Genomic DNA, 57,671 nt, shown 5'->3' with positions numbered 1-57,671 from the left:
TATGCAACCAATTTGCGGGTGGTTTTTTCGTTATGCGCAGGAATGGGTAAAAGGGGAATTGCTAAGCACCTGAATAACAAGTGCTTACTTGTCAGGAGGAATGGCGTGCCCGAGTGACGATTTCGCCCGGCTGCAGCTCGCGGCCGTCTTCGGCCTGCAGGGTCAGCTTGCGGATGGGGCGATGCTGCTGGCTGTCTACCAGTACGCTGCGCGTCTCATCTTTGGCATACAGATTTTCGCAGCCCCACTGGGAAAGGGCGGCCAGCACGGTTTGCAACGCCCGGCCTTTCTCCGTCAGCACGTACTCGCTCCAGGCGCTGCCGTCCGAGGCCGGGCGAAGCTCAAAAATGCCGTTGTCGACGAGCTGTTTGAGGCGAATGGTCAGCATATTTTTGGCGATGCCGAGGTTCTTTTGGAATTCACCGAAGCGAGACATGCCGTTCAGCGCATCGCGCACGATAAGCAGTGACCACCAGTCGCCGATCACGTCCAGCGTGCGGGCAACCGAACAGACGCTGTCTTCAAGGCTTTTACGTTTCATCATTCCTCCTGGTGGGATCTACAGGTTCTATTATAAAACTTTTTTGTCGGGAAACTGAGCGCCAATTTCAGCGGTACCAGGCGGTGAGCGTGCGGCGCAGGCTGGCTATCAGCCGGAGCTTCCATTCCACGGTTGACGTCCGGTACTGCAAAAACAGGCTACCCACAGCCTGGTCACCGGAAAGCGGCAGCGTAAAAAGCTGGGCTTTGTCATTGAGCGTGGCAAACCACGGGGCAGGCACAATAGCCATCAGCGGGGCGTAACGCAATGCGGGCGCAAGCTGGCCATAGTCGCTACAGGTAAACGCCAGCCGACGCCCGAGCCCGGCTCGCGCCTGCTGGCGATCGAGTTCGTTAACGTCCTGCGGCCAGGGGTGGCAGTAGAAGTGCTCAAACTGCGCCAGCTCGTCGAAGGCCAGAGCTTCACGCCCGCTAAGCCTGGCGTACAGCGGCTGGCCGAAAACGGCGATCAGCCGCGTGCGGCCTATGCGGTCATAATGCAGCGCGCTGACGCGCTTTTGGTGATCGCCGACGGCAAGCAGCAAATCTATTTTGCCTTCCAGCAGCTCATCCCGCCAGGCTCGCCGTTCAAAGGTCAGGCACTCGATGATGGCACCGGCCTGATGGCCTTTGCTGGCAAGTTCAGGGGTTAGCAGCACGTTTAGCGCCGGAGGCAGCACAAGGCGAAAGCGGCGCTCTTCTGCGTGCTCTTCACCAAACAGTTCTTCATTGAGCGAAACGAACAGCGGGATTAAGCGCTCTTTAATGCCCAGCGCAAAGGGCGTTGGCACCTGGGCGTTTCCTTCCCGGCGAAAGAGCGGATCGCCCAATGCCTCACGCAGGCGGGCGAGGGCATGGCTAACTGCAGACGGGCTAAGCGCAAGCTTCTGAGCCGTTCGGCTGGTTGAGCCGGTGGTGAGCATCACGTACAGCACTTTCAGCAGATTCATGTCTAATTGCAGGATGTTCACGATATCGGCTCTCAATTGCATCACACTAAATTGCCCGGCATTATACTGCGCCTCCTGACAAAAAGGAGCTCTCCATGAATCGCTATAGCCTGTTGTTTACCTGCCTGATTTCGACCCTGTCCGCCAGCAGCTTTGCTGCGTTAAATCCGACTCAGCCACTCTCAGCCGCACCGCCATACTCGCTGTTTGAAGGGTGGGCAAAACCGGTTAAGCCGTTTCGCATGGCGGAAAACGTGTGGTATGTCGGAACCGAAAATCTCTCGTCCATTCTAATTACCACGCCTGAGGGACACATCCTGGTGGACGGCGCGTTAGAGGCCAGCGCGGAGGGCATCAAGAGTAATATTGCCGCGCTTGGTTTTGATATTCGTGATGTGCGCTTCATTCTCAATAGCCATGCTCGTCTGGATCAGGCGGGTGGCATCGCCCGGCTCAAACAGTGGAGCGGGGCAAAGCTTATTGCCAGCAAGGCAAATGCAGAGCAAATGGCGCGAGGGGGAAGGGACGATTTCGCACTGGGTGACGCGTTGCCTTTCCCACCGGTTACCGCGGACAAGATTATTCATGACCGCGACACGCTGACGTTGGGCGGCATTACCGTGACCGCGTTGCTGACGCCGGGGCACTTGCCGGGAAGCACTTCGTGGCTGTTTACGCTACCGGGCGGTAGCAAGCTTATCTACGCCGACAGCCTTGCCACACCGGACTATCATTTGATCGGGAATAAAAATTACCCGACGCTGGTGAACGATATTCGCCATAGCTTTGTCACCCTCGCCGCGCAAAAGGTCGACATTTTTGTGGCGAATAAAGGGGAGCGTTTCAGCCTGGCAGCTAAACAGGCCCGCCTTGCCGCCGGAGATAGCAAGGCGTTTATCGACAGGGACGGGTTACAACGCTACGTGGATCTCTCCCGGCAGCGCTTTGAAGCGCAGCTGAAACAACAAACGGAATAATAGGGCTTTTTGCGATCTGCCGGGCAGGCCGGCTGTCATTTTTCTGTCACAATATATTCTTCACATTTTATTAATCACTCCTGAGGAATAAGTCATGAAGAAAAAAATGGTTGCCTCATTGCTTGCCGCCGCCTGTATTGCCCCAGGCCTGGCGCAAGCGGACACCGTGCCTGACGGCTATCAGCTGCAACAGGTATTGCTGATGAGCCGTCATAACCTGCGTGCACCGCTGGCCAACAACGGCAGCGTGCTTGAGCAGTCTACGGCTCAGGCGTGGCCGGAATGGGACGTGCCCGGCGGGCAGCTCACCACTAAAGGCGGCGTGCTGGAAGTGTATATGGGGCACTACATGCGTGAATGGCTGGCGAGCCAGAACCTGGTGACCAGCGGTGAATGCCCGGCGCCGGAAAGCGTTTATGCTTATGCCAACAGCCTCCAGCGTACCGTGGCCACCGCACAATTCTTCATTACCGGCGCCTTCCCAGGCTGCGACGTGCCGGTACATCATCAGGAAAAAATGGGCACCATGGACCCGGTGTTCAACCCGGTTATCACCAACACCTCGCCTGAGTTTAAAGAGAAAGCCGTGCAGGCGATGGAAAAGCAGCGCACTGAATATAAGCTTGCCGACAGCTACAAACTGCTGGAGCAAATCGTCGGCTATAAAAACTCGCCAACCTGTAAAGAAAAACAGCAGTGTGACCTGGCTGACCCGAAAGATGCTTTTAGCGCGAATGCGACTCAGGAACCCGGCGTCAGCGGGCCATTGAAAGTGGGCAATGCTCTGGTTGATGCTTTCACGCTGCAATACTACGAAGGCTTCCCGATGGACCAGGTGGCGTGGGGCAAAATCAAAACGGCGGAGCAGTGGCGTGTGCTTTCGCAGCTCAAAAACGGCTACCAGGATACGCTGTTCACCTCGGCGGACGTCGCGCGTAACGTAGCGGCACCGCTGGTGAAATACATTCAGAACGCGTTAACGTCGAAAGAGGCCGTCTCCGGCCCGAAAGTAACATTGATGGTGGGCCACGACTCTAACATCGCTTCGCTGCTGACCGCGCTGCAGTTCAAGCCTTATCAATTGCCGGGGCAGTATGAGCGTACGCCTATTGGCGGTAACATTCTGTTCCAGCGCTGGCACGATAAGAGCAATAACCGCGATCTGCTGAAGGTGGAATACGTTTACCAGAGCGCCGAACAGCTGCGTAATGGCGATGTATTAACCCTGAAGAACCCGCCACAACGCGTCACGCTGCAGCTGGAAGGCTGCCCGACGGACGCCAACGGCTACTGCTCGTGGGATAAGTTTAGCGAAGTGCTGACTCAGGCCGTGAAGTAAGAAGATGCTGCCCCCGGAAGGGGGCAGCGGAGAGGTTAAACGTTTTTGCGCTCTATGGTTTGTTCGCCCCAGAAAAGCGAGTCCTTATCCGTTTTGGCAAAGGCAAGCGGCAGGACTTCATCGCTCCCTTCTTCCCAAATCTTTTCAGCCAGCTTTTCATCGTACTTTGCCAGTTCAAAAATGGCTTCAGCAATTTCTGGTGAGGTGTTGCGTAGGCGAGCCCATTCCCCAACGTGATGGGCTTTTGCTTGCGTCGTTGTCATTAATCCTCCCGTTAACCTTTGAGTTTTACCGCCAGACCTGCGACGTGTTTTCCCTGGTAGCGGGCTATCGCCAGCTCTTCCTGGCTTGGCTGGCGTGAACCGTCGCCGCCGGCAATGGTTGTGGCCCCGTAAGGCGTACCGCCGCGCACCTGCGAGACATCAAACAGTTCCTGCGCCGCGTAGCCGATAGGCACAATCACCATCCCATGGTGGGCGAGCGTTGTCCAGGTGGAGGTGATGGTCTGCTCCTGGCCGCCGCCGGTGCCGGTTGAGCTGAACACGCTGCCCAGTTTTCCGTAGAGCGCGCCGGAAGCCCACAGCCCGCCCGTCTGATCGAGGAAGGTGCGCATCTGGCCCGCCATATTGCCAAAGCGGGTAGGGGTCCCGAAGATAATGGCGTCGTAATCGGCCAGCTCCTGCGGCGTGGCGACCGGCGCGGTGTGGGTTTTGCCGCCGGCTTTAGCAAAGGCTTCCGGGGCCATGGTTTCGGGCACGCGCTTTATTGTCACTTCCGCACCATCGACCTTTTGTGCACCTTCTGCCACGGCCTTAGCCATGGTTTCGATGTGTCCATACATTGAATAATAAAGCACCAGTACTTTAGCCATCTTGCTTCACTCCTCAATTGAACTGCAGTTTTGCTGCACTCCTTTAAAGATATGACCTGTGGCGCAGAGTGCAAACCTGAGTGTTCTTTCCTTGATACATCACAAGCGCAGGCGGAATTTTCACCCTGTAGCATTAGCTAACATTTTTCTGGGTGTTTTTTTGACCAGTCATAAGAGGGTGTTATGACCTCAGGTTTGAAGGATAAAACCATAAGCTCCCCGGCATGTTTCTGGATGTTTCTGAATAGAGGTTTAATCACGTCGGTACACTAAGCTTATTCCCACGCGGTAACGTTGACGGCAAGCTCGTCTGGCCGCGCAATAAAAGACTTCTCTTTTATTGAATGCAAGATGATGTCCTAAATCCGGAGGTTAGAAATGGCAAACCATCGTGGTGGTGCAGGTAATTTCGCTGAAGACCGTGAAAGAGCATCAGAAGCAGGCCGTAAAGGTGGCCAGCACAGCGGCGGTAACTTTAAAAACGATCCGCAGCGCGCCTCAGAAGCTGGTCAAAAAGGGGGTAAAAACAGCCACGGCAGCAAGAATAAATAGCCGTGACTTCGTGAAGCGTACAGCGAATTAACGCTTGCGCCGAAATACCCCCAGCCGCCGGTTAGCCGGCGGTTTTTTATTGGGTAAAAAAAGCTGAGCTAATATTTATAATTTTTTATTATTTTATAATTAATTCAATTTATTAGTTGATTAGATAATTTACTTGCCACCTGAGTATGTTTACACTTGCCGCTAATTAACAATGGAAACTATAAGGGATTGTATAAGTGGCGATACCAGGCAATATGTGGCTAAAAGATGATGGTGGTGCTCTCATTAAAGGTTCAGTTGATGTTGAAAATCGAGATTACTCCATAGAGATTACGTCTTTCAGCCATAACCTATACATTCCAACCGATGGCGCTACAGGCAAACTGACGGGAACGCGTGTTCACGGCGCATTAGTTTTTGAAAAGGAATTTGATAGTTCATCACCGTACTTGTTCAAGGCCGTTGCCACAGGCCAGACGCTGCGATCCGCTGAATTCAAATGGTACAGAGTTAATCATGCAGGGCAGGAGGTGGAGTATTACAACATGCTGCTTGAAGGTGTGAAGATCGTCTCTGTTACCCCGATGATGCATGATACCAAAACGGTAATAAATGTAGGTCATCTTGAGCAGGTTCAACTACGCTACGACAAAATTACATGGCATTACCTTGACGGAAACATAAAATACTCTGACGCATGGAATGAGCGTGTAACCGGATAGGTGATAAACTAATGGATACAGTTGAAGAACTCAACGGAACGTATTTTTATAGGGGCTATTCTAACCTATCTGCTGGTGAATTATTGTTCTGGATCTTTCTTGATGAAGCAAGTGAACAGTTTGGCGTGCAAGATTTTCTGACTGTTGGTCTGGTTTTATTAGGCCAGCCAGAGATAACAACGAGAGGTAAGCCTATTGGCGCGACTCTTGGAACATCTATTCTTAGTTCACAGCTACGCCATTATCTGAATATTGAAACCAGACGCTTACCCACTTTAACCACTGGCAGTATTAAAAGATTAAAGTTTGCCTATGTGACAAATTTGGGCGCATTCGTAGGGCGGTGGATCCCTATTCTTGGGATCTTTATTATCGCCTCTGATGTTTCAACCATTGCCTATAAAGCAACCACGAAATATAACACCATAGCAAGGGGAAAGGACAAGTTATGGTGACCGATAGTGATGTGATCGCCTGGTACAATGAGCGTTTTAATAAACCGGGATTATTTTCCGGTAAACGCTGGCCTGTCACGATCGAGACGAGCTTAAGCACTGGCGATCGTGTTTGGGCGAGTGAAACGGGAGAGGATATTATGAAAGCGTATTTTGAGCGATTTAATGTTGACCCTGCCGGTTTCGACTTTTATAAGTACTGGCCCGCTGAAACCTTCTTTTTATTCGCGCTGTGTACCTGTGGAGGTGATGATGAGGAACCCAAACCCTTAACACTTCGTATGCTGGCAGAATCAGCAAGAGCGGGTGTTTGGTTGTATAACTGACAATGGATATATTTCTGATGACGGAAAACAGAGATTTTGAAGCGGAAGTTATTGGGTACATAATGAAACATTACCCGATAAGAGTACGCTGGTTCAGACCGGAAGTTAAACAAGTCACTAAAGAATGGACGCTGTTGGATGACTTTGAATTTGTGCCGGAAGATGCGTGTGATTTTTTATCCGATCTGTTTGAACATTTCAGCATTGAACATTCAAATTTTGATGTCAGTAATTACCTGGAGCGGGAATATCCATTCTGGCAAAAAATACCCTCGCCGGAACCAGAGGTAAAACCATTGACGGTGCAAATGATTATTGAATCAGCCCGGGCAGGAAAATGGCTATTCGACTAAGCAAAGCCGCCTTTAAAGGCGGTTTTCTATTTTCCCATTGCAACAAAATGTGACTGGAAGCACTATAGACCCTCGACTTTCACCCTGATGTTTCCGGTCTCCCTCATGTCTGCGCCATTAAGCCGTTATAAATTCTCCGTTAAGCCGCAGGAAGCGCTGCTTATCCTCATCACCATGTTCTGGGGCGGTACCTTCCTGGCCGTGCAGTACGCCATGACGATGAGCGACCCGTTTTTCTTTGTTGGCCTGCGCTTTGCTACCGCTGCCGTGGCCGTGGGGCTGCTGTCGCTGAAATCGCTGCGCGGATTAACCTGGCTTGAAATCAAGGCGGGGGTAATGATTGGCGTGGCTATCGCCATCGGCTACAGCATGCAGACCTGGGGGCTGCAAACCATCCCCAGCAGTAAATCCGCCTTTATTACCGCGATGTACGTTCCCGTTGTGCCGCTTTTACAGTGGATCTGCCTTGGCCGTATGCCGGGCTTGATGTCCTGGATTGGAGTGATTCTGGCGTTTGTTGGTCTTATTTTTCTTGCCGGGCCGGAAGGGACCAGCCTGTCACTGGGCGCAGGGGAAATCATCACGCTCATCGGCGCGGTGGCGATTGCCGCTGAGATAATCCTGATCAGCGCCTGGGCGGGAAAAGTGGACATCAAGCGCGTCACCGTGGTGCAGCTGGCGACGGCTTCGCTGGTGTCGTTCACGGCGATGGTCCCCGCCGGGGAAAGCGTGCCGCATTTCAGCCCTGGTCTGGTGGCGATCGCCCTGGGGCTTGGGATTTTCAGCGCCATTATTCAGGTGACGATGAACTGGGCGCAGCGCAGCGTGTCGCCGACTCGCGCGACGGTGATTTATACCGGTGAGCCGGTTTGGGCGGGGATCTTTGGCCGCATGGCTGGCGAGCGGCTGCCCGTACTTGCGCTGCTGGGTGGGGCATTGATTGTGCTCGGGGTGCTGGTTAGTGAGCTGAAGCTCAAGCGCAAGAAAGCGGCGAACGCGGCGCGCGACTGGCAGGAAGATACCGAAGGCGAGGGCGTCTGAGCTATAATTCATGCCAGCGATCAACAAGGAGAGCGCGCATGGCTGAAGCCGCAACTGACAATAAAACCCCTGGACGCCGCTCGAAAGCCGTCGCGGCCAAAAAACAGGCCATTCTTGACGCTGCGCTGGCGTTCTTTTCTCAATACGGCATCCACGGCACCAGCCTTGAGCAGGTTGCCGAGCGGGCCGAAGTTTCAAAGACTAACCTGCTTTATTACTACCCTTCCAAAGAAGCGCTCTATATTGCGGTGCTCAAGCAGATCCTCGACGTCTGGCTTGCGCCGCTGCGTGCCTTTCGTGAGGATCTGCAGCCGCTGGTGGCGATTGGGGAATACATTCGGCTCAAGCTGGAGGTTTCGCGCGATTATCCGCAGGCTTCTAAGCTCTTTTGCCTGGAGATGCTGCAGGGCGCACCGCTGCTAAAAGGCGAGCTGACGGGGGACCTGAAAGCCCTGGTAGATGACAAGTCGGCGATCATTGCCGGCTGGGTTGCTAGCGGTAAGCTTGCTGCCGTTGACCCGCATCATCTTATTTTCATGCTCTGGGCCACGACCCAGCACTATGCGGATTTTGCCAGCCAGGTTGAGGCTGTGACCGGTAATACGCTGCAGGACGAAGATTTCTTCCGCCGCACGGTGGAAAACGTGCAGCGGATGATTATTGAGGGGATTCGGGTGAGGTAATCGCGCTTACTTAGGGGGCAGGACGCAGCTCACGTCTCCCTCTTCGCACTCCAGCGTACCTTTTAGCAGCTCGGTACGTTCCAGCGTTTTATCCGCCAGGCAGTTGGCGCGCACCATCGGGTAGACGGAACCTTGTTCCGCGCCTGAACTCATAAAATCACAGTCCGCATCGCGGAAGGCTATCCACGCATTCTGCGCTTTTTTAAGCTGCGCTTTTTGCTTGTCGGTTGCCCGGGACATCACTTCTTTGTAGGTTTTGTTCAGCTGCTCGTCCTGCTTTTTATACTCTGCGGCATAGCACTGATTCATATCGGCCTGGGTGGTGGCTGCATCACAGCCATCGGCCATCGCGGCCCCGCTCAGCAGCAGCCCGCCAACAAGTAAACACACGCGTTTCATTTCGCTGTCCTCAAATAAAAAAAGGCTCTCAGATGAGAGCCCTCGAGACGGTGGACAAAGTATATTGTCCTTAAAATTCTGGGCTCTGGTCTAATGTAAACAAAGAATAATGTTCTCTGGTTTGCACCAAACAGTCGAAAACCACGTTTTTCGGCTGTTTGTCATCAGTAAAAAAGGGCTCTCAGATGAGAGCCCTCGTAGCGTAACTAACTGTTAGCCGATTGTCATCAGGCTGGCGTTGCCGCCTGCTGCCGCGGTGTTCACGCTCAGGGAGCGCTCCACATAAAGACGCTCAAGCAGGATATTGCTTTCGCCACGGGCAAAGCCCTGGACGGAAACAATCGCGCCCGTGCGGGCGGCTACGGCTTCGCAGAGTTTGCGCAGCTGGTCGGAGTCGCCGTGGTAAATCACCGCCTCAAACGGCTGTTTCAGCAGCTCTTCCTGCTTCGCAAAATCAATCTGCTGCTGCACGGTTTTAGGCAACTGCTTCGCCAGGTTGCGGTGCAGGCTGTCATCCGCCCACAGCGCGCGGCTGCCGACGCTGGTGACCGCCGCAAGCTGCACTAACGCATCGCGTTCGTCGTCGGCAACGCACAGAATGCGTTCACGCGGCAGCAGGGCGTAGGTATTGCGCTCCCCGGTTGGGCCAGGCAGCACGCGCAGCGTCCCGCTTTGCGCCAGTTCGCCAAACTGCTGGCAAACGGCTTGCAGCTCTTCGCGGTTGGTCGCCCACTCGCTCAGCGCCTGATGGGCAACCTGCAGATCGCTCTTCAGGGACGCATCTACCGGGGTTTCCGCATCATGGCGGTTAAAGGTGGTTTGCAGCGCATTTTCTGGACGGCTGGCCAGAAGGCGGTACAGATACAGCGGGCCGCCGGCTTTAGGTCCGGTGCCGGACAGGCCTTCACCACCGAACGGCTGAACCCCGACGACGGCGCCGACCATGTTGCGGTTAACGTACATGTTGCCGACGTGGGCGGAGCCGGTGACCTGGGCAATCGTCTCGTCGATGCGGGTATGCACGCCGAGCGTCAGGCCATAACCTGCGGCATTGATCTGCTTAATCAGCGATTCAAGATTGTTGCGGCTGTAGCGCACCACGTGCAGCACCGGGCCGAACACCTCTTTCTTCATCTCGTCGAAGCTTTCCAGTTCGATAAGGGTCGGAGCCACAAAGGTGCCGGACTGCCATTCGCGCGCGTCCACGCTGTTTTCACGCACGGCCTGGAATACGGTGCGACCTTTGGCGCGCATCGCCTGGATGTGCTTCTCAATATTCTGCTGTGCTTCGGCGTCAATCACCGGCCCGATGTCGGTAGTCAGGCGGCCTGGGTTCCCCATACGGCATTCCGCCATCGCGCCACGGAGCATTTGCAGCGTGTGGTCAGCCACGTCTTCCTGCAGGCAGAGTACGCGCAGGGCGGAGCAGCGTTGGCCTGCGCTGTCGAACGCAGAGGAGACCACGTCCACCACAACCTGCTCGGTCAGCGCGGAGGAGTCAACGATCATCGCGTTGAGACCGCCGGTTTCCGCAATCAGCGGCGTTGGGCGCCCTTGAGGATCCAGGCGGTCGGCGATGTTGCGCTGCAGCAGGGAAGCTACTTCGGTTGAGCCGGTGAACATAACACCGCGCACGCGCGGGTCGCCCGTCAGCTGCGCGCCTACGGTTTCACCGCGGCCCGGTAACAGCTGCAGCACGCCCGCAGGCACGCCAGCTTCCAGCAGGATCGCCACGCCCTGAGCGGCAATCAGCGGCGTTTGTTCCGCAGGTTTTGCCAGCACGCTGTTACCGGCGGCAAGCGCGGCGGCAATCTGGCCGGTAAAGATAGCCAGCGGGAAGTTCCACGGGCTGATACACACGACGGGGCCGAGAGGACGATGCGTTTCATTGTCGAAGTCGTCACGTACCTGGCCTGCGTAATAGTGCAGGAAGTCCACCGCCTCGCGAACTTCGGCGATGGCGTTGCTGAAGGTTTTACCCGCTTCGCGCACCAGGATGCCGATCAGCTGCTGCATACGGCTTTCCATCATCACGGCGGCACGTTCAAGAATAGCGGCACGTTCCTGCGGCGGGGTGGCAAACCAGATCGGCGCGTGGTTGACGGCGTTCTCAAGGGCGAGGGAAACTTCTTCGCTCGTTGCTTCGCGGGTGTAGCCCACAACGTCCGTTGGTTCAGCCGGGTTTTTCACCGGCGTTAATTCGCCTTCAACAACCGGCTGTTCCAGTACAGGCGTGGCCTGCCACTTCTGCGCGGCGCTGTTCAGCAGGGCGGAAGAAAGCGATGCCAGGCGGTGTTCGTTCGCCAAATCCAGGCCGCTGGAGTTGCTGCGTTCTGTACCGTACAGCGCTTTCGGCAGGGCGATTTTAGGATGAGGTAACCCAGGCTGGCCTTCTTTAACGGCCATAGCTTCAACCGCGCTGACCGGGTCGGCAACCAGCTCGTCCAGCGGCAGGGTTGCGTCGGCGATGCGGTTGACGAAGGAGGTGTTGGCGCCGTTTTCCAGCAGGCGACGCACCAGGTAAGCCAGCAGCGTTTCGTGGGTGCCGACCGGGGCGTAGATGCGGCAAGGGCGGTTTAGTTTGCCGTCTGCGACTTTCCCTACCACCTGCTCATAAAGCGGTTCGCCCATACCGTGCAGGCACTGGAATTCGTACTGGCCAGGATAATAGTTCTGCCCGGCAAGGTTATAAATCGCTGCCAGCGTGTGGGCGTTGTGGGTCGCAAACTGCGGGTAGATAAGGTTTGGCACGGCCAGCAGCTTTTTGGCGCACGCGAGGTAAGAGATGTCGGTGTACACCTTGCGGGTATAAACCGGGTAACCCTCAAGGCCATCAACCTGAGCACGTTTAATTTCGCTGTCCCAATAGGCGCCTTTTACCAGGCGAATCATCAGGCGGCGACGGCTGCGGGTGGCCAGGTCGACCAGGTAATCAATCACAAACGGGCAGCGCTTCTGGTAGGCCTGAATAACAAAGCCGATGCCGTTCCAGCCCGCCAGCTCGGGTTCAAAGCACAGTTTTTCCAGCAGATCGAGGGAGATCTCCAGGCGATCGGCTTCTTCGGCGTCAATGTTAATGCCGACGTCGTACTGGCGCGCCAGCAGCGTCAGGGATTTCAGGCGCGGGTACAGCTCTTCCATTACGCGGTCGTACTGCGCGCGGCTGTAGCGCGGGTGCAGGGCGGAAAGCTTGATGGAGATGCCCGGGCCTTCATAAATGCCGCGGCCGTTGGAAGCTTTACCGATGGCGTGGATCGCCTGCTGATAAGAGACCATATAGGCCTGAGCGTCGGCGGCGGTCAGCGCGGCTTCACCCAGCATGTCGTAAGAGTAACGGAAGCCTTTTTCTTCCAGCTTGCGGGCATTAGCCAGCGCTTCGGCGATGGTTTCGCCGGTCACGAACTGCTCGCCCATCAGGCGCATGGCCATGTCCACGCCTTTACGCACCAGCGGCTCGCCGCTTTTGCTGATGATGCGGTTCAGGGAGCGGGAAAGGCTGGCTTCGTTATGGGTTGAAACCAGGCGGCCGGTAAACAGCAGGCCCCACGTCGCGGCGTTCACAAACAGCGAAGGGCTGCGGCCAATGTGCGAGTGCCAGTTCCCGTTGCTGATTTTGTCGCGGATCAGCGCGTCGCGGGTGGCTTTATCCGGGATACGCAGCAGCGCTTCCGCGAGACACATCAGCGCCACGCCTTCCTGAGAAGAAAGAGAAAACTCCTGCAGCAGGCTCTGAACCATGCCCGCGCGGCCGGAAGCCGTTTTCTGATTACGCAGCTTGTCGGCCAGCTGATAAGCCAGCTTTTGCGTCTGTTCGGCGATGGCCGGGGCCAGGCGAGCCTGCTCAAGGATCATCGGGACTGCGTCGGTTTCAGGGCGACGCCACGCGGCGGTGATCGCGGCCCGGCTGACGGACTGCGGCAGAATTTGCTCGGCAAAGTCGAGGAACGGCTGCGCCACTTCTTCAGGCTGCGCCGGAGACTCTTCGCTCTCATTGGCCGCACCGGCCAGCAGGGCAGGAAGCTCAGGCAGATCGTCGCTGCTTTCCAGGCGTTCCAGGTAATTAAAGATGGCCTGCTTAATCAGCCAGTGTGGCGTGCGGTCAATACGCGAGGCGGCCTCTTTAATGCGGTCGCGCGTCGCTTCATCCAGTTTTACGCCCATCGTGGTGGTGCCCATACGACAGTCTCCAGGTTAAGGATTATTCGGGGTTGTGCTTTGTTAGCCAGCAATATCCATGAAGTTGCAACTTTGTGCAACCTTGTTAAATCGAAGCCGATAATGGGCTCGCAAAAAAGGCGATTTGTTACCAGTAAGATAAGAAAATCGTCTGGCAGGGAGGCAGGTGGAACGCTAGATTTATCGACGAAGTTAACACTTTTTAACGGTGCAACCGCGAAAAGTGTGAGCAAGTGCAACCTGGTGAAAAATGCTTACCTAAGGCAGATGCAAACGATGTAAATGCCGTGTTAAATCGTTTGTGAAAAATAAAGGGTTCCGGCAGGATGCATTCCCCATTACATCACGATAACAACACAGCGCCTCGTTCCGGCGCGAAGCAGCCTGGTCAGAGAGAGCAGGCGTAATAGCTATGGAGAAGTCTGAATGACAATAAGCACACCGATGCTGGTGACCTTTCTGGTTTATATCTTTGGCATGATTCTCATCGGTTTTATCGCCTGGCGATCCACCCGCAGCTTTGACGATTATATTCTTGGTGGCCGCAGCCTTGGGAGCGTGGTCACCGCGCTGTCGGCGGGCGCCTCCGATATGAGCGGCTGGCTGTTAATGGGCTTACCGGGCGCGATATTCATTTCCGGTATCTCTGAAAGCTGGATAGCCATCGGCCTGACCTTAGGGGCCTGGGTTAACTGGAAGCTGGTTGCCGGGCGCCTGCGCGTTCACACCGAAGTGAACAACAATGCGCTGACGCTGCCCGATTACTTCACCGGGCGTTTTGAAGACTCCAGCCGCCTGCTGCGCATCATCTCCGCGCTGGTGATCCTGCTGTTTTTCACCATCTACTGTGCTTCCGGCATCGTGGCCGGGGCGCGGCTGTTTGAAAGCACTTTCGGGATGAGCTACGAAACGGCGCTGTGGGCAGGGGCGGCAGCGACCATCATCTACACCTTTGTGGGCGGATTCCTTGCGGTTAGCTGGACGGATACCGTGCAGGCCAGCCTGATGATCTTCGCGCTGATTCTGACGCCGGTGATGGTGATTGCGGCGGTTGGCGGCCTCGATGATTCTCTGATGGTCATTAAGCAGAAGAGCATCGAAAACGTCGACATGCTGAAAGGGCTGAACTTTGTCGCCATCGTTTCCCTGATGGGCTGGGGCCTGGGCTACTTCGGCCAGCCGCATATCCTGGCGCGCTTTATGGCGGCAGATTCACACCACACCATCGTGAACGCACGTCGCATCAGCATGACCTGGATGATCCTCTGCCTGGCGGGTGCCTGCGCGGTGGGCTTCTTCGGCATTGCCTACTTTAATAACAACCCTGAGCAGGCCGGAGCGGTGACGCAGAACGGCGAGCGGGTGTTTATCGAGCTGGCGCAAATCCTGTTTAACCCGTGGATTGCCGGGGTGCTGCTCTCCGCGATTCTGGCAGCGGTAATGTCCACGCTGAGCTGCCAGCTGCTGGTATGTTCCAGCGCGATTACCGAAGATCTGTACAAAGCTTTCCTGCGTAAAGGCGCGAGCCAGAAGGAGCTGGTGTGGGTGGGGCGCATGATGGTGCTGGTGGTCGCGCTGGTGGCGATTGCGCTTGCCGCTAACCCGGAAAACCGCGTGCTGGGCCTGGTCAGCTACGCCTGGGCTGGATTTGGTGCCGCATTTGGCCCGGTGGTTCTGTTCTCTGTGATGTGGTCACGTATGACCCGTAACGGGGCGCTGGTGGGGATGATTGTTGGGGCTGCCACCGTGCTTATCTGGAAGCAGTTTGGCTGGCTGGGGCTGTACGAAATCATACCTGGCTTCGTGTTCGGGAGCCTGGCAATTGTGGTGGTGAGCCTGATGGGCAAAGCGCCGTCGGCCTCCATGCAGAAGCGTTTTGCCGAAGCGGATGCGGTTTATCACACTCCGCCTCCGGGTAAATTGCAGACCGACTAACAGACGATGTTTTACAGGGGCCGGATAATCCGGCCCTTTATAGGTTGCTGACAAAGAGGAAAAAAGCGTGGTTTTTCCCTCTTTGTGGTTATCAGCCGAAAATCAATGAATTGATTTTCCTGATTTTTTAACGAGCCGTCTGATATTTCCTCTCTCGCCAGAGGTTTGTCATCAGTCTGAAGGGCCGGTTAATCCGGCCCTTTTTACATCTGGTCATAAATATGTCATCCCCGTCTCTTGTTTTTCTTTTCAGTGCTAATGATAATCACAATCGTTATGGTTTACTTTTCTTTACGTCAATTGACTTGTATTCACATCTGAGGTGTCAGGCATGTTTGTTCCGTTTCTCATCATGTTGCGTGAAGGGCTGGAGGCGGCGCTCATCGTCAGCCTGATTGCCAGCTACCTGAAACGTACCCAGCGCGGCCAGTGGATCGCCGTGATGTGGATTGGCGTCTTCGCCGCCGCCGCGCTCTGCCTGGGCCTTGGGATCTTTATCAATGAAACCACCGGCGAGTTCCCGCAGAAAGAGCAGGAGCTGTTTGAGGGGATTGTGGCGGTGATTGCCGTGTTTATCCTCACCTGGATGGTGTTCTGGATGCGTAAAGTGTCCCGCAACGTCAAAGTGCAGCTGGAGCAGGCGGTTGATAACGCGCTGCACAGCAAAGGCAACCACGGCTGGGCGCTGATCATGATGGTCTTTTTCGCCGTGGCGCGCGAAGGCCTGGAGTCGGTGTTCTTCCTGCTGGCGGCTTTCCAGCAGGACGTCGGCATTTGGCCACCGCTGGGCGCGATGCTTGGCCTGGCTACCGCGGTTGTGCTTGGCTTCCTGATTTATTGGGGCGGTATTCGTCTCAACCTTGGCGCATTCTTTAAATGGACCAGCCTGTTTATTCTGCTGGTGGCCGCCGGACTTGCCGCAGGGGCGGTTCGTGCATTCCACGAAGCGGGGCTGTGGAACCACTTCCAGGATATCGCATTCGATATGAGCAACACGCTCTCCACCCACTCGCTGACCGGCACGCTGCTGGAGGGGATTTTTGGCTACCAGGAAACCCCAACCGTGAGCGAAGTGGCGATGTATTTCATCTATCTGATTCCGGCGCTGGTGCTGTTCTTTATGCCGCCGCGCGTGAACCACCAGGCGACCAATACGGCTCGTTAATTGATTTCCGGCGGCCCGCCCGCCGTTTAGTGATAACTACTCATTGCTTAATAGGGATAGGTCATGACCAAACATTTTCGTCTGAAGGCACTGCACGTTGCGCTGCTCGCGCTTGTCTCTTCCTCGTTTGCCGCACAGGCGGCGGATATTCCCCAGGTAAAAGTCACCGTCACCGATAAACAGTGTGAGCCGATGAGCGTCACCGTGAATGCCGGGAAGACCCAGTTCATCATCCAAAACAACAGCCAGAAAGCGCTGGAATGGGAGATCCTGAAAGGGGTGATGGTGGTGGAAGAGCGTGAAAACATCGCGCCGGGATTCTCCCAGAAGCTGACCGCCAACCTGCAGCCGGGTGAATACGACATGACCTGCGGCCTGCTGACCAACCCGAAAGGCAAGCTGGTGGTGAAAGCTTCCGGTAAGCAGGAAGCGCCTAAAACCGATCTGCTGGCGCTGACCGGCCCAATCACCGAATACAAAGCCTACGTGACCGCCGAAGTCGCCGAGCTGGTGAAAGGCACCAAAGCCTTTACCGACGCGGTGAAAGCCGGTGATTTAGAGAAAGCCAAAGCCCTGTATGCGTCAACCCGCCAGCATTACGAGCGTATTGAACCGATTGCCGAGCTGTTCTCTGACCTCGACAGCAGCATCGATGCGCGTGAAGACGACTTCGAGAAAAAAGCGGACGACCCGAAATTCACCGGCTTCCACCGTCTGGAGAAAATCCTCTTTGGCGATAACACCACCAAAGACGCCGCGCAGTTTGCCGACAAGCTGAACGCCGACGTGCTGGATCTGCAGACCCGAGTTTCCGAACTGGCCTTCCCGCCGAGCAAAGTGGTTGGCGGCGCTGCCGGTCTGATAGAAGAAGTGGCGGCCACCAAAATCAGCGGGGAAGAAGATCGCTACAGCCACACTGACCTGTGGGACTTCCAGGCGAACGTTGACGGCGCGCAGAAAATCGTTGACCTGCTGCGTCCTCAGCTGACCAAAGAGAACCCGGCACTGCTGGCGAAAATAGACGCCAACTTCAAGAAAGTTGACGCCATTCTGGCGAAATACCGTACCAAAGACGGGTTTGAAACCTACGACAAGCTGACGGATAACGATCGCAAAGCGCTGAAAGGGCCAATCACCACGCTTGCGGAAGACCTGTCCCAGCTGCGTGGCGTGATGGGTCTGGACTGAGCATCATGAGTGATAAGGACAACACCGGCGCGCACCAACCGGCGCGCCGCCAGCTTCTGAAAACACTGGGCGCCCTTGGGGGCGCTTTTGCCGTGGGCGGCGGTTGCCCGATGGCGGCTCACGCGGCAAACCCAGCCTCTTCTCCCGGCACGCTGCCGCCGGACGGTCGCCTGGAAAACCAGCCGCTGTACGGCGAACACCAGGCCGGGATTCTGACGCCTCAGCAGGCCGCCATGATGCTGGTGGCGTTTGACGTGCTGGCCAGCGACAAAGCAGAGCTTGAGCGCCTGTTTCGCTTGCTGACCGCCCGTTTTGACTTCCTGACCAGCGGTGGCCCAGCGCCGGATACGCCCAATCCACGGCTGCCGCCGATGGACTCCGGCATTCTTGGGGCGGAAATCTACCCGGATAACCTGACGATCACGGTCTCCGTCGGCAGTTCGCTGTTTGATGAGCGTTTTGGCCTGCAAAAACAGATGCCGAAAAAGCTACAGCAAATGACCCGCTTCCCGAACGATTCGCTGGATGCCAGCCTGTGCCACGGCGATCTGCTGCTGCAGATTTGTGCTAACACCAACGACACGGTGATCCACGCGCTGCGCGACATCATCAAGCATACGCCCGATCTCCTCAGCGTGCGCTGGCGGCGGGAAGGGTTTATCTCCAACCATGCGGCGCGCAGCCGTGGCAAAGAAACGCCGATTAATCTGTTGGGTTTCAAAGACGGTACGGCCAACCCGGACAGCCATCATAAGCCACTGATGGATGACGTGGTGTGGGTGACGAAGCAGCAGCAGGAGCCTGCCTGGGCTACCGGCGGCAGCTATCAGGCGGTGCGCATTATTCAATTCCACGTTGAGTCCTGGGACCGCACGCCGCTGAAAGAGCAGCAGACTATTTTCGGGCGTGACAAACACAGCGGCGCGCCGCTGGGCATGAAAAATGAGCACGATGTGCCGGACTATGCCGCCGATCCTGACGGCAATGTGATTGCGCTGGATGCCCATATCCGTCTGGCAAACCCAAGGACCAAAGAGACGCAGTCGGGCCTGATGATGCGCCGGGGCTACAGCTATTCACTCGGCGCGACCAAATCCGGCCAGCTGGATATGGGGCTGTTGTTCGTTTGCTACCAGCATGACCTCGAGAAAGGGTTCCTGACGGTGCAGGGCAGGCTGAACGGTGAGGCGCTGGAGGAGTACGTGAAGCCGATTGGCGGCGGGTATTTCTTCGCGCTGCCCGGCGTGCCGGATAAGCAGCATTATCTGGGGCAGGGGATGATGGAGGCGTAATGATTGCTTTGGATCTCCTTAAGGGGATATCTGTTGCTTACCATTGTTCCGTTCACCCGTGAAACTTTTCCACCTGCACGTTCAGATAACGGTGAACGTGCCAGGGAGAAAGCGCCATCTCCCTGGCAACCCTGGCGCCCGGCGAGCTCATCGCCGCTAAAGCGGTAAACCCACCGGCTATCACCCAAACAGTCGGGGTCGTTCGCGATTCGTTCCCGACGATCGCACTCTTTCGCTGTTCCCGACAGCTCAACCCCGTCTGAGTTGGGTCATAACCGGGGGCGATGAGAGCCGGGAACAAGGGCGTGGCTGTAAGTCTTGAAGCGGCTGTAACGTTCAGCTTGGTTGCGGGTTAAAAGCGAGGCACGGTGGCAGCATATAAAACAGGACTGGAAGTGAACGGAACCTTAGCCATTCTTTCAGAGTAGGTTATGCAAATTTTCATTTGCTAACAATTCACCCTCCTTATTATTCATTGCCATTTCCTATGACTATCCCGCTGATATATTTCTGTAATATTGGTGTGCGAAAACGGTATGCCGCAGCGGATCAAAATTAAACGTTACTTAAAAGTGAAGTTTATGTTGCATCTTGGGTGATGTTTGTTGTACTTAAAACAAGAGCGGTAGTTCCCTGCTGTGACGTTTAATCACTACGGAGATCGCGAATGGTTGGGTCCTGTACTGGACGGTTACTTAAACACTTTACCCGCACTACCCAGCGCGGAGGCCTCTCCTCCGGCTTCGCTATCTTCACCGCTAAATTTCCCCATTCAGGTTCAAATCAGCGTCCTAACGGTGCGTCAGGCGACGTTTCGCGTTCGCTTAATGCACCCTCTCAACCGGCAGTTAATGGCTTACAAGGAAGCCAAACCTCATCCGTTAGTGAGCATAATCGCGCCTGTCCTGACGGCGCGGGCAATGAAACCAACTGTAAGGTGCCATCCATGGGAAGACAGAAAGCTGTGATCAAAGCTCGTCGCGAAGCAAAACGTGTGCTGAGACGGGATTCACGTAGCCACCGGCAGCGTGAAGAGGAATCGGTCACCACGCTTGTGCAGATGAGCGGCGTAGAATCAATAGGCATGGCGCGCGACAGCCGCGACCATTCACCTATCGAAGCGCGTAATGAAGCTCAGGCGCACTACCTTAATGCCATCGAGAAAAAGCAGCTGATTTTTGCTACCGGCGAAGCCGGCTGTGGCAAGACGTTTATCAGCGCAGCGAAAGCCGCTGAGGCCCTGATACATAAGGATGTCGACAGGATTATCGTTACCCGTCCGGTGCTGCAGGCCGATGAAGATCTCGGCTTCCTCCCCGGTGATATTTCAGAGAAGTTCGCCCCGTATTTCCGCCCGGTGTATGACATCCTGGTGCGACGTTTAGGGTCGTCTTTTATGCAGTATTGCCTGCGGCCTGAAATTGGTAAGGTTGAGATTGCGCCGTTCGCCTATATGCGCGGACGTACTTTTGAAAATGCCGTGGTTATTCTGGATGAGGCGCAGAATGTCACCGCAGCGCAAATGAAAATGTTCCTCACGCGCCTCGGGGAAAACGTGACGGTTATCGTCAATGGCGATATCACGCAGTGTGACTTACCCGCAGGCGTGCCGTCCGGTTTAAGTGATGCACTAAACCGTTTCGAAGAAGATGAAATGGTCGGTGTTGTGCGCTTCGGTAAACAGGACTGTGTGCGTTCGGCCCTCTGCCAGCGCACGCTGAACGCCTACGACTGACGGTCTTCAACAATTTAGTGAAAAGCCCAAACTTCGGTTTGGGCTTTTTTATTTGCGCGAATTATTTGGCCAAACTGTGAAGGGGGTCATAACACCAGGTCAAGGAGAGACAATTTATGAGACCCAGGAATTATCTCTCACCTGAAACCATGCCGTATACTTTCCTCAAGCAGAGACAATAGTCTCGCCCCACAAACCCGCTTTGGAACAGCAACAATACGTAGCGGAAGTCCGTTACAGCGTATTGAGACTTGAGGAACAACTTATGCAAAAGAAAAAAATTTACCTGTTCTGCTCCGCTGGGATGTCAACCTCGCTGTTAGTGACCAAAATGCGAGCGCAGGCCGAAAAGTATGAGGTTCCGGTAGAAATTGAAGCTTTCTCTGAGGCTTTAGCCAGTGAGAAAGGGAAGGATGCGGACCTGGTATTACTCGGGCCACAAATTGCCTATATGCAGGCAGATATCAAGAGATTGTTGCCCACCAAGCCTGTAGAGGTTATCGATTCGGCTCTGTACGGTAAAGTCGATGGGCTGGGTGTGTTGAAAGCGGCTGTGGCAGCAATTAAGAAAGCAGCGGCCGAGAGTTAATTTTTTATTTTTGTTTTGTTTAATTTTCCGTCAAAGAGCGACTTACACCTACAGCCGTAATGTTAATTACGGCTTTCAAGGATATTTATAATATGAGTAAAGTCATTGATTCACTTGAGAAGGTTCTCCTGCCTTTTGCTGTAAAAATAGGAAAACAGCCTCACGTTAATGCCATTAAAAACGGTTTTATTAAATTAATGCCATTAACCCTAACCGGGGCAATGTTTGTTCTGATCAACAACGTATTCCTGAGCTTCGGCGCAGGTTCATTTTTCTACTCGTTAGGCATCCGTTTAGACCCCGAGACCATTGAAACCCTTAATGGGTTCAAAGCCATCGGCGGCAATGTGTACAACGGTACGTTGGGCATAATGTCGCTGATGGCGCCTTTTTTCATTGGCATGGCATTAGCTGAAGAAAGGAAGGTCGATCCTCTCGCTGCGGGATTATTATCCGTTGCTGCCTTTATGACCGTTACGCCATATAGCGTGGGTGAAGCCTATGCTGTTGGCGCCAACTGGTTAGGCGGCCAGAATATTATTTCCGGTATGATTATCGGCCTGGTTGTCGCTGAACTGTTTACCTTCGTGGTGCGTCGGAACTGGGTTATTACCCTGCCGGACAGCGTACCGACCTCGGTCTCCCGTTCATTCTCTGCGTTAATTCCAGGCTTCCTGATTCTGTCTATCTTTGGGATCATATCCTGGGCGCTGTCCCATTACGGCAGCAACTTCCACCAGATCATCATGGACTCCATTTCGACTCCGCTGGCGTCAATGGGGAGCGTGGTAGGCTGGGCGTACGTAATTTTCAACTCCCTGCTGTGGTTCTTCGGTGTCCACGGTTCTCTGGCGCTTACCGCGCTGGATAACGGCATCATGACCCCATGGGCACTGGAAAACGTGGCGCTGTACCAGCAGTACGGTTCTGTAGAAGCCGCTATCGAAGCGGGCAAACAGTTCCACTTCTGGGCGAAGCCAATGCTCGACTCCTACATCCTGCTGGGGGGCTCTGGTGCAACGCTGGGTCTGATTATCGCTATCTTTATCGCTTCTCGCCGCGCCGATCATCGTCAGGTGGCTAAGCTGGCGCTGCCGTCAGGCATCTTCCAGATTAACGAACCGATTCTGTTTGGTCTGCCGATCATCATGAACCCGGTAATGTTCATCCCGTTCGTTGCGGTACAGCCGATTCTGGCCGCTATTACCCTGATTGCTTACTCCATGGGCATTATCCCGCCGGTAACCAACCTGGCACCGTGGACCATGCCTACCGGTCTGGGCGCCTTCTTCAACAGTAACGGCAGCGTCGCTGCACTGCTGGTGGCGCTGTTCAACCTGGGTGTCGCAACGCTGGTGTACATGCCGTTCGTTATCCTGTCCAACAAGGCACAGGCGGTTATTGAAGAAGAAGAAAGCGAAGAAGATATCGCAAACGCACTTAAGTTCTAATTTCAACCGCGGGGAGGGCAGCCTCCCCCGTTTTCAAAGTGACCAGGGAGAAGCAGTATGTTTGATTTAGATAACGTGGTGGAAACGGAAGTTGAAGTGGACGATCTGGAAGAAGTGGTGATGGGACTTATCATCAACTCCGGCCAGGCACGCAGCCTCGCCTACGGCGCATTAAAAAAAGCCAAGCAGGGCGATTTTGAAGGCGCGCGGCAGATGATGGGGGAATCGCGTACCGCCCTGAACGAAGCGCATCTGGTGCAAACTAAGCTCATCGAAGGCGACCAGGGCGAAGGCAAAACCAAAGTCAGTCTGGTGCTGGTACACGCTCAGGACCACCTGATGACCTCGATGTTGGCTCGTGAGTTGGTGACCGAGCTGATTGAGTTACACGAGAAAGTGAATAAGTAGAAGGTCAGGATATGCAGCCAGAGATAGACAATATGGAAATTAACATTGTTCGTGAAAGCCAGCTGTTTAACGGCAAGTGTTTCCATGCGTTTATCTACACCAAAGAAGAGAGCGTGAGCGGGCTGCATCAGCATGACTACTATGAGTTCACCATCGTCCTGACGGGGCGTTACTACCAGGAAATTAACGGTAAGCGTGTGCTGATGGAGCGAGGCGATTTTGTCTTTATTCCCGTCGGTTCCCATCATCAGAGTTTTTACGAGTTTGGTGCGACCCGGTTGTTTAACGTGGGAATCAGCCAGCAGTTCTTTGAGCAGCATTATATGCCGCTGCTGCCGTCCCATCTGGTGGCCTCTCAGGTGTATCAGATTAAGGATGAATTCCTGACGTTTATGGAGTCGGTGATTGCCTCGTTTAATTTCCGCGAAGGTGAATTTAACGAGTTTTTGGAAATGGTGAGCTTTTATGTCGTTAACCGACTTCGCCATTATAAAGAGTCGGATATTCAGGATGATGTTCCGCTGTGGTTAAAGTCCACCGTTGAAGGGATGCATGACAAAATGCGTTTTGGCGATAAGGCCTTATTAAACATGGTCGCGCTTTCGGGTAAGTCGCAGGAATATTTAACGCGCGCCACGCAGCGCTATTACGGCAAAACACCGATGCAGATAATTAATGAAATCCGCATTAACTTTGCCAAGAAGCAGCTGGAAATTACTAATGCTTCAGTAACCGATATTGCCTTTGAATCTGGTTACAGCAGCCCCAGCATGTTTATTAAGAACTTTAAGAAAGTGACCTCTTTTACGCCAAATAGCTATCGGAAGAAATTGTACAGCATTAATTAAGGTGCTGGTTAACTAACACTGTCAATATTGAGTTTTTATTAACTTATTCAATTTTCTAAATACGGCGCCGGGCGCCGTACGGGAGCCTATATGACTAAGAAATTAAAAGTTGTTACTATCGGTGGCGGCAGCAGCTATACCCCAGAATTACTTGAAGGTTTTATTAAGCGCTACCATGAATTACCGATTACTGAACTCTGGCTGGTGGATGTCGAGGCCGGTAAAGAGAAGCAGGATATTATTTTCAATCTTTGCCAGCGCATGATTGAGCACGCCGGTGTGCCGATGACGGTACACAAGAGCCTCGACCGCCGCGAAGCGCTGAAAGATGCAGACTTTGTGACTACCCAGCTGCGTGTCGGCCAGCTGAAAGCACGTGAACTTGATGAACGTATTCCGCTGAGCCACGGCTACCTCGGCCAGGAAACCAACGGCGCGGGCGGCTTGTTCAAAGGGCTGCGTACTATTCCAGTGATTTTTGACATCATTAAGGATGTACAGGAAATCTGCCCGGACGCCTGGGTTATCAACTTCACCAACCCGGCCGGCATGGTGACCGAGGCGGTATTCCGCCACACCAACTTCAAGAAGTTCATCGGTGTGTGCAACATTCCTGTGGGCATGAAGATGTTTATTACCGACGTGCTGAAACTGACGCCGGAAGACGATCTCGGTATCGATCTCTTCGGCCTGAACCATATGGTCTTTATCAAAGATGTGCTGGTGAACGGTGAATCACGCTTTGCCGAACTGCTTGATGGGGTGGCAAGTGGCAAACTGAGCGCCAACTCGGTGAAAAACATCTTCGATATGCCGTTTAGCGAAGGGCTGATTCGTTCCCTGAACCTGCTGCCGTGCTCTTACCTGCTGTACTACTTCAAGCAGAAAGAGATGCTGGCCATTGAAATGGGCGAATTCTATAAAGGCGGCGCGCGTGCCTCGGTGGTACAGAAGGTCGAAAAACAGCTGTTCGAACTGTACAAAGATCCAAATCTGGATGTGAAGCCGAAAGAGCTGGAGCTGCGCGGCGGGGCTTACTACTCTGACGCAGCGTGCGAAGTGATAAGCGCCATCTACAATGATAAACAGACTGAGCACTACGTTAACATTCCGCACAACGGTCATGTGGACAACATTCCGGCTGACTGGGCTATCGAGACGACCAGTATTATTGGCCGGGATGGCGCTAAGCCACACCCGCGAGTGACTCACTTTGACGAGAAAGTTATGGGGCTTATTCATACCATCAAGGGCTTTGAAGTAGCCGCCAGCCAGGCTGCACTGAGCGGCGAGTTTAATGATGTGCTGCTGGCGCTGAACCTCAGCCCGCTCATCCATTCTGACAAGGATGCAGAGGTGATTGCCAAAGAGATGCTGCTTGCCCACAAAGCGCATCTGCCAAACTTTGCGAAAACCATCGAAAAACTGGCTTAATGTCTTGCCCTCCCCGGATGGGGAGGGCCACTCAAGAGGGATGCTATGGACCGCTTACTGATTATTAATGCCGATGACTTTGGCCTGAGTAAGGCACAAAACTACGGTATTATCGAAGCGTTTCACCACGGTGTGGTGACGTCGACCACCGCGTTGGTTAATGCTGAAGCTATTAAACACGCAGCCGGGCTTTGCGCACGGTATCCGGGGCTGGGTGTCGGTATGCACTTTGTGTTGACGCTTGGTCAGCCGCTTACCGACATGCCGGTGCTGACGCGCGGAACCGGTATGCTGGGCAAGTGGATCTGGGAGATGGCGGAGCAGGGGGAACTGGACCAGGGTGAGATAAAGCGTGAGCTTGAAAGCCAGTACCAGCGCTTTATTGATATTTTTGGTATTGAGCCAACCCACCTGGATAGCCATCACCACGTACACATGATCCCTGAAATTTTTCCTATTGTTGCGGCTTTTGCTAACGCAAAAGGGATCCCACTTCGCGTCGACCGTGATGCTGCGGCACGGGATAATATCTCACTTGCCGGGGTGCGCTCCACGCAAGGGTTTACCAGCGAATTTTACGGTGAGGCAATATCTGAAAGCCTGCTGCTGGAAAGCGTGGATGCCTCTGCTCATCGCCAGGAAGCCTCGCTTGAAGTGATGTGCCATCCGTCATTTGTCGACAATACGCTGCTGAAAAGTAACTACTGCTATCCGCGTCTTGCAGAGCTCGAGGTGCTGACCTCAGGGGCGTTGAAGTACGCTATTGCCGAACGAGGCTATCGCCTGGGAACATTCCGCGATCTCTAACCACAATTCTCATTTCGGCCCGCTGTCGATAAGGTGTATCATTATTGCATCTTATCGACAATCATTGGCCGTGCGTTTTACCGGTCAACCAGGTACTGCCCATGTCCGGAAAACGTCTTCAGCGCGAGAAGCAAACCATCGCTAAAATGCTCACTCTCTATGAGCGCCAAAATCCCTCCGCCAGCACCGAGCCAGGCCACTACCAACGCCTCTATGAGTATGCCGCCAAAAGGCTGGAACGCTGCGCCTTTGGCGAAGAAAAACCCGCCTGCAAGCACTGCCCGATCCACTGCTATCAGCCTGCAAAACGTGAAGAGATGAAGCAGGTGATGCGTTGGGGTGGGCCACGAATGCTGTTCCACCATCCGATTCTCACGGTGCTTCATTTAATTGACGATCGCCGCCCGGTTCCGCCATTGCCGGAAAAATATCAGCGTAAGGCCAAATGACAATGAATCGTGGAGGAGAAAGAGGAATTAAAATACCTTGCATTGAGAATGAATATTATTATCTTTTGTGGTCGGTCAGAATATAATCCAGTACGGGTGGAAGCCATAAGAAATATTTCTAAACCTATGATTATTCTCAACTGTTATCACCTGTGAAATTATCATTGTGATATTAGTTATCTCCTTTTGATACGGCGTTCGAGCCTTCACCCGCTTTTACTATTGTATTTTTTTATTACTCCTGGCGCGAATTCACATATTTAATCTTTGATTTATTTTTTCCCGGTAAATGGCACATCCATTGCTTTAATGAGGGATATTTCCCTGTCATTGGAGAAACATCAATATGGATACATTGCTGGTTGGCAATGAAGTACCGCGGGTAGACGGTCTTGCTAAGGTGACCGGTAAAGCCGTTTATGGTGACGATATCAGGCTAAAGGATATGCTATTTGGTGTATGCCGTTATGTTGATATCGCCGCGGGCCGCGTAGACTCCGTCGATCTCTCAGAAGCTGAAAAGATGCCCGGCGTTGTGAAAATCGCCACCTGGGACGATATCCCCGGGCAGCGGAAGCTAGGCGCAATCATTCAGGACCATCCGCCAATCATCGACAACGAGATTGCCTATCGGGGAGATGTCATTGCGGTGGTGGCTGCCGAGAGCTATGAGGCTGCCTGCCTTGCGGTCGATAAGATTAAAGTAAGCTATACACCCTGGGAACCGATCACCTCTCCGGAAGAAGCAATGAAGCCCGGCGCGCGCCTGATCCATAGCGAGCTGGACAGCAATATTATCAATCACCATCATACCGTTAAGGGGGACATTGACGCAGGCTTTGCCGCTTCCAGGCATATTTTTGAACGCGAATACGAGGTTGGTTTTCAGGAGCATGGCTATATTGAGCCCGAATCGATTACCGCTTACCTGGATGATAATGAACAGATCATGACCATTGCGGGTTCTATTCAGAATGCGCACCGTACCCGAGATGTTATCGCAAAATATCTTAAGCTTCCTCAGGCCAAAGTTAACATCAAGCGCTCGGTGCTGGGGGGATCGTTTGGCGGTAAAGATGACATTATTGACAATGTCTCCTGTCGTGCGGCGCTGCTGGTACATCTGACCGGACGTCCGGTCAAGATTTCGTATAACCGCGAACAGTCTATGCGTGAGAGCTATAAACGCCATCCCTACAAAATGAAGTACCGTATTGGGCTTGATGAGGACGCGCGTATCCAGGCGATAAAAATCGATATTATTGCCGACGGCGGCAGCTATTCAGGCCAGACGATGTTTGTAACCTGGCGCAGTTCCGTGCAGGCGGCAGGCCCGTACAACATTCCCAATGTGCGTGTCGATATTACCGGGGTATATACCAACAATAATTACACCTCCGCCTACCGAGGGTACGGTGCGCCGCAGGTCATTTTTGCCAACGAATCCCTGATGGATGAGGTGGCCGAGCTCATGGGGCTGTCTCCGGTTGAACTTCGCCTGCGCAATGTCCTCAGACAGGGCGATACCAGTATGGCGGGGCAGGTGTTCAGCGAACATACCGTTTCTGCACGGGAGGTGCTGGAGAAATCGCTGAACAAGGCCGAATATGAGGCTAAACGAGCGCATTACCAGCAGCTGAATGCGAAAGGTGGCCCGATTCGCTACGGTATTGGCTTCGCGTTAAGCCATCGCGGCTGCTCCCTTGGCGCAGAAGGTCTGGATGCTTCATCCGCCTTAATGCAGATCAACGCTGACGGCAGCATCAATATTTCGACGTCTGTCTCAGAGAACGGGCAAGGATTGCAAACTACCATGTCGCTGCTTGCTGCTGAAGCTTTCGGTATCGGGCTTGAACGAGTGATGTTCAGTGAACCGGCAACGGCGATGATTGCTGACGGCGGTTCTACGGTGGCATCGCGCGGTACGCTGATGGGCGGACAAGCCATTCTGAGCGCGGCGAATAAGATTAAACAGCGTATGACAGAGTCTATCAAAGGGACGCTGGAGGCCAGCGGCATTGACGATCTGATCTGGCGTGAGGGGAAAGTGTTTAACCGCCATCACCCTGAGTTAAGCCTGAGTTTCCAGCAGGTTGTCGATATGACAAAAGCCACCGGCGCGAACCTTTCCTCTTACGGCTGGCATGTTGCACCGAACATTCATTGGGATGAAGAGAAAGGCTGTGGCAGCCCCTATTTTACCTGGGTATACGGTTGCCAGGTCGCGGATGTAGCGGTGGATATGCGCACCGGAAAAGTAACGGTCAATAACGTAGTGGCCACCCACGACGTCGGCAAGGTTATTAACCCGGTTGGTTTCGTCGGACAGGTTTATGGCGGCGTACTGCAGGGGATGATCGGCTACGGCATGCTGGAAGATTTTAATACCGAACAGGGTGTGGTGAAGTCGGAAAACTTTGATACCTATCTGCTGCCGACGATTAAAGATATGCCGCATATCGATGTTATTGCCGTTGAAAACTTTGACAAGGCCGGGCCAATGGGCGCAAAGGTTATCGGTGAGCCGGTACTGGAACTGGGCGCTGCGGCCTTGAACAATGCGGTTAGCTTCGCTATAGAACGGCACAACCGCATCCTGCCGCTGACTCTCGAACAGGTGAAGCTTGGCTATAACCTGAAAAAACCAGAGCGTCAGAGTGAACAGATGCTTGATTCAGGCGATAAAAAACAGGTGCTTCGCCTTAACTCTCTTTCTCTTGTCGTTCCGCAAACACTCGAGCAGGTATTGGCTTTGCTGGCCGAACAAAAGGCGATGCCGATTGCCGGAGGAACCGACCTCCTGATTCAGGCAAGAATGAAATCGGAAGGTATCGCGCTGGTCAACATCGCCGGGCTGGCGGAGTTGAAAGACATTATTGCGCTGGACGGAGGTGTCTCTATCGGCGCAGGCGTTTGCTTCACCGATCTGGTTAAACATCCTCTCATTCAGCAGCGCTATCCGCTGCTGGTCACGGCCTGTAAAACGGTCGGCTCACTGCAGCTGCGCAATCGGGCAACGCTTGGCGGCAATATCGTCAATGCTGCACCTTGTGCAGACTCCATGCCGCCCCTGATTATTTATGATGCGGAAGTTGAACTTCGCAGTCAGCGCGGCACCCGCCGCCTGGCGATGAATGAATTTGTTCTCGGCGGCTACCGCACCTGCCTCAAGCCTGATGAGCTGGTCACGCGATTTATTATTCCTGCGCCTCTGCAGCAGCCATTAATCAGCCGTTATTTACAACTGGGGCGCCGTAATGCCCTGAACATTACTCGTCAGAGCCTGACAGGACAGTTCAGCCTCGATAAAGCCGGTTTCGTGCAAATTTGCCGCCTGGTGGACGGGGCGCTGATGAGTAAACCTCAGCGCTTGACGGAGGTAGAGGAGGCGCTAATCGGTCAGCCTTTAAATTTAGCCACCATAGAGCATGCGGCTCAGGTACTTAACTTGCTGATCGAAAAAGCGATCGGTGGGCGCTGGTCCGCGCCTTATAAAATTCCCGTTTTTATTGATATGTTCCGGCAGATGCTGCAGGACGTGATGACAGAACAGAGCAAATAAGGAGCCATTGCCATGCATCATATTGAACTCAAAGTGAATGGTATTCGCGTTGTCCGCGATGTTGCGGACAATCTTCGGCTGATTGATTTTCTGCGTGACGATCTGCGGTTGACCGGTACCAAAGAGGGATGCTCCGTCGGGGAGTGCGGCGCGTGTACCGTGATAATGGACGGTAAGTCGGTATGTTCATGCCTGCTGCTTGCCGCGCAGTGTAACGGCGCTGAAGTCACCACGGTCGAGGCGTTGCACCACGATCCGGTTGGCAAGCGACTACAAAACGCGTTTGTTCGCCACGGTGGCGTGCAGTGCGGTTTTTGTACCCCTGGTGTGCTAATGAGCACTAAAGCGCTGCTCGATGCTAATCCATCGCCGAGCGAGGAAGAGCTTAAAGAAGCGTTAGAAGGGAATCTTTGCCGCTGTACTGGGTACCAGCCGATTATTACCTCAATTAAAGCTGTTCTGAAAGCGCAGTGAAAAAAGCAACGCCGCCGTTGTCAATGACGGGGCGTTATAGTGTGCTCTGTCGGAGATCGTCTGATGAATCAACGGGAACAGAAAGAGTGCGTCATGCTGGCAGCAGGGCTCTCCAGCCGCATGGGAAAGTGGAAAATGATGATGCCGTGGGGAGCAGGGACGATTCTGGATAGTGCGCTGTCCAGTGCTTTATCCTTTTGCGATCGCGTGGTGCTGGTAACGGGCCACCGGAGTGACGAGCTGGCAGCGTATTATGAGAATCATCCTGCAATAGAGATCCTCTTCAATCCTGATTATCACGACGGCATGTTTTCATCCGTTCAGCGTGGCTGCGCGGCGGTTCAGGGCCGGAGATTTTTCCTGGCGTTGGGTGACATGCCGGAGGTGGGAATCGATGTCTACCGGGCGCTGTGGTCATGTACCGATGAGCATAGCTGTATTATTCCGCGATACAATTTGGGAAAAGGGCATCCGATCTTGTTGCCCCGCGGCGCCATCGACGTCATCCAGCGAGCGACCGAAGGTTCAACGCTAAAGGACGTTATCAAAGAGCTGCAGACAAGCATTATCTCCGTGACCGAACAGGGGATACATTGGGACATTGATACACCAGAGCAGTATGCTCAACTGGCGGGCAGGCTCTGAGTACGTGGGGTTGCCCCGGTAAAGCAAGTTATACCGGGGCGATTTAGTTTAACCGACGGCGCTTTCACGCAATCTTTCTTTCAACGTATTATATTCGTCAATAACATACTGTTCAGCGGCCTGTTGATCGGTAATTCTCTCTATACTTACTGCGCTGTATTTATATTCCGGCGTTTTGGTTACAGGACTTAGGTTTTCAGTCACCAGCTCGTTACATGCGCCAATCCACCACTGATAAGTCATGTAAATCGCACCGGGGTTGGGGCGTTCGCTGACCTTCGCCCGGGTGATGACTCGCCCTTTACGGGACTTAACCCAGACTAACTCCTCATCTTTTATACCGAGACGCTTTGCATCGATGGTGTTGATCTGCGCGTATCCGGGCTCATCAGCAAGTTTTGACAGTGCCGCGCAGTTGCCGGTCATCGAGCGGCATGAGTAATGGCCCACTTCACGAACCGTTGACAGCACCATTGGATATTCATCGCTGAGCTTCTCGATGGGAGCCTGCCAGTCGCAGGTGAAGAATCGGGCCAGGCCGTCTGGCGTAGAGAATGATTCTTTAAACAGCCATGAGGTTCCCTGGTCGGCATCCGACTCCTCGGTGCATGGCCACTGGATGTAACCAAACTCGCCGATTTTTTCATAGGTTGCACCATAAAAATTTGGACACAGGTGACGAAGTTCGTCCCAGATTTGTTGGGTGTTGTCATAGCGCATTGGATAACCCATCCGGGTTGCTATCTCACAGATAATTTGCCAGTCGGTTTTCAGATCCCACAAGGGTTCTACCGCTTTAAAGAAGCGCTGGAAACCTCTATCTGCCGCGGTATAAACGCCTTCGTGTTCGCCCCATGACGTTGACGGCAGGATGACGTCCGCCGCCGCCGCCGTTTTCGTCATAAAAATATCCTGCACGATGAGCAGCTCAAGGCCGTCAAATGCCTTACGCACGGCGGACAGTTCAGCATCAGTTTGCAATGGGTCTTCACCCATAATGTAGGCTGCGCGCACTTCACCGTTCGCTACGCGGTGCGGCAGTTCGCTGATACGGAAGCCAGCACGATCGGGCAAGCTGTCGACTCCCCATGCTTTTGCAAACTTCTCACGATTTTCGACCGAATTCACGTATTGATAACCTGGATAAGTATCCGGCAGGGCTCCCATATCGCAGGCACCTTGCACGTTGTTTTGCCCGCGAACCGGATTGACGCCGACGTTGGGTTTCCCCAGATTACCGGTCAATATTGCAAGACTTGTCAGTGCGCGTACCGTTTCCACTCCCTGCCAGAACTGGGTAACGCCCATGCCCCACAAAATCATCGCGGTACTGGCGTTGGCATACATGCGCGCGCATTCGCGTATTCGCTTCGCGCTGATGCCGGTTATTTCCTCGACTGATTCTGGCGTATAGCCCGCAACGATCGAACGGTACTCCTCAAATCCTTCAGAGCGGCCGGCGACGAACGACGTATCGTAAAGCTCTTCCTGGATGATAACGTGCCCTAAGGCATTCAACAGGGCGATATTCGAGCCGTTTTTTAGCGCAATATGCATATCCGCAATACGCGCGGTTTCAATTTTCCGCGGGTCGCAGACGATAATTTTAGCGCCATTACGTTTAGCGTTAAGAATATGGTTCGCCACAATAGGGTGTGAATCTGCCGGGTTGTAGCCGAAAATAAAGACCAGATCGGTGTTATCTATCTCGGTGATTGCATTACTCATGGCGCCGTTACCGACCGACTGGTGCAGACCTGCAACCGAAGGGCCGTGTCAAACGCGTGCGCAGCAGTCAACGTTATTGGTACCAATAACGGCACGCGCAAATTTCTGCATGATGTAGTTAGTTTCATTACCGGTTCCTCGCGAGGAACCCGTGGTCTGGATGGCATCCGGGCCATAGCTATCTTTGATGGCATTCAGGCGCGTTGCGACATAATTTAATGCCTCTTCCCAGGTCACTGCCTCCAGGTTTCCTCCGCGTTGACGCCGTATCATCGGCGTTTTCAAACGCGGAGTAAGAATCTGAGGATCGTTAAGGAAATCCCATCCGTAATAGCCTTTCAGGCACAAAGTCCCCTGGTTATTTTTCCCCATCGCCGCTTCCGCACGAACGATTTTGCCTTTTTCCACCACCAGCTGCATTTTGCAGCCGGAGGCACAATACGGGCACACGGTGGTCACTTTTTTCATACTTTGTTCCCGTTCAAAATTGAGTGTCAAAAAAAGAGTTCATAACTAAACCGGCCATTAATGCCGAGTGATATAGCCTGTTGTACGGTGGGCAATGCCAGCAGCCCCAGCATCAGAAGCGCCACAATGAGTCGGATGACCACTATTCCTCCAGCGTCTCGCTACTCTGTTTTTCTCTTTGAACCTTGCGTAATAACAACCACATCCTGACCGTTCTGACGGCCACATTTCGTGCCGCAGAGTTGGAGGGCAAGGGATCGGGTACGGGTTCTTCATGGGAGATTCGGAAAGGAACACTGCCGTTGAGCGTCAGGTTTGCGACGATAGCGGTCAACGTCCCGATAGTGATGCCGCTATGCAGGAACAGCTGCACCATTTGCGGAAATTGGGTGAACAAATTGGGGACCAGTACCGGCATCATCCCCAGTCCTAAGGTTAAAGCGACGACCATGCCGTTGTTATTGTTTCGATAATTGACTTGCCCCAGAGTTCGGATGCCTGAAACGGCCACCATGCCAAACATTACAATTCCGGCACCGCCCAGCACAGGTTTAGGGATCAGAACCACCAGTGCCGCCATTTTTGAAAACACCCCCATCAAAATCAGGATTACGCCGGACACAGAAACCACAAAGCGACTGCGCACACCGGTAAGACCAATCAGACCGACATTTTGTGCGAAGGCGGCATAGGGAAACAGATTGAAGCAGCCGCAAATTAGCGTTGCCAGGCCACAGGTGTTAAGGCCGTTCCGCAGCATTTTGGCATCGACTTTCTTTCCGACGATATCGCCGGTAGCCATCATTGAAGACATGGTTTCAACCATTACAACCACCATCACCATCGATAGCAGGGCGATGGGAATGATGTGAAATTCCGGGGAAGCAAATAGCGTGATTTGGGGCAAATGGAGCCACGGAGTCGCGTGGACCAGGTTAAAGTCGAGTGGCCTGAATAGGCTCCAGAGACCTGTGCCGACGATTAAGCCTATCAATACAGAGGTATTTTTTATGACGCCGGAAGCGAACGTGTAGATGTTGAGAATGATGACCAAAGTGATAGCAGCCATCAGTAATGAAAACAATTCCCCAAATTTGCTCATTTCGCTGGAGCCGCCGCCAATCCAGCCGCCAGCCACGGGCATAATTGACAGACCGATAAGCGTAACGATGCCTCCCATCACGACTTTAGGGAAAAAACGAATGAGTCGGCTAATCCAGGGGGCGCAGAAAAGAATGAAAATGCCTGAAATGATGACGGCTCCTGAGATACCGCCAAGGCCGTACTCCTTACCGATAAGCACCATGGGAATCAGCGCGGCGAAAGTGCACCCCTGGATCAAGGGCAGCCTGCACCCGATCCACTTGCCCACACCCAGGGATTGCACGATGGTTGCTGCTCCGCAAATGAACAGATCGGCGCTGATTAACAAAATAATATGCTCTGGTGGTAGTCCTACCGCACTCCCTACCACCAGCGGTACGGCAACCGCCCCGGCGTACATCACCAGGACGTGCTGCAAGCCATAGAGAAACATTTGGCTTATCGGCAATATTTCATCCACCGGAGGGGTTGATGAGGTGCCTTGTGAGGCTGAAATGGCAATATCTTTCATGAAGTTGCTGTCTCCTGTACGACCTCTGCTTGTTGGGGGTTGCTTTAAAAAAGCAGAGGTTACGATTCGAAGGCTGTTGCCTCCCTGGGCTGATGTTGCCATCAGCGGAACTGCGCGCACGGAGTGGAGTATGCGTAAGCTATGCCAAAAATAAGCGTCTTCGTTTTTGAATGAGATATTTGTGAAACAAATCACGAGCCATCGAACATATTTACCTGGGACTGAAGCAATGAATTCATTCTTTCGGTTGATAAAGATCATAGATATCACATTGAGATAAATTTTCTCTCATTTTGGTATGAGAGATGAACGGTGCCTTTATCAGATTGAGTAAATGCATTGTCCCTTTTTTGGTGATACGGGATAACGTGTGCGGCTTTATTTTTAGTTCAGGTTGATATGTTGGTATTTTTTGAGATGACTCGCAAAAATGATTCCCGAAAAAATAAAATGAAAAACTTCGCCTGAATATTGCATCGCAATATGTTGTGAGCTAAAGAAGAATAAGGGTAGCCAATGAATAATTTTATTGTTGCTGATGCGGCGAATTGCATCGGATGTCATGCCTGTGAGGTTGCCTGCGTCACCTCACATCATCGGGACAGTTGGCCGCTACGGCGTACTGACTTTCTTCCTCGTATTCACGTGATCTTTCACCGCCACGCAAGCAACGCTACCACCTGCCGTCACTGTAATGACGCCCCCTGCGTGAGCGCTTGCCCCACCCGGGCATTATCATTCGCTAATGACAGCGTGCAGTTGCGCCAGGAAGACTGTATTGGTTGTAAAAATTGTGTGGTTGCCTGCCCGTTTGGCGCGATTGAAATGGTAGCCAGCGACGAGGATGGCCCGCAGCTGGCGCAGAAGTGCGACCTTTGTCGCGAGCATCCTTCTGGCAAGCCAGCCTGTGTAGCGAGCTGTCCTACCAAAGCACTGCGTCTGATGGACGAAAAGGAAGTTAATCAACTGCGCAACGCTCGACAGACCCGCTCCGCCCTTGGTCAGCCGCTTGATGCCTCGCGTGGCGTGCGGCGACAGGATGCATTTGATAAGCCGCCGCGGATTGGCGCTAAAAAGGTTGACTCCAGCCTGCGGAAAACACAGTTTTCCGAGATTTATCAGCCCCTGAGTGAGCAGGGTGCCGGCTACGAGAGTGAGCGCTGTCTTTATTGTGCTCAAAAAGCGTGGTGCAACTGGACGTGCCCGCTGCATAACGCTATTCCCGATTTTCTTCGCCTGGCCAGTGAGGGAAATATTGTTGAGGCTGCCGAACTGTGCCATCAGACGAGTTCCTTACCGGAAATTTGCGGACGTGTTTGCCCGCAGGACAGGCTCTGTGAAGGTGCCTGTACGATTAAAAACGCGGGGGGAGCGGTCGCTATCGGTAATCTTGAGCGTTACATCACCGATACCGCGCTGGCGATGGGATGGCGGCCCGGCAGGCGTAAAAACTTGCCGCGTCAGGAGAAGGTTGCGGTTGTTGGGGCCGGGCCTGCGGGGCTTGGATGTGCCGATATGCTTTCCCGCGCCGGGGTTCAGGTGGATGTGTTCGATCGTCATCCAGAGATCGGTGGCTTGTTAACCTTCGGTATTCCCCCCTTCAAGCTGGAGAAAAATATTCTTGCCGTGCGCCGTGAAATCTTCAGCGAGATGGGTATTCACTTTCATCTTCATCAGGAGGTGGGGCGTGACATTACTTTCGACGATCTGGCTGCAAACTATGATGCCATTTTTCTCGGTGTGGGAACCTATGGTTTGATGTCTGCCGGGCTCGAAGGCGAAGAGGCGCCTGGCGTAATCCAGGCGTTGCCGTTCCTGATCGCCAGCACCCGTGAGGTCATGGGGCTTGAGGAAACGGTCGACTACCCGCTGACGGAGATTAAAGGAAAGCGAGTGGTGGTCTTAGGCGGGGGGGACACCGCTATGGACTGTCTGCGCACTGCCATACGGCGGGGAGCCGCCAGCGTAACCTGCGCCTATCGTCGCGATGAGCTAAGCATGCCGGGGTCGAAGAAAGAGGTGGTAAATGCCCGGGAGGAGGGGGTTGAGTTTCAATTCAACGTCCAGCCGCAGGCTATCCAGCTTAACCGCAAAGGCATGGTAAACGCAGTGGGGATGATTCGCACCGAAATGGGCGCTCCTGGCGCTGATGGGCGCCGCCGCCCGCAGCCGGTAGCCGGTTCGGCATTTGAGCTGCCAGCCGACGTGTTGATAATGGCATTCGGTTTTCAGGCCCATGAAATGCCGTGGCTGAAAGGGCACGGTATTAAGCTGGATCGCTGGGGGCAGATAGTCACAGGGGGGCAAGGTCGGGCGAAGACGCAGACCAGTAATGATAAGGTTTTTGCCGGAGGGGATGCTGTTACTGGTGCAGATTTGGTGGTGACCGCCATGGCGGCCGGGCATCAGGCCGCGCGTGACATGTTAGAACGGTTTAATCGCGGGAGAAGCCTATGACCAGTTTTATTGTCGCCAGTGCGCAGGCCTGTATTGGCTGCCGCACCTGTGAAATTGCCTGCGCGTTGGAGCATATTTCTGAAGGGGAAGAATTTTATCCCCGGCTTAAGGTCATGCGTTTGAGCGACGTCAGCGTCCCGGTTATGTGTCATCAGTGTGAGAATGCGCCCTGCATAGGGGCATGCCCAACCGGAGCATTAACCTTTGGTACTGAACGAGTGGAGGCGCAAGCAGGGCTCTGTATAGGCTGCCAGAGCTGTGTTGTCGCCTGCCCGTTTGGTGCAATATCAATTGAGGTAGAGGCCCGTAAGGCTCCTGCTATCATAAAGTGCGATTTGTGTGGGACACGTGAGCGTGGCCCCGCATGTGTGGATGTCTGCCCCACTTCAGCATTAAGAAAAATGACCGGGCAGGAACTGGAAGCGCTTCAGAAGCAGCGCAATATCGCTACAGCTAATCTGTTGACACTCTGATCCTCTGTTTTTATTAACAAAAAGCCGGGCTTGAGCCCGCCGACAAAGTTCATTGACCTTAAAAAGCCTGAACTTCGGTATAATAAAAACAATGAATAGTGTTCTCTTGTTTGCCCCAAACGCCCGAAAACCACGTTTTCGGGCGTCTGTCATCAATCTGAAGCCCGGCGAAAAAGCCGGGCTTACTCTTCACGCATTGGATAAAATCACTTCAGGAAATCCATGCGTTCCCACACTTTTTTCGCCACTTTCTGTGCTTCGGCAAATATTGGCTTACAGTCAAAACTAAACTGCCTGTCTTCATAGATCATCACGCCGTTAACCATCACGCTGTGTACGCTGCCGGAACCCAGGCCGAACGCAATATGGCCCGCGATATTCTCAGCCACCAGCGGGGTTGGCGGCAGATAGTCGCAGATGGTGAGGTCTGCTTTACAGCCAGCCTCCAGGCGGCCAAAGCTGGCGCCAAAGTTGCGGCTAAGCAATTCATTACCGTTGCTTAGCGCGCGGGCAAAGCTATCCGGCCATAATGGCCCGCCGGCATCACGGTGCTTGAAGAAGGCAAACTTCATCTCTTCAAACATATCCGAGCCGATGCCATCGGTGCCCAACGCGAGATTACGGATCTGTGGCAAACGATGATGATAACCGACGTGATTGTTCATGTTTGAACGGGCGTTGTGTACCAGGAAGCCGTCTCTGCTGTTAAGTATCTCTACATCGGTATCGGAAAGATAAAGGCCGTGAGCAATCAGCGATTTACGGTTAATCAGATCGAATTCAGCCAGCCGAACAAGCACGTCTTTACCGTAGCGATGATGACTATGAGAGACGTCGTAGCTGTCTTCTGCGGCATGAATGTGCAGGCCGCGCCCGGTTGCCTTCAGCGCTTCGCTTAACATCTTTAATCCATCATTGGGCAGCGTAAACGGGGCATGTGCACCGATATGCGCTTCAACAAGATAAGGCTCCACCCCTTTTTGCCGGGCTGTATCAATCTCATTGGCAAAGCGGATATTCTCCTCGACGCCAGCATGAAGCTCTGACAGATCCGCGTTGCGATCGGTTGTTTCGAAACAGGTCATGCCACGCAGACCTACTTTAAGAAAAGCCTTGCGCAACTGGCTTAATGAACCAGCAATATAACCAGGAGAGGCGTGGTGATCGATAACGGAGGTGCAGCCACTGCGTACCGCTTCCAGCGCACAGATCAGGCCGCTGTAGTAGAGCGACTCCTCATCCAGTGCCCGGTCGAGTCGCCACCATAGATTTTTGAGCGTTGAGATAAAATCCGGGCAAGGTGCGATATTAGCCTGAATTCCTCGCGACAGGCCGGAATAGAAATGATTATGGGAGCACACCATGCCGGGCATGATTAGCCGACCGTACATCTCTTTAGTTTGCGCCTGCGGATAGCGTTGAGAAAGCGACGAACCCATGTCGAGGATTACGTCATTCTCAATAGCGATATCAACGTTTTGCCATACCTTAGCTGGATGAAGCTGCGCAGCCGTTACGTTCTTCAGTATCAGGATATTCATACTTCCACTCCTCCCAGCAAAGAGCGATGATGCTGGTGGATATGCCCGATAATGCGGCACATTGCCTCCAGCTGTGGCGGAACGTGGTTGAACTGACCGCTGCTGTTTATATTGAGCTGCCAGGTTTGATTGTGCTGCCGAATGTGCACGTGATTGAGGTCAACATAAAATCCGGGATTGCTGCTGTTGATAAAGTCTTGCTCAAGGCTGAAGACGGTAATTTTGTCTTTGTAGGGCCTGCCGCGCCACGGGCAGAACTGAGCGCAGTTGCCACATTCGTTGCAATAGGCGTCAAGGTGTAGCGTCTGGTAGCGGTTCTTGAAGCCGGGAACCGCAATAGAGACGTTGGCGCGGTTGGGGCAAACATCGACGCATTTGCTGCAAACGTAATTACATTCCAGACAGCGGCTGGCTTCCTGGGCCACGAAGGTATCGAGATCGTCTTTATCTGCCACGGCGATAGCAATTGTCCCTTTTCGGCGATAGATTTCCGCTGGATCGACGTTATTCCAGCGTTTATTCCCATGGTGAGTGGCGATGTTCTCTCGGGCCAAAATGACGTCCGTCGCGCGACGAGCGTTGCCAATAGCAGAAACAATTGAAGAGGGGCCGCGCTGAACGTCGCCAATGAGGAAGACGCCTGCTTTGCGGGTTTCACCGTCCGGGTTGACCTCCGGCCATCCTTGCTCGTCCATTGGTATACCCATTGCCGTAAGCGCTTCACTGTCCTGTTGTTCGCCGATGGCGGCGATCAGCGTATCGACATGTATCGTGCGGGTTTCACCTGTTTCAACGGGCCGACGACGTCCTTTTTCATCGGCTTCACCGAGTTTCATGGCGCGAATAGTTAGCGTGCCATCGGCAGTGAACTGCTCCGGGTTACTTAACCACTGGAACTCAACGCCAGCGTGTAATGCCTCTTCATACTCTTCACGCCAGGCTGGCATTTCCTGCAGCGATCGGCGATAGATAACCGTCACGTTTTCCACCCCAGGTATTCGTCGTGCCGCCCGGGCACAGTCCATTGCGGTGTTGCCAGCCCCAATAACGGCAACGTGTTTACCGGGCTGAAGCACATCACCGCGGTTAAATTCGCGAAGGAACTCGAGTGATTTGCGAATGTTTTGGTTATCGCCTTTCAGCTTCACGCCGCTATTTTTGTGTACCGACCAGTACGTAGTGAAAACCCTGCTGCTGCAGTTTTTCAACGGTTAGCTGCGGATCGCAGCCGTAGATGATTTTTACGCCGTGATCTACCACGAAGTCGATATCGTGTTGGATAAGCTCACCGGGGATGCGGAACTGCGGAATAATGTTTCGGACGACGCCGCCGGCGTTGGCCTCGCGCTCAAACAGTGTAACCGGGTGACCAGCTCTGGCGAGGAAGTACCCCGCAGCCAGTCCTGCAGGGCCTGCGCCTATGACTGCCACAGGATGCAAGGAGCCTGAGTCTGCCGGCTTGTGCCAACGCCGCTGATATTCCTTCCAGCCTTTTTCCACGGCAACCTTTTTCAGTTCACGAATATTAAGCGCACTGTCGTAGTCCAGACGAGTGCAGTTATATTGGCACTGGTGGTCACAGATATGACCGGTGATAGCCGGCAGGGCATTACGCTGATAGATAAGCTCCAACGCGTCGGCGTAGCGATGTTCCCCCAGCAGACGTATGTATTCCGGGATATCCTGTTTTATGGCGCAGGCGGTTACGCAAGGGGCTACGTAGCAGTCGGTCATTGGAAGGGGGGCTGCGACATCAATACGATCTTCCGGTTTCCATTGCTTCTGGGTATAGTCCATGTTCACCGCTTTATCCGCCAAAGCGTTCAGCCGGGTCACATCTATCTGGGCCATTTCCCATCCGTCACTATTTTCCAGCTCGCGCATGCATTCGCTCAGCCGCAGATAGCCCCCGGGCTTGAGCAGGTCGGTCGCCATAGTGATAGGACGAATACCGGTCTCAAAAATCTCACGGATATTGAGCTGGCTCGCTCCGCCGGAGTAAGAGACCGGCAGTTTGCCGCCAAATTCGCGTGATAACAGCGCCGCGACATTTATTGACAGTGGGAACAGCGCGCGGCCGGACATATACATTTCATTCCCCGTCAGCGCACCTTTGTGATTGATAGTACCAAGCGTGTTGGTCAGTTTGACGCCAAAGCCGAGTTTACGTTCAGCTGCCAGCGCCATCAGGCGTTTCAGCATGCCCAGCGCCCGATCGATGTTGAGGTCGTGCTCGAAGGACTCTTCGCTAAGGTCAATATAGTCAAAGCCGCAGGTATCGAGAATTTCACGGACGCGTGGATAACCCAATAGCGTCGGGTTGAGCTTAACGAAGGTATTAAGGTTTTTTTCCTCAAGCATATAGCGACAGATGGATTCGATTTCATCCGGTGGGCAGCCGTGCATCGTGGAGAGGGTGACGCCCTGTACCAGCCGTGATGGGATCCGATCGGCCAGCGTGGCCAACGGCGAGCGGTGAATGGCTTGTGGAAGCCTTGCGAGGAAGGCTTCATCTTGAAGCCAGCTGTTCAACACCTCACGATATTGCCGGAATTTAGGATGACTGGAAGCATTAAGCATACTGTCGATGAATTCCTGCATCGGGGGTTGCTTGATGCCATCGAGGTTGTAGCCGACGCTCATATTGAAAATAAACGACTTGCCGCTCTTATCCGGCGTTAGCGGGAAAACCTCCTCCAGAAGATGGAGAATAAACCAGGCTTTCAGGTATTCATCCCAGGCTTTTTGGAGCGTGAATTCGGTCGACCACTCGGTATTAAAGCACTCATCTTCGGCATCAATACAGGGTTTATCAAGTTCCAGTCGGTCAAGGATTTGGACGGTCTTTAACTCAATAAAGCGACCGCCGGTAAGCCAGGCCGTGATAATGTTTTGCGCCAACTGCGTGTGTGGCCCGGCAGCGGGGCCCATTGGGGTCGCACAGTTTTCACCAAATACGCTTACCTGGCGTTGGGCTTGCGGTAAATAGAATTGTTGGACAGGAATACCAAAAATAGAGTGTTGACTTTGATATTCATCAAAAATGCGCGTTAAAAGTCCCTCAAACGGGATGGGGCGCATAATATCTCCCATAACCCTCTCCTTAGACATATTTATTAGCTCGACATTGCCGGTTTAGTGATAATTCCGACGGACAGTGAAAATGAGCAACAATCACACCAGGTATTCAAATCAAAGAGGGGCAGAGAATAAATATGTGAAGTATGTCTAAAGTCATTGGCGGTTTGTGGATTCATCACGAAGGGTTAGTGAGAATTAAAATCACTCAATTTTACGTTTTGCCTGTCTTTATCAAAAATATCATTTTTATATCACATTGATAATTATGCCAGCGTCAATGGAGCATATTTTTATATCAAGTTTAAAAATTGGAGAGATTAATGGGTTCTGGATGCGGCAGCTGCCAGCCAACGTATTATATCTCTCTGCATTTTTCGTTAAGGATGACGGAGTTCACGGTTTGGAATGATCAACATAAACACTGCATGAACCTTGCATAACGTGAACAGGTGATGTTGGTGCCAAATACAGGGCTGAAGGCGATGCCGCTGTCTAAAAGGGCTCCGGCGAAAAGGCATTAGAACTCAGAAAGATCCATGAGGTGGCTATGAATATTTTTACCGAAGCGGCAAAGCTGGAAAATCAGAACCGTCCTTTTGCGCTGGCGCAGATAATCGACAGCAGGGGATCAACGCCCAGGCATTCAGCGCAAATGTTAATTCGTGATGATGGTTCTATTGTTGGCACCATCGGCGGAGGTATGGTTGAACGTAAAGTGATTGCTGAGGCGCTTGAGGCGCTCCATGAAAAAACATCGAGAGTATTTCATGGGCGAATGGCACGAGGCGGCAGTGATGCGGTTGGTTCAGACTGCGGAGGCGCAATGTCCGTTTATATAAGCGTACATGGCCTACGTCCTCGGCTTGTATTAATGGGGGCCGGTCATGTTAATCGCACCATCGCTCACGGCGCTATGCTGCTGAACTTTGAGGTGATTGTCGGCGATATTTATCTCGAAAGCCTCGAATCTGATTATTTCCCGCCGGCAGTACACTTGATGCATGCGCCAACGTTTTCTGCCGTCGTTGATAATATTGCCCTGCGTCAGGATGACTTCGTGCTGATAGCGACGAATAATCAGGACAGAGAGGCGCTGGACCTGTTGATCTCGCAGCCCGTCGCGTGGTTAGGGTTGCTTGCCAGCCGCCGCAAGGTACAGACATTTTTACGCCAGATGCGCGAGAGCGGTGTTTCGGAATCCGAGATATCCCGTCTGCGCGCGCCGGTGGGATATAACATTGGTGCTGAGACGCCAAATGAGATAGCTGTCAGCGTATTGGCCGAGCTCCTTCAGGTTAAGAATAAGGCTCCCGGAGGATTGATGCTGGCGCAGGAGCAAGACCTGCGATGGCAAGAAGAGAAGAGCGGTAAGGAAGAGATGAGTGGTGCGTAACAGCGTTCGGTACCGGGCGGTTTGGGGTACGCCCGGCAAACGGCCTGGCCACTGTTCCCTTATTGTGAGAGTGGCGTGGATGACTCGGCTTATTGAGTGATAAGGGTTCCTGTTTTTCCTTCTATCCCTTCTCTGGCCTTATTTAACACAGTAATTAGCGCCTGACGGCCAGGACGTGAACGGGCAAACGAGGCTGCGGCTTCTACTTTTGGCAGCATAGAGCCTTTGGCAAAATGTCCTTCTGCGATAAAGCGTTCAGCATCACGTAATGAGAGCATGTCCAGCCACTGTTCGTCGGGTTTGCCGAAATTAATGGCGACCTTTTCTACTGCGGTAAGAATAATCAGCATATCTGCGTCGATCATCTCTGCCAGCTTTGCGCTAGCCCAGTCCTTATCAATGACCGCGCTAGCCCCACGCAGGTGGTCGCCTTCGCGGATCACTGGAATGCCGCCGCCGCCAACGGTTATCACCACGTGGCAGGCATTCATCATGGTTTTTACCGTTTCTTTTTCAATGATGTCGACGGGTTTAGGCGAAGCAACAACCCGTCGATAGCCGCGTCCGGCATCTTCCTTCATGATATAGCCCTGACGTGTCAGCTTCTCGGCGTCTTCCCGGCTGAAAAATGATCCTATCGGCTTGGTGGGGGTGAGGAACGCTTCATCGTTAGCATTCACTTCCACCTGTGTAATCAGCGTTGCTACCGGAATGTCCAGATTTCGTGAGAGTAATGCTTCGCGCAGAGCATTTTGTAAATCGTAGCCAATATAGCCCTGGCTGAGCGCTACGCATACTGACATTGGGAGCATCGGAGTATGCGCTTCGGTTCTGGCGGCTGCTTCAAACGCAAGGTTGATCATACCCACCTGTGGACCGTTGCCGTGAGTGACGACGACCTGATGACCCTGAGCGATTAAATCGACGATGGCTTCTGAGGTCTGTTTTACGGCCTGCATTTGCCCGGCAAGATCTTCACCGAGCGCATTCCCCCCGAGGGCAAGAACAATTTTTTTAGACATAGATACCTCTGTTTAAGATTCTGTTCCGCTGGCGTGAGCAGCGTTAAAAGGATTTCGGCGCAGGAAACGCCCTTGTCCCGCGCTTCCGGTAAAGGTGCCGTTATCAAAAATCAACCGGCCGCGCGCGAACGTCTGACGTAGGGCTCCCTGACAAATAAATCCTTCCCAGGGTGAATAGTCGGCATTGTCGTGAAGCGCCGCGTGGTGAATGGTTGTTGTACGCTTAGGATCGATAATCACAATGTCGGCATCGGATCCGGGTGCCAGCAGCCCTTTTTGCGGCCAAAGGCCAAACAGTTTTGCAGGGTTAGCGCTGGTCAGCGCCACGAAGCGTTGCGTAGAAATGCGCCCTGTCATCACACCGTGGGAGAACAGCAGAAGTAGGCGGTTTTCAACGCCGGGCAGACCGTTTGGGCAGCGGCTGAAATCACCGCCGGAGAGCTGTTGGCGCTGAGTCATCGAGAAAGCACAATGATCGGTAGCGATGGTGTCAATTGATCCGTCAACCACACCGCACCACAAATCATCGTTGTTGCTGGTGTTTCGTAGTGGCGGGCTGAGTATGAACTTCAGGGCATCCTCACGTTCGTAGCAGCGATCGTCGAGCAACAGATATTGCGGGCAGGTTTCAACCCACACTGGCTGGCGTCTGGCCCGCGCAAGGCGCAAATAATCCAGTCCCAGGCCATTTGAGAGATGCACAATATACAGCGGCGCGTTACCGGCCAACTGGGCCAGATTGATCGTGCGTGCGATGGCTTCTGCCTCGCACTCCAGCGGACGACTTAAGGCATGGTATCGAGGGGCTGTTTTCCCGGCGCTAATAAACCCGGCCCGCTTTTGGGCAATTGCCGCGTCATTTTCCGGATGCACCGTCGTGAGCGCCCCGGCGCTGTGGAGGTGGCGCATGACTCTCAGTAATTCATCATCGTTAAGCTTGTACTGGTAAGTCAGGTAAAGCTTGAAGCTGCTGATCCCGGCTTCAACCATTCGCGGGATGTCATCGAGAACGGTGTGATTAACGTGCTGAATCACGCCATGAAAGCTGTAGTCTATCACTGCCTTATAGGCGGCATAGTCATGATATACCGCTAATTGATGGTGCAGACTGCAGCCCGGTGGGCCAAATCCCATATGGTCAACAATCGTCGTGGTTCCTCCGCAGGCTGCGGCACGGGTGCCAGTGAAAAAATCGTCGCAGCTGCGGGCGATGCCGGTATCAATATTGAAATGCGTGTGAACGTCGACGCCGCCGGGCATTACGTAGCAGCCGCTGGCGTCAATAGTCTCGCAGGGGGGCTCGACTTCGAGGGTGTCGGCCAGGCACTTAACCAGCCCGTCTTCAATAAGAAGGTCCTGCTTCGCCTGTCCGTCAGCATTGACGATGAGGCCGTTTTTAATCAGTACGCGCATAGATAACCCCAGACCCCGCCGCAGACCGCGGCAGGGCGATCGCTAACGATTATTCTGTAGCCAGCCAGCTCAGTGGAATAGCTGCATACAGGGCTGCACAGGTCACCAGATGGGATTTCCAGGTCTTCTCATTTGGCGCATGCGCTTCAGGCTCTTTACCCGGTCCGAAGCCGATAACTGGAATTCCATGGCGGCCCATAATGGAGACACCATTCGTTGAGAACGTCCATTTATCCACCACCGGTGCTTTACCAAATAGCCCCTCATACGCGGTACTCAGGGCGCGGACGGTGAAGTGATCCTCTTCAACTTTCCAGGTAGGAAAGTAACATTCAGTTGGGTAGGCCAGACCGGTCCAGGAAGGGCGGTCGTAGTGGTACATAGAGACTACCGCACCGGCATTTTTGACCGCAGGCAGAGCGTTAATCTCTTCCAGCGCACCTTCCCAGGTTTCACCCCAGGTGAGGCGGCGATCGATGGAAACGGCGCAGCTATCCGCTACGGCACAGCGGCTGGGTGAGGTGAAGAAGATTTCGGAGACGGTTAGCGTTCCCTTGCCGAGAAATTCATCATTTCCAAGATGATGGGAAAGTTGTTCCAGTTCGTTGAGGATCGGGCCCATTTTGAAGATAGCGTTGTCCCCTCGCTCCGGAGCGGAACCATGGCAGCTAACGCCCTGCACTTCCACTCGGATTTCCATACGACCTCGATGGCCACGATAGATTTGGCAATCCGTTGGCTCTGTACTGACCACGAATTCAGGGCGAATACCGGACTGTTCAATAATGTATTGCCAGCACAGGCCGTCACAATCTTCCTCCTGTACGGTGCCGGTGACCAGCAGGGTGTATTCATCCTCCAGGCCAAGGTCTTTGATAATTTTGCCAGCATAAACCATCGAGGCCATCCCCCCTTCCTGGTCAGACGTTCCCCGTCCGCCGATCAGCTCGTCAGTTTCCATTCCCTGGTACGGATCGAAGGTCCAGTTCTTGATGTTGCCGATGCCTACGGTATCAATATGCGCGTCCATCGCGACCAGACGAGGGCCGTGGCCAATGTAGCCGAGAACGTTACCCATAGGGTCGATTTCGACCTTATCGAAGCCGACTTTTTCCATCTCCTCTTTAATACGATACACAACACGTTTTTCATCACAGCTTTCGCTGGGAATGGCGATCATATCCCGCAGGAAGCGGGTCATGTCCTTCTGGTAATAGTTTGCTTTTTCAACAATTAATTTGAAGGGAATTTGCTTAGCCATGGATTATTTCTCCGGTCCTTGATATTTCCCGCGCGGCGGGGAAGAGAGTGAAATTTGTCGTCCTGTTTACTTTGCACAAGAGACTGGGTGTTTGCCTTCCCAGACGACTTCGCGATAATGCTTCACGTCGGTATCGCCTTCGGTGCTGATGACCAGCACCACTGAATCGCAGTTCAGCTTGAGTTTTTGCATCAGCGCTTCACGTTGAGGATGGAAATGTATCGCGGCAAGCAGTCCCAGACCGACGGCGCCGGATTCTCCTGAAATGATTCGAGGATCTTTACCAAGAGGATTGCCCGATACGCGCATCCCCAAAGCGGCAACGCGATCTTCACAGGACACAAACTGACTGGCGCAGTTACGCAGAATTTCCCAGCCAAGTGGGTTGGGTTCGCCGCATGCCAGACCCGCCATAATGGTCTCCATGGTTCCGCCAACATTAACCATTTCGCCTTTAATACCAGAACGATAGAGGCAATCTGCCCGTTCCGGTTCAACGATGACTGCATGCAGGTTGTCGGCGCCGTAAACGTCGGCAAGATAGCCGAGTACGCCACCGGCCATTGCGCCTACGCCTGCCTGCAGGAGTACGTGGGTTGGGCGTGTGAGGCACATCGAAGACATTTGCTCGACGGCTTCGTCGGCAAGGGTGGCGTAGCCCTGCATGATCCAGGTTGGGATTTTGGTATAGCCTTCCCAGGCCGTGTCTTGCACAACTTCCCAGCCGTTGTGCTCTGCGGTTTGCAGGGTGAAACGTACCGTGTCGTCGTAGTTCATTTCGGTAACGATACATTCTGCCCCCAGGCGGAGGATGGCATCGACGCGTTCCTGAGAGGAGCCTTTAGGCATATAGATAACGGCATGTTGGCCCAGCTGTTGAGCCGCCCAGGCGATGCCGCGACCGTGGTTGCCGTCTGTGGTTGTCGTGAAGATCATTTTATCGGTAATGCTTGATTTTAAAGCCTCTAATGAGAGCTCCTCGATGGCCAGATGGTACTTTTCGCACAATAGCTGAGCGATGGCGTAGACGCCGCCCAGCATTTTGAATGCATTAAGCCCGAAGCGTTGCGACTCGTCCTTCACTAAAATTTTGTGTACGCCGAATAGCGAGGCCAGCTCATCAAGCGCATAGAGCGGCGTAGGTTTATAGCCGACTATTTTTTGATGGAACTGTCTCGCCTGTTGCGCGTGTTGCCGGGAGAATAGTGATGAGGTTTGCCCGGTAAAATAGCGGTTTTCTGCAATAGCCATTTTCAATGTGAAAGCAGACATACTCGATCCTTAGTTTTAATGACTAAGCGGCATGGATGGCCTTTGCCAGCCAGAATGGATTACCTGACGCGTTTTTGCGCTTCGCTCAGGAGCTGCTTGAGTAGCAGCCCCGGTTGAGTAAATTTGCGGCACAGGATCATGGCGGCGATGATATAAGGCTTCCAGCTTGCCTCTTTGTAGGTGGCGATGCGGTATTTCTCGAACACGGCCTCGGTGACTTCACCTTCTTCACATGACACGCCCGTGATGTCCGCAGGCAGGCAGTGCATATACAAAGCTTCCCCATTGCGGGTTTTTTTCATCATCTCTTCAGTGCAGTGCCAGTCTTTATGACCAGCGTTTTGTGCAAGACACGCTTTTTCCAGCGTTTTCAGTCCTTCATGGTCGTTAGCGCGCAGGAGTTCAGTGCGTTTTTCCATCACTTTGTAAGGTGCCCATGATTTCGGGTAAACGATATCGGCATCCTTAAAAGCCTCAGCCATATCAGTGACCTGACGGAAACTCCCGCCGGAAGCCGCTGCGTTACGTCTGGCCACTTCAATGACGTCCGGGATCAGGTCATAACCTTCCGGATGCGCCAGGGTAACCTCCATCCCGAAGCGCGTCATAAGCCCCACAATGCCTTGTGGTACCGAAAGCGGTTTGCCATAGCTGGGTGAGTATGCCCATGTCATTGCAATTTTCTTGCCTTTCAGATTTTCCAGCGAGCCGAAGTGTTCACGTAGCCATGCGAGGTCGGCCATACATTGTGTTGGATGATCAATGTCACACTGCAGATTGATGAGCGCGGGTCGCTGCGGTAATACGCCCTGTCTATGCCCGTCGTCCAGCGCTTCTCCCACCTCCCGCATATAGGCATTACCGGCTCCCAAAAACATGTCATCCCTGATACCTATGGCGTCGGCACAAAAAGAGATCATATTGGCGGTTTCGCGTACCGTTTCTCCGTGGGCAATTTGCGACTTTCCTTCATCAAGATCCTGCTGGGTGAGGCCAAGTAAATTCAGCGCTGAAGCATAGGAAAAACGGGTACGGGTAGAGTTGTCGCGAAAAACCGAAATACCTAACCCACTGTTAAATACTTTTGTGGCGATATTTTCTGACCGTAGCGTTTTAAGTGAGGCCGCGACATCCAGCACTTGCTTTAGCTCATCGGGCGTTTGCTCCCACGTCAGTAAAAAATCTTTCTCGTGGAGGTGAGAGTCATATTTATTGATATCCTGGATTAAGTCGTTAACAGTTTTCATTTTTAGGTCCTGGTCGTGAACAACGGGCTTAATGATTGCTGTGCGGTCGAACGTAAGGGGATAGAGAAATAGCGACTGCCAGCGCTGGAATATCACTAACAATAAGTGTGCCAGCTCCCCATGATGAATTAGCTCCAGGGCTAAATGGCGGTAATTATGAGACCTTCGTCACGAAATAATGCCTTATAAGGTTTATTGTTCAGAAAAAACTTACCTAAGGATTTCTCTGTATCTGGATGGTCATCGCAGAGAAATTGGAATAGCACTTTTTGATACAAGCGGAGTTCGCCAATTGATAAATTTTTCTGCAAAATTATCAATTTGATATAAATTGTGCAGGATTCTTTGATTTTTGGGATCGGTGACAAACAAGAAAACCAACTGGGTCAATTTTTAGCCAGCGGAGAATGATATCCTTGCCTGAATTAAGGATGAAATACTTCAATGCTAAAGGTCGATTATGGTTTCCTCTATAACCCCATCCGTTTTAATGCAGATCCAGCCTACCATTCAAAAGTTTGCCCGAATGCTTTCCAGCGTGCTGCAGTTAGATGTTGAGATCGTTGACAACTGCTTGCGTAGGGTGGCGGGTACCGGGGATTTCAATCAACTGTTGGGGCAAAAATTAGAAACAAACTCCCAGCTATTAAGCTATGTTCTGGAAAGTAAGAAGGAGCGGGTGGTTATGCACTCCCGCTTCGATCCCTTATGTAAGGACTGTACCAGTAAAGAAAGTTGTCAAGAGAAAGCCTTTATTGGCACGCCGGTTATCTATCAAGAACAGTGCGTTGGCGTGATTAGCCTGGTTGCACTAACTTGCGAGCAACAGGCGAGAGTTAGCGAAAATGTTCAAGCCTTTTCCGATTATGTTCGTCATGTTTCTTCGCTATTTGTTTCCCGTTTTTTACAGGAACAGGCAGGGAGCGATAATATCCATAAGGTTTTTTTAACAATAATCGAAAATATGGATCAGGGTGTTCTGGTGGTGGGAAATGACCAAAAGGTTAAGTTTGCTAATCAGACAGCATTGAAAATTATTGGCGCCACGCAGGGGAATATGATTGGTAAAACGATCGGTTTTCGATCGTTAACGTTTAAGGATAATTTTAAGCGTGGTCATATGCAGCACATTATCTCCTTTGATGACCAGAAAGCGCTTATTATTGGTCAGCTTCATGCGGTTCAGGATCAGTGGTTATTTTTAATGGCTTTTCATCAATCGCACTCTTCCACGGATTTACCCGCTCTTCAGGAAGGGCAAGGGCCGTTGATTGAAGAGATGGTTGGAGAAAGCCTGCCAATGCGCCAGCTTAAAAAGTTGATGGCCCGCATCGCTCCTGGCCCTTCAAGCGTAATGATTGTAGGCGAGAGTGGTACAGGTAAAGAGGTGGCTGCCCGGGCAATTCATAAGATTAGCGATCGGCGTACCAAACCTTTTATTGCTATCAACTGCGCGGCTATTCCGGAAGCGCTGCTGGAAAGCGAGCTTTTTGGTTATGTGAAGGGGGCTTTTACCGGCGCTTCGGCGAACGGCAAGACCGGCTTGATTCAGGCGGCGAACCTCGGCACCCTGTTTCTTGATGAGATTGGTGATATGCCTTTAACCCTGCAGGCCAAGCTGCTGCGGGCAATTGAGGCTCGTGAGGTACAACCTGTTGGCGCCAGCCATCCAGTACCGGTAGATTTCAGGATTATCTCTGCTACAAATCAGAACCTTGAACAGTTTATTGCTGCAGGAAAATTTCGTGAAGATCTCTACTATCGGCTCAACGTGATCCCGCTTTGTCTCCCGCCTCTCCGCGAGCGCCGGGATGATATCGAGTTGCTCATTCACTATTTCCTGCACTTGCATACTCACCGCCTCAATCTTGTCTATCCTGGCGTGACGCCTGAAGTCATTAGCTTTCTCAGGCACTACCGGTGGCCCGGGAATATACGCGAGTTAAGCAATATGATGGAATACCTGGTTAATGTCGTGCCTTCCGGTGAGATTATCGATCTGCCGTTATTACCGCCTAATCTTGTTAATAGCAATAAGGTGCCCGAATATGAGCCACCTCAGAGCAAGTCTGATGTTAACGTTGATTTGCAGGAAGCTAATGTCACAGCCCTGGAAGGGATGGAGAGGCAGATGATCCGAGATGCGTTGGCGAAGTATGGCAATAAAAAGCAGGCGGCGGAGGAGCTGGGGATTGGGATTGCCACCCTATATCGCAAACTCAAGAAGTATTCGCTTGCTGGTGAGCAATGATTTCGTACGCTACGAGCGTTTTTAACAGGGCCCGGGCAATAAAAAAGCCTGAATGTGAATTCAGGCTCTCTCATCAAATATGGCGGTGAGGGAGGGATTTACTCGCGCCGTCCATGGCGCTCGCCCTGCGGGTCGCCGGAGGCGGTACAAAACGGCTGTCCTGCCGTTTGGTCGAACCCGGTCGAGGCTTCTCACCCACTCTCTGCCGTAAGCAATATGCGAAAAAAAAGCCCGCATTTGCATGCGAGCTCTTCTTTAAATGTGGCGGTGAGAGAGGGGTTCGAACCCTCGATACGTTGCCGTATACACACTTTCCAGGCGTGCTCCTTCAGCCACTCGGACACCTCACCATATTGTTTTGCTGCTCACCTTAGGTGGGCAACGGGGCGCTACTATAGGGAGTCATCTCTCTTCGGTCAAGCCTAATTTATGGATTATGCCGCGTTCGGTTAAGGTCTGAGCGGTTAGGCCGATTTTAAGGCAAATTGGGTGGTTTACACCCTCTCCATTTCCTGGCCAAGGGCAGGGGGCTGTATACGGTCTATGAATGAAGCCCGCATTTGCATGCGAGCTCTTCTTTAAATATGGCGGTGAGGGAGGGATATCACTCGCGCCGTCCGTGGCGCTCGCCTTACGGGTTGCCGCAGGCAATGCAAAACGGCTGTCCTGCCGTTTTGTGATTCGCAAGCTCACCCCTTCGGGGCAGCGTTATCACAAGTGATACCGCTGTCCAACCTGCTAAAGCAGGTTGTCGAACCCCGGTCGAGGGTTCTCATCCGCTCCCTCAGGGTGCAACATGCGAAAAAAAAGCCCGCATTTGCATGCGAGCTCTTCTTTAAATATGGCGGTGAGGGAGGGATTCGAACCCTCGATACGTTGCCGTATACACACTTTCCAGGCGTGCTCCTTCAGCCACTCGGACACCTCACCATATTGTCGCTCCAGCGCTGCTGGAACGGGCGCTAATTTAGGGAAAATGGCCTTGGCCGTCAATGCTAATTTCATGTTTTTGGTGCGTTTAGCCAAACTTCATCCAACTTGACTCTTAAAGCATCACAAGATGCTGCTTTTTATTGCATTAGTGCTTGCAAGGCACCTCGATTCGGGTAAGCCTAAGAAAAAAAGGAGGCAGTATGGACATTATTTTTCATCACCCCACTTTTGACACAGAGTATTGGCTGAATCGCCTTCAGCAGGCCCTGCCTGGAGCGCGAGTACGCCAGTGGAAGCAGGGGGACCAGCAGCCCGCAGACTATGCGTTGGTTTGGCATCCGCCAGTGGAAATGCTTAGCGGCCGTAAAGGGCTCAAGGGTGTATTTGCCCTTGGCGCAGGCGTTGACGCTATACTCAGTAAACTTCAGACTCACCCGGATATGCTGCCTGACGGCGTGCCGCTGTTCCGCCTGGAAGATACGGGTATGGGGCTACAGATGCAGGAGTACGCGGTCAGCCAGGTACTGCACTGGTTCCGCCGTTTTGACGACTACCAGATACAAAAACAGCAGAGGCAATGGCAGCCGCTGGAAGATTATCGCCGTGAGGATTTCACTGTTGGCATTCTCGGCGCGGGCGTGCTTGGTGGTAAAGTGGCGGAAAGCCTTGTGGCCTGGGGGTTCCCGGTTCGCTGCTGGAGCCGCAGCAAAAAAGATTTCCCTGGGGTAGAGAGTTTTGCCGGCGGCGAAGCACTGCCTGCCTTCCTGAGCGGCACACGCGTATTGATTAACCTGCTGCCAAACACCCCGCAAACCGTGGGCATCATCAACCGTGAGCTGCTGGGCCAGCTGACTAAAGAAGCCTACGTGATAAATCTTGCGCGCGGGGTGCACCTGGTTGAAGCCGATCTGCTGGCGGCGTTAGATTCGGGGCAGCTTAAAGGCGCGATGCTCGACGTCTTCTCTAAAGAGCCGCTGCCGGAAAATAGCCCGCTTTGGGCACATCCTCGCGTGGCGATTACGCCGCACGTGGCTGCGGTCACTCGTCCTGACGAGGCCATTGCCTATATTGCAAAAACCATTACCCAACTGGAAAACGGTGAATCTGTCTCCGGTGAAGTTTCTCTTCAGCACGGCTATTGAGCCGCAAGCCCGGCTTTTGCCGGGCGAATAACCTTCTCGCAGGCAGGCTAAAAATTGTCACGGATTGCTGGTATCCTTAGCCAAAATAGAAAAGGAGAAAGCCATGTATCCCGTTGACCTGCATATGCACACCGTTGCCAGCACCCACGCCTACAGTACCCTCCATGATTACATTGCCGTAGCTAAAGCAAAAGGTATCAGGCTGTTTGCCATCACCGACCACGGCCCGGACATGGCGGATGCGCCACATTACTGGCATTTTGTGAATATGCGCATCTGGCCAAGGCTGGTTGACGGCGTCGGGATTTTGCGTGGGATCGAGTCGAATATTAAAAACACCGCAGGCGAAATTGACTGCACCGGCCCGATGCTCGACGCGCTGGATTTGATTATCGCTGGCTTCCACGAGCCGGTTTTCCCGCCAAAAGACAAAGCGACTCATACCGAAGCGATGATCGCGACAATGGCCAACGGTGACGTACATATCATCAGCCATCCGGGTAACCCTAAATTCGAAATTGATATCCCGGCCGTTGCGGCGGCAGCGGCGAAATATAACGTTGCGCTTGAGCTGAACAACTCATCGTTTACCCACTCTCGCATCGGCAGCGGCCCGAACTGCCGCGCCATTGCCGAAGCCGTGCGGGATGCAGGCGGCTGGCTGGCCTTAGGGTCCGACTCCCATACCGCTTTTACCCTGGGCGATTTTAGCGAATGCCGTAAAATTCTCGATGAAATCAATTTCCCGGAAGATCGGATACTTAACGTTTCTCCGCAGCGCCTGCTGGGCTTCCTTGAAGCTCGCGGGATGGCGCCGATTGCTGAATTTGCCACACTGTAATTAACACCTGTAACGGATAGAGCCAGTCATGAATGAGTTTTCAATTATTTGCCGCGTACTCGGATCGCTATTTTATCGCCAGCCGCAGGATCCTCTGCTGGTGCCTTTGTTTACGCTGATCCGTGAAGGGAAGCTGGCGGCAAGCTGGCCACTGGAGCAGGATGAGCTGCTGGGGCGTTTGCAGAACAACTGTGACCCGCAGCTGCTGGCGGCGGATTTCAACGCGCTGTTCGTGGGTGAAAAGTGCAGCGTGCCGCCTTTTCGCTCAGCATGGGAAGAGGGAAGTGATGAAGGGGAAGTGCGTCAGTTCCTGAAACAGCGTGGAATGCCGCTTGGGGAGTCATCTGCCGACCATTTCGGGACGCTGCTGCTGGCGGCTTCCTGGCTTGAGGACCAGTCCCAGGAGGATGAGTTTGAAGCGCAGGTAACGCTGTTTGATGAGTACCTGATGCCGTGGTGCGGGACGTTCCTCGGCAAAGTTGAAGCCCATGCCACCACGCCTTTCTACCGCACGCTGGCGGCGATCAGCCGTGAAGCGCTGCAGGCCATGCGCGATGAGCTGCAGGAATCAGAGGAGGAATAATTGTGACTTGAGTCGCAATTAAACTGCAACGCTGATTTTTGATTTGCAAAAAATGTGCGCCAGATCGTAGTGAGAGGCTAAGCCTCTGCTATGATACGGCGCCATGAAGACACTTATTCCACTTGCAATCACCACCGGTATTCTCTCTGGCCTTTGGGGCTGGGTTGCGGTGAGTCTCGGTCTGTTGGGCTGGGCCGGTTTCCTCGGCTGTACCGCCTATTTTGCCTGTCCGCAGGGCGGTATGAAGGGGCTTTTTATTTCTCTGTGTACCCTGTGCAGCGGCGTGCTTTGGGCGCTGGTGATTATTCACGGCAGCGCGCTGGCGCCGCATGCTGAAATCCTCGGCTATATCATGACCGGCGTGGTGGCATTCCTGATGTGTATTCAGGCTCGCCATATTTTACTGTCGTTTGTCCCCGGCACTTTTATCGGCGCCTGCGCAACCTTTGCGAATCAGGGGGAGTGGCATAACGTGGTGCCTTCGCTGCTGCTGGGCCTGGTCTTCGGCTTCGCAATGAAAAACAGCGGGCTGTGGCTGGCGGCAAGACGAGAGAAGCCCAAACCGAAAGCAGGCTCATTGCTTAGCGAATAAAAAACCAGCGAAAGCTGGTTTTTTTATTCGCGAGAAACGGTCATCAGGAGGCCGGCGGCGTAGAGAGCTCTTTATACTTCACCAGCACCGGGTTGTTAATATCGGCAGGGTTTTGCAAATCCCACAGCCCACGGTCGATGCCATCGTTAATCAGATAGATAACGCCGGTTTCAATGGCGGACATCAGGCACAGCATCACCGGCTCGTTGCTGGTATAGCCTATTTCACCTTCCAGCAGGCGCTGGTAATCAATAAACCGGAAGACCCCAGCCTGCACTTCGTACGAGAGAATCGTTTTGCTGGTGTTGACCGACGACATGACTTCCCCGGTGCTGACGTCGACGACCCTCAGGTTAACGGCTATCTGGTCAAGCTGATACTGTGTGTCCGCGCCAATGCCAAAGTAACGTGCGCCTGCACCGCCCGACTTCACGTTGCTTTCATAGCCAATAATCGACCCTTCAATCATCACATTTGCCGCCATCAGCGAGTGCAGCGGGGCTCGATTATTATCCGCCACGGTACCGTTTTCCTGCGCGGCGCGGATAATTTTGCGTTCGTTAAGCAGGTTTTGCAGCCCCTGACGTTCAAGCGGAATGAACCAGCGGGAATCCTTCAGCGCGGTGACCAGCATAGACGTTGCGCTTTGCGGCACGGCGGTAGAAAAGTTACTGGCCGGATAGGGCTTAAACTGGCCCGTTTCATCCTGAATGTTATATACCGACACATAAAGCTTTCCTTTTGCCTCTGGCAGATGCGTCAGGTCGAGATAGCTTTGTGCTCGAGGCAGCAACGTCGGTTTAGCGGCCTCTTTTGGCGGAGCCGTCAAACAACCACTTAATAAACACACCGCTACAATCAGAAGTAAGCGCTGCATAATGTTTATCCTTGAAGAGGTTTTATGATTTTAAGCCACTAAAAATTCGTGGAATTCGCCTGCAGGCCGGAGACCTGAATCGTCGAGGTTTTGCCGGTTTTACGGTCGGTCACGTTGAGCTGAA

Annotated in this window: 48 protein-coding genes, 2 tRNA genes and 2 pseudogenes (1 of these 52 cut by a window edge); 32 read left to right on the top strand and 20 right to left on the bottom strand. The window is 53.2% G+C overall.

What is annotated here, in order from left to right; all coding sequences use genetic code 11:
- Window positions 1-91: 91 nt before the first annotated feature.
- Both VGM55_RS17950 and VGM55_RS17945 read right to left on the bottom strand, forming a co-directional pair.
- A complete protein-coding gene (locus tag VGM55_RS17950; RefSeq protein ID WP_331636213.1) occupies window positions 92-541 on the bottom strand; it encodes a helix-turn-helix domain-containing protein in 450 nt (149 codons plus the stop codon).
- Between the two features lie 67 nt (window positions 542-608).
- Entirely contained in the window at window positions 609-1,511 is a 903-nt protein-coding gene (locus VGM55_RS17945; protein WP_331636212.1) for a LysR family transcriptional regulator, read from the bottom strand.
- Window positions 1,512-1,585: 74 nt separating this feature from the next.
- Here VGM55_RS17945 and VGM55_RS17940 point away from each other — a divergent pair, with 74 nt between their 5' ends.
- Together VGM55_RS17940 and agp are read left to right on the top strand one after the other, a co-directional pair.
- The gene (locus VGM55_RS17940) at window positions 1,586-2,467 is read left to right on the top strand and encodes an HARLDQ motif MBL-fold protein (RefSeq protein WP_154184912.1); all 882 of its coding nucleotides are present in this window, start codon (window positions 1,586-1,588) and stop codon (window positions 2,465-2,467) included.
- A gap of 94 nt (window positions 2,468-2,561) precedes the next feature.
- Window positions 2,562-3,806: a bifunctional glucose-1-phosphatase/inositol phosphatase gene (agp, locus tag VGM55_RS17935; protein ID WP_331636193.1), complete on the top strand. Its 1,245-nt coding sequence runs from the start codon at window positions 2,562-2,564 to the stop codon at window positions 3,804-3,806.
- Between the two features lie 35 nt (window positions 3,807-3,841).
- Here the strand turns inward: agp and VGM55_RS17930 are convergent, their stop codons facing one another.
- Both VGM55_RS17930 and wrbA read right to left on the bottom strand, forming a co-directional pair.
- A complete protein-coding gene (locus VGM55_RS17930) occupies window positions 3,842-4,069 on the bottom strand; it encodes a YccJ family protein (RefSeq protein ID WP_154184910.1) in 228 nt (75 codons plus the stop codon).
- An 11-nt stretch (window positions 4,070-4,080) separates the two neighbouring features.
- Window positions 4,081-4,677 (bottom strand): NAD(P)H:quinone oxidoreductase, encoded by a 597-nt coding sequence (gene wrbA / locus VGM55_RS17925; protein WP_331636192.1) that lies wholly within the window; start codon window positions 4,675-4,677, stop codon window positions 4,081-4,083.
- Between the two features lie 378 nt (window positions 4,678-5,055).
- Here wrbA and VGM55_RS17920 point away from each other — a divergent pair, with 378 nt between their 5' ends.
- From VGM55_RS17920 to rutR, 7 genes are all read left to right on the top strand, one after another.
- Window positions 5,056-5,229, top strand: a complete 174-nt coding sequence (locus VGM55_RS17920; protein ID WP_061277739.1) for a general stress protein — start codon at window positions 5,056-5,058, stop codon at window positions 5,227-5,229.
- 227 nt (window positions 5,230-5,456) lie between these two features.
- Window positions 5,457-5,942, top strand: coding sequence for an Hcp family type VI secretion system effector (locus VGM55_RS17915; protein ID WP_331636191.1), 486 nt, complete (start codon window positions 5,457-5,459; stop codon window positions 5,940-5,942).
- Between the two features lie 11 nt (window positions 5,943-5,953).
- Entirely contained in the window at window positions 5,954-6,397 is a 444-nt protein-coding gene (locus tag VGM55_RS17910) for an STM2901 family protein (RefSeq protein WP_331636190.1), read from the top strand.
- Entirely contained in the window at window positions 6,391-6,723 is a 333-nt protein-coding gene (locus tag VGM55_RS17905; protein WP_331636189.1) for a DUF1493 family protein, read from the top strand. The genes VGM55_RS17910 and VGM55_RS17905 overlap by 7 nt, the downstream gene beginning before the upstream one ends.
- A gap of 17 nt (window positions 6,724-6,740) precedes the next feature.
- A complete protein-coding gene (locus VGM55_RS17900; protein WP_331636188.1) occupies window positions 6,741-7,076 on the top strand; it encodes a DUF1493 family protein in 336 nt (111 codons plus the stop codon).
- Window positions 7,077-7,181: 105 nt separating this feature from the next.
- A complete protein-coding gene (locus VGM55_RS17895; protein ID WP_154184907.1) occupies window positions 7,182-8,117 on the top strand; it encodes a DMT family transporter in 936 nt (311 codons plus the stop codon).
- A gap of 38 nt (window positions 8,118-8,155) precedes the next feature.
- Complete coding sequence (gene rutR / locus VGM55_RS17890; protein ID WP_154184906.1) at window positions 8,156-8,800, top strand: HTH-type transcriptional regulator RutR; 645 nt, start codon at window positions 8,156-8,158, stop codon at window positions 8,798-8,800.
- Window positions 8,801-8,806: 6 nt separating this feature from the next.
- On the opposite strand, the gene VGM55_RS17885 is transcribed toward rutR, so the two are convergent.
- Together VGM55_RS17885 and putA are read right to left on the bottom strand one after the other, a co-directional pair.
- A complete protein-coding gene (locus VGM55_RS17885) occupies window positions 8,807-9,199 on the bottom strand; it encodes a lysozyme inhibitor LprI family protein (RefSeq protein ID WP_038473834.1) in 393 nt (130 codons plus the stop codon).
- 213 nt (window positions 9,200-9,412) lie between these two features.
- Window positions 9,413-13,375 carry a trifunctional transcriptional regulator/proline dehydrogenase/L-glutamate gamma-semialdehyde dehydrogenase gene (gene putA, locus VGM55_RS17880; RefSeq protein ID WP_331636186.1) on the bottom strand — a complete coding sequence of 1,321 codons (3,963 nt, stop codon included), beginning with the start codon at window positions 13,373-13,375 and terminating at the stop codon, window positions 9,413-9,415.
- A 426-nt stretch (window positions 13,376-13,801) separates the two neighbouring features.
- Here putA and putP point away from each other — a divergent pair, with 426 nt between their 5' ends.
- From putP to efeB, 4 genes are all read left to right on the top strand, one after another.
- Window positions 13,802-15,310 carry a sodium/proline symporter PutP gene (gene putP, locus VGM55_RS17875; protein ID WP_154184904.1) on the top strand — a complete coding sequence of 503 codons (1,509 nt, stop codon included), beginning with the start codon at window positions 13,802-13,804 and terminating at the stop codon, window positions 15,308-15,310.
- A gap of 331 nt (window positions 15,311-15,641) precedes the next feature.
- Entirely contained in the window at window positions 15,642-16,475 is an 834-nt protein-coding gene (efeU, locus tag VGM55_RS17870; protein WP_061277744.1) for an iron uptake transporter permease EfeU, read from the top strand.
- Between the two features lie 63 nt (window positions 16,476-16,538).
- Window positions 16,539-17,663: an iron uptake system protein EfeO gene (gene efeO / locus VGM55_RS17865; protein WP_061277745.1), complete on the top strand. Its 1,125-nt coding sequence runs from the start codon at window positions 16,539-16,541 to the stop codon at window positions 17,661-17,663.
- Between the two features lie 5 nt (window positions 17,664-17,668).
- Window positions 17,669-18,955 (top strand): iron uptake transporter deferrochelatase/peroxidase subunit, encoded by a 1,287-nt coding sequence (gene efeB, locus VGM55_RS17860; RefSeq protein WP_331636185.1) that lies wholly within the window; start codon window positions 17,669-17,671, stop codon window positions 18,953-18,955.
- Between the two features lie 52 nt (window positions 18,956-19,007).
- Here the strand turns inward: efeB and VGM55_RS17855 are convergent, their stop codons facing one another.
- Window positions 19,008-19,256: a hypothetical protein gene (locus VGM55_RS17855; RefSeq protein ID WP_331636184.1), complete on the bottom strand. Its 249-nt coding sequence runs from the start codon at window positions 19,254-19,256 to the stop codon at window positions 19,008-19,010.
- A gap of 645 nt (window positions 19,257-19,901) precedes the next feature.
- Here VGM55_RS17855 and phoH point away from each other — a divergent pair.
- The 11 genes from phoH (at window position 19,902) to VGM55_RS17800 (ending at window position 31,357) form a co-directional block, all read left to right on the top strand.
- The gene (phoH, locus tag VGM55_RS17850) at window positions 19,902-20,690 is read left to right on the top strand and encodes a phosphate starvation-inducible protein PhoH (RefSeq protein ID WP_016535779.1); all 789 of its coding nucleotides are present in this window, start codon (window positions 19,902-19,904) and stop codon (window positions 20,688-20,690) included.
- Between the two features lie 265 nt (window positions 20,691-20,955).
- Window positions 20,956-21,279, top strand: coding sequence for a PTS sugar transporter subunit IIB (locus tag VGM55_RS17845; protein WP_154187735.1), 324 nt, complete (start codon window positions 20,956-20,958; stop codon window positions 21,277-21,279).
- Window positions 21,280-21,371: 92 nt separating this feature from the next.
- Window positions 21,372-22,730, top strand: coding sequence for a PTS N,N'-diacetylchitobiose transporter subunit IIC (gene chbC, locus VGM55_RS17840; protein ID WP_154187734.1), 1,359 nt, complete (start codon window positions 21,372-21,374; stop codon window positions 22,728-22,730).
- 57 nt (window positions 22,731-22,787) lie between these two features.
- Window positions 22,788-23,138 (top strand): PTS N,N'-diacetylchitobiose transporter subunit IIA, encoded by a 351-nt coding sequence (chbA, locus tag VGM55_RS17835; protein ID WP_154187733.1) that lies wholly within the window; start codon window positions 22,788-22,790, stop codon window positions 23,136-23,138.
- 11 nt (window positions 23,139-23,149) lie between these two features.
- On the top strand, window positions 23,150-23,986 hold the full coding sequence (chbR, locus tag VGM55_RS17830; protein ID WP_154187732.1) for a transcriptional regulator ChbR: 837 nt from the start codon (window positions 23,150-23,152) through the stop codon (window positions 23,984-23,986).
- A 90-nt stretch (window positions 23,987-24,076) separates the two neighbouring features.
- A complete protein-coding gene (locus VGM55_RS17825) occupies window positions 24,077-25,420 on the top strand; it encodes a 6-phospho-beta-glucosidase (protein WP_331636183.1) in 1,344 nt (447 codons plus the stop codon).
- A gap of 45 nt (window positions 25,421-25,465) precedes the next feature.
- A complete protein-coding gene (chbG, locus tag VGM55_RS17820; protein ID WP_331636182.1) occupies window positions 25,466-26,227 on the top strand; it encodes a chitin disaccharide deacetylase in 762 nt (253 codons plus the stop codon).
- A 101-nt stretch (window positions 26,228-26,328) separates the two neighbouring features.
- Window positions 26,329-26,676 carry a nitrous oxide-stimulated promoter family protein gene (locus VGM55_RS17815; RefSeq protein WP_154187729.1) on the top strand — a complete coding sequence of 116 codons (348 nt, stop codon included), beginning with the start codon at window positions 26,329-26,331 and terminating at the stop codon, window positions 26,674-26,676.
- A gap of 346 nt (window positions 26,677-27,022) precedes the next feature.
- Window positions 27,023-30,238, top strand: coding sequence for a molybdopterin cofactor-binding domain-containing protein (locus VGM55_RS17810; protein ID WP_331636181.1), 3,216 nt, complete (start codon window positions 27,023-27,025; stop codon window positions 30,236-30,238).
- A 12-nt stretch (window positions 30,239-30,250) separates the two neighbouring features.
- The gene (locus tag VGM55_RS17805) at window positions 30,251-30,712 is read left to right on the top strand and encodes a (2Fe-2S)-binding protein (RefSeq protein WP_154187727.1); all 462 of its coding nucleotides are present in this window, start codon (window positions 30,251-30,253) and stop codon (window positions 30,710-30,712) included.
- Between the two features lie 63 nt (window positions 30,713-30,775).
- The gene (locus VGM55_RS17800; protein ID WP_331636180.1) at window positions 30,776-31,357 is read left to right on the top strand and encodes an NTP transferase domain-containing protein; all 582 of its coding nucleotides are present in this window, start codon (window positions 30,776-30,778) and stop codon (window positions 31,355-31,357) included.
- 48 nt (window positions 31,358-31,405) lie between these two features.
- Here the strand turns inward: VGM55_RS17800 and fdhF are convergent, their stop codons facing one another.
- Both fdhF and VGM55_RS17790 read right to left on the bottom strand, forming a co-directional pair.
- Entirely contained in the window at window positions 31,406-33,553 is a 2,148-nt protein-coding gene (fdhF, locus tag VGM55_RS17795) for a formate dehydrogenase subunit alpha (protein ID WP_154187725.1), read from the bottom strand.
- Between the two features lie 142 nt (window positions 33,554-33,695).
- A complete protein-coding gene (locus VGM55_RS17790) occupies window positions 33,696-35,168 on the bottom strand; it encodes a nucleobase:cation symporter-2 family protein (protein ID WP_331636179.1) in 1,473 nt (490 codons plus the stop codon).
- A gap of 516 nt (window positions 35,169-35,684) precedes the next feature.
- On the opposite strand from VGM55_RS17790, the gene ygfT reads away from it, so the two are divergent.
- A complete protein-coding gene (ygfT, locus tag VGM55_RS17785) occupies window positions 35,685-37,625 on the top strand; it encodes a formate-dependent uric acid utilization protein YgfT (RefSeq protein ID WP_331636178.1) in 1,941 nt (646 codons plus the stop codon).
- Window positions 37,622-38,098, top strand: coding sequence for a 4Fe-4S dicluster domain-containing protein (locus VGM55_RS17780; protein ID WP_154187722.1), 477 nt, complete (start codon window positions 37,622-37,624; stop codon window positions 38,096-38,098). The genes ygfT and VGM55_RS17780 overlap by 4 nt, the downstream gene beginning before the upstream one ends.
- A gap of 206 nt (window positions 38,099-38,304) precedes the next feature.
- On the opposite strand, the gene ssnA is transcribed toward VGM55_RS17780, so the two are convergent.
- Together ssnA and ygfK are read right to left on the bottom strand one after the other, a co-directional pair.
- On the bottom strand, window positions 38,305-39,639 hold the full coding sequence (gene ssnA, locus VGM55_RS17775) for a putative aminohydrolase SsnA (RefSeq protein ID WP_154187721.1): 1,335 nt from the start codon (window positions 39,637-39,639) through the stop codon (window positions 38,305-38,307).
- Window positions 39,636-42,732: pseudogene (gene ygfK / locus VGM55_RS17770) on the bottom strand (putative selenate reductase subunit YgfK). The gene ssnA and the pseudogene ygfK overlap by 4 nt, the downstream one beginning before the upstream one ends.
- Before the next feature lie 535 nt (window positions 42,733-43,267).
- Between ygfK and VGM55_RS17765 the strand changes: the two are divergent.
- Window positions 43,268-44,047, top strand: a pseudogene (locus tag VGM55_RS17765) (XdhC family protein); the annotation flags it as partial.
- Window positions 44,048-44,202: 155 nt separating this feature from the next.
- Here VGM55_RS17765 and arcC read toward each other — a convergent pair.
- From arcC to ygeW, 5 genes are all read right to left on the bottom strand, one after another.
- Complete coding sequence (gene arcC, locus VGM55_RS17760) at window positions 44,203-45,135, bottom strand: carbamate kinase (protein ID WP_154187718.1); 933 nt, start codon at window positions 45,133-45,135, stop codon at window positions 44,203-44,205.
- A gap of 12 nt (window positions 45,136-45,147) precedes the next feature.
- The gene (gene hydA, locus VGM55_RS17755; RefSeq protein WP_331636177.1) at window positions 45,148-46,548 is read right to left on the bottom strand and encodes a dihydropyrimidinase; all 1,401 of its coding nucleotides are present in this window, start codon (window positions 46,546-46,548) and stop codon (window positions 45,148-45,150) included.
- 49 nt (window positions 46,549-46,597) lie between these two features.
- On the bottom strand, window positions 46,598-47,809 hold the full coding sequence (locus tag VGM55_RS17750) for a YgeY family selenium metabolism-linked hydrolase (protein WP_154187716.1): 1,212 nt from the start codon (window positions 47,807-47,809) through the stop codon (window positions 46,598-46,600).
- A gap of 66 nt (window positions 47,810-47,875) precedes the next feature.
- The gene (gene dpaL / locus VGM55_RS17745; RefSeq protein WP_154187715.1) at window positions 47,876-49,081 is read right to left on the bottom strand and encodes a diaminopropionate ammonia-lyase; all 1,206 of its coding nucleotides are present in this window, start codon (window positions 49,079-49,081) and stop codon (window positions 47,876-47,878) included.
- 59 nt (window positions 49,082-49,140) lie between these two features.
- Window positions 49,141-50,328 (bottom strand): knotted carbamoyltransferase YgeW, encoded by a 1,188-nt coding sequence (gene ygeW / locus VGM55_RS17740; protein WP_154187714.1) that lies wholly within the window; start codon window positions 50,326-50,328, stop codon window positions 49,141-49,143.
- A 460-nt stretch (window positions 50,329-50,788) separates the two neighbouring features.
- Here ygeW and VGM55_RS17735 point away from each other — a divergent pair, with 460 nt between their 5' ends.
- The gene (locus tag VGM55_RS17735; RefSeq protein ID WP_154187713.1) at window positions 50,789-52,579 is read left to right on the top strand and encodes a sigma 54-interacting transcriptional regulator; all 1,791 of its coding nucleotides are present in this window, start codon (window positions 50,789-50,791) and stop codon (window positions 52,577-52,579) included.
- A gap of 262 nt (window positions 52,580-52,841) precedes the next feature.
- Here the strand turns inward: VGM55_RS17735 and VGM55_RS17730 are convergent.
- Together VGM55_RS17730 and VGM55_RS17725 are read right to left on the bottom strand one after the other, a co-directional pair.
- A tRNA-Ser gene (locus tag VGM55_RS17730) sits at window positions 52,842-52,929 on the bottom strand.
- A gap of 492 nt (window positions 52,930-53,421) precedes the next feature.
- Window positions 53,422-53,509 (bottom strand) — tRNA-Ser (locus VGM55_RS17725).
- Between the two features lie 203 nt (window positions 53,510-53,712).
- Here VGM55_RS17725 and ghrA point away from each other — a divergent pair.
- From ghrA to VGM55_RS17705, 4 genes are all read left to right on the top strand, one after another.
- Window positions 53,713-54,654, top strand: a complete 942-nt coding sequence (ghrA, locus tag VGM55_RS17720; protein WP_154187712.1) for a glyoxylate/hydroxypyruvate reductase GhrA — start codon at window positions 53,713-53,715, stop codon at window positions 54,652-54,654.
- Window positions 54,655-54,757: 103 nt separating this feature from the next.
- Entirely contained in the window at window positions 54,758-55,495 is a 738-nt protein-coding gene (locus VGM55_RS17715) for a phosphatase (RefSeq protein WP_331636176.1), read from the top strand.
- 28 nt (window positions 55,496-55,523) lie between these two features.
- Window positions 55,524-56,078 carry a TorD/DmsD family molecular chaperone gene (locus tag VGM55_RS17710; protein WP_154187710.1) on the top strand — a complete coding sequence of 185 codons (555 nt, stop codon included), beginning with the start codon at window positions 55,524-55,526 and terminating at the stop codon, window positions 56,076-56,078.
- Window positions 56,079-56,181: 103 nt separating this feature from the next.
- Window positions 56,182-56,670, top strand: coding sequence for a DUF1097 domain-containing protein (locus VGM55_RS17705; RefSeq protein ID WP_154187709.1), 489 nt, complete (start codon window positions 56,182-56,184; stop codon window positions 56,668-56,670).
- A gap of 43 nt (window positions 56,671-56,713) precedes the next feature.
- On the opposite strand, the gene csgG is transcribed toward VGM55_RS17705, so the two are convergent.
- The gene (gene csgG / locus VGM55_RS17700; protein ID WP_038473786.1) at window positions 56,714-57,547 is read right to left on the bottom strand and encodes a curli production assembly/transport protein CsgG; all 834 of its coding nucleotides are present in this window, start codon (window positions 57,545-57,547) and stop codon (window positions 56,714-56,716) included.
- A 38-nt stretch (window positions 57,548-57,585) separates the two neighbouring features.
- A protein-coding gene (csgF, locus tag VGM55_RS17695) for a curli production assembly/transport protein CsgF (protein ID WP_038473783.1) crosses the window boundary here: on the bottom strand, window positions 57,586-57,671 show its 3' portion. The gene runs 331 nt beyond the window's last position; only the last 86 of its 417 coding nucleotides appear in the window; its start codon lies off the right edge, out of view; the stop codon is at window positions 57,586-57,588.

This window comes from Cedecea sp., assembly GCF_036500665.1.
Classification (GTDB): domain Bacteria; phylum Pseudomonadota; class Gammaproteobacteria; order Enterobacterales; family Enterobacteriaceae; genus Cedecea.
This window is presented reverse-complemented; position numbering and strand designations above follow the sequence as displayed.

Bases quoted from the DNA above. Each gene is read 5' to 3' on its own strand.
- VGM55_RS17715 (WP_331636176.1), top strand. From the start codon at position 54,758: ATGTATCCCGTTGACCTGCATATGCACACCGTTGCCAGCACCCACGCC.
- VGM55_RS17900 (WP_331636188.1), top strand. From the start codon at position 6,741: ATGACGGAAAACAGAGATTTTGAAGCGGAAGTTATTGGGTACATAATG.
- efeU (WP_061277744.1), top strand. From the start codon at position 15,642: ATGTTTGTTCCGTTTCTCATCATGTTGCGTGAAGGGCTGGAGGCGGCG.
- chbG (WP_331636182.1), top strand. From the start codon at position 25,466: ATGGACCGCTTACTGATTATTAATGCCGATGACTTTGGCCTGAGTAAG.
- agp (WP_331636193.1), top strand. From the start codon at position 2,562: ATGAAGAAAAAAATGGTTGCCTCATTGCTTGCCGCCGCCTGTATTGCC.
- VGM55_RS17750 (WP_154187716.1), bottom strand. From the start codon at position 47,809: ATGGCTAAGCAAATTCCCTTCAAATTAATTGTTGAAAAAGCAAACTAT.
- VGM55_RS17940 (WP_154184912.1), top strand. From the start codon at position 1,586: ATGAATCGCTATAGCCTGTTGTTTACCTGCCTGATTTCGACCCTGTCC.
- hydA (WP_331636177.1), bottom strand. From the start codon at position 46,548: ATGCGCGTACTGATTAAAAACGGCCTCATCGTCAATGCTGACGGACAG.
- VGM55_RS17895 (WP_154184907.1), top strand. From the start codon at position 7,182: ATGTCTGCGCCATTAAGCCGTTATAAATTCTCCGTTAAGCCGCAGGAA.
- wrbA (WP_331636192.1), bottom strand. From the start codon at position 4,677: ATGGCTAAAGTACTGGTGCTTTATTATTCAATGTATGGACACATCGAA.
- efeB (WP_331636185.1), top strand. From the start codon at position 17,669: ATGAGTGATAAGGACAACACCGGCGCGCACCAACCGGCGCGCCGCCAG.
- VGM55_RS17805 (WP_154187727.1), top strand. From the start codon at position 30,251: ATGCATCATATTGAACTCAAAGTGAATGGTATTCGCGTTGTCCGCGAT.
- ghrA (WP_154187712.1), top strand. From the start codon at position 53,713: ATGGACATTATTTTTCATCACCCCACTTTTGACACAGAGTATTGGCTG.
- VGM55_RS17950 (WP_331636213.1), bottom strand. From the start codon at position 541: ATGAAACGTAAAAGCCTTGAAGACAGCGTCTGTTCGGTTGCCCGCACG.
- VGM55_RS17825 (WP_331636183.1), top strand. From the start codon at position 24,077: ATGACTAAGAAATTAAAAGTTGTTACTATCGGTGGCGGCAGCAGCTAT.
- csgG (WP_038473786.1), bottom strand. From the start codon at position 57,547: ATGCAGCGCTTACTTCTGATTGTAGCGGTGTGTTTATTAAGTGGTTGT.
- VGM55_RS17710 (WP_154187710.1), top strand. From the start codon at position 55,524: ATGAATGAGTTTTCAATTATTTGCCGCGTACTCGGATCGCTATTTTAT.
- arcC (WP_154187718.1), bottom strand. From the start codon at position 45,135: ATGTCTAAAAAAATTGTTCTTGCCCTCGGGGGGAATGCGCTCGGTGAA.
- ygeW (WP_154187714.1), bottom strand. From the start codon at position 50,328: ATGAAAACTGTTAACGACTTAATCCAGGATATCAATAAATATGACTCT.
- phoH (WP_016535779.1), top strand. From the start codon at position 19,902: ATGGGAAGACAGAAAGCTGTGATCAAAGCTCGTCGCGAAGCAAAACGT.
- VGM55_RS17885 (WP_038473834.1), bottom strand. From the start codon at position 9,199: ATGAAACGCGTGTGTTTACTTGTTGGCGGGCTGCTGCTGAGCGGGGCC.
- VGM55_RS17790 (WP_331636179.1), bottom strand. From the start codon at position 35,168: ATGAAAGATATTGCCATTTCAGCCTCACAAGGCACCTCATCAACCCCT.
- VGM55_RS17810 (WP_331636181.1), top strand. From the start codon at position 27,023: ATGGATACATTGCTGGTTGGCAATGAAGTACCGCGGGTAGACGGTCTT.
- VGM55_RS17930 (WP_154184910.1), bottom strand. From the start codon at position 4,069: ATGACAACGACGCAAGCAAAAGCCCATCACGTTGGGGAATGGGCTCGC.
- VGM55_RS17800 (WP_331636180.1), top strand. From the start codon at position 30,776: ATGAATCAACGGGAACAGAAAGAGTGCGTCATGCTGGCAGCAGGGCTC.
- chbC (WP_154187734.1), top strand. From the start codon at position 21,372: ATGAGTAAAGTCATTGATTCACTTGAGAAGGTTCTCCTGCCTTTTGCT.
- VGM55_RS17905 (WP_331636189.1), top strand. From the start codon at position 6,391: ATGGTGACCGATAGTGATGTGATCGCCTGGTACAATGAGCGTTTTAAT.
- VGM55_RS17705 (WP_154187709.1), top strand. From the start codon at position 56,182: ATGAAGACACTTATTCCACTTGCAATCACCACCGGTATTCTCTCTGGC.
- ssnA (WP_154187721.1), bottom strand. From the start codon at position 39,639: ATGAATATCCTGATACTGAAGAACGTAACGGCTGCGCAGCTTCATCCA.
- VGM55_RS17920 (WP_061277739.1), top strand. From the start codon at position 5,056: ATGGCAAACCATCGTGGTGGTGCAGGTAATTTCGCTGAAGACCGTGAA.
- putP (WP_154184904.1), top strand. From the start codon at position 13,802: ATGACAATAAGCACACCGATGCTGGTGACCTTTCTGGTTTATATCTTT.
- efeO (WP_061277745.1), top strand. From the start codon at position 16,539: ATGACCAAACATTTTCGTCTGAAGGCACTGCACGTTGCGCTGCTCGCG.
- VGM55_RS17815 (WP_154187729.1), top strand. From the start codon at position 26,329: ATGTCCGGAAAACGTCTTCAGCGCGAGAAGCAAACCATCGCTAAAATG.
- chbA (WP_154187733.1), top strand. From the start codon at position 22,788: ATGTTTGATTTAGATAACGTGGTGGAAACGGAAGTTGAAGTGGACGAT.
- rutR (WP_154184906.1), top strand. From the start codon at position 8,156: ATGGCTGAAGCCGCAACTGACAATAAAACCCCTGGACGCCGCTCGAAA.
- VGM55_RS17780 (WP_154187722.1), top strand. From the start codon at position 37,622: ATGACCAGTTTTATTGTCGCCAGTGCGCAGGCCTGTATTGGCTGCCGC.
- dpaL (WP_154187715.1), bottom strand. From the start codon at position 49,081: ATGTCTGCTTTCACATTGAAAATGGCTATTGCAGAAAACCGCTATTTT.
- VGM55_RS17845 (WP_154187735.1), top strand. From the start codon at position 20,956: ATGCAAAAGAAAAAAATTTACCTGTTCTGCTCCGCTGGGATGTCAACC.
- chbR (WP_154187732.1), top strand. From the start codon at position 23,150: ATGCAGCCAGAGATAGACAATATGGAAATTAACATTGTTCGTGAAAGC.
- ygfT (WP_331636178.1), top strand. From the start codon at position 35,685: ATGAATAATTTTATTGTTGCTGATGCGGCGAATTGCATCGGATGTCAT.
- putA (WP_331636186.1), bottom strand. From the start codon at position 13,375: ATGGGCACCACCACGATGGGCGTAAAACTGGATGAAGCGACGCGCGAC.
- VGM55_RS17735 (WP_154187713.1), top strand. From the start codon at position 50,789: ATGGTTTCCTCTATAACCCCATCCGTTTTAATGCAGATCCAGCCTACC.
- VGM55_RS17910 (WP_331636190.1), top strand. From the start codon at position 5,954: ATGGATACAGTTGAAGAACTCAACGGAACGTATTTTTATAGGGGCTAT.